This window comes from Candidatus Paceibacterota bacterium (genome assembly GCA_035546035.1).
In the GTDB taxonomy this organism is placed as follows: domain Bacteria; phylum Patescibacteriota; class Minisyncoccia; order Phycocordibacterales; family UBA6065; genus UBA6065.
In genome coordinates this window covers 57,672-113,038 of sequence record DASZXC010000008.1, presented here as the reverse complement: position 1 = coordinate 113,038, position 55,367 = coordinate 57,672, and the positions used below count along the sequence as shown (strand labels likewise).

The 55,367-nt window shown below is 53.9% G+C and carries 60 protein-coding genes, 7 tRNA genes, 1 pseudogene and 1 other annotated feature (2 of these 69 cut by a window edge); of the genes and pseudogenes, 42 read left to right on the top strand and 26 right to left on the bottom strand.

All coding sequences use genetic code 11. From position 1 onward, the window contains the following. The 3 genes from VHE10_01910 to VHE10_01900 form a co-directional block, all read right to left on the bottom strand. A protein-coding gene (locus VHE10_01910) for a YraN family protein (GenBank protein HVU06520.1) crosses the window boundary here: on the bottom strand, positions 1-13 show its 5' end (the start). 362 nt of this gene lie to the left of the window's left edge; only the first 13 of its 375 coding nucleotides appear in the window; its start codon is at positions 11-13; the stop codon falls past the left edge of the window. 344 nt (positions 14-357) lie between these two features. Further along, positions 358-428, bottom strand: a tRNA-Gly gene (locus tag VHE10_01905). 45 nt (positions 429-473) lie between these two features. Beyond that, positions 474-545: transfer RNA gene (locus VHE10_01900), tRNA-Arg, on the bottom strand. 63 nt (positions 546-608) lie between these two features. Between VHE10_01900 and VHE10_01895 the strand changes: the two genes are divergently transcribed. After that, positions 609-2,114, top strand: a complete 1,506-nt coding sequence (locus VHE10_01895) for an HD domain-containing protein (GenBank protein HVU06519.1) — start codon at positions 609-611, stop codon at positions 2,112-2,114. 408 nt (positions 2,115-2,522) lie between these two features. On the opposite strand, the gene VHE10_01890 is transcribed toward VHE10_01895, so the two are convergent. Further along, entirely contained in the window at positions 2,523-3,323 is an 801-nt protein-coding gene (locus tag VHE10_01890; GenBank protein HVU06518.1) for an exodeoxyribonuclease III, read from the bottom strand. A 167-nt stretch (positions 3,324-3,490) separates the two neighbouring features. Beyond that, on the bottom strand, positions 3,491-4,483 hold the full coding sequence (xerA, locus tag VHE10_01885; protein ID HVU06517.1) for a site-specific tyrosine recombinase/integron integrase: 993 nt from the start codon (positions 4,481-4,483) through the stop codon (positions 3,491-3,493). Positions 4,484-4,717: 234 nt separating this feature from the next. After that, positions 4,718-4,840, bottom strand: a sequence feature (16S ribosomal RNA rRNA prediction is too short). A 131-nt stretch (positions 4,841-4,971) separates the two neighbouring features. Here xerA and rpsO point away from each other — a divergent pair. Together rpsO and VHE10_01875 are read left to right on the top strand one after the other, a co-directional pair. Then, positions 4,972-5,238, top strand: a complete 267-nt coding sequence (gene rpsO / locus VHE10_01880) for a 30S ribosomal protein S15 (GenBank protein ID HVU06516.1) — start codon at positions 4,972-4,974, stop codon at positions 5,236-5,238. An 84-nt stretch (positions 5,239-5,322) separates the two neighbouring features. Then, positions 5,323-5,820 (top strand): annotated as a pseudogene (locus tag VHE10_01875) (NYN domain-containing protein). A gap of 158 nt (positions 5,821-5,978) precedes the next feature. Here the strand turns inward: VHE10_01875 and VHE10_01870 are convergent. Beyond that, positions 5,979-6,281, bottom strand: coding sequence for a hypothetical protein (locus tag VHE10_01870; protein HVU06515.1), 303 nt, complete (start codon positions 6,279-6,281; stop codon positions 5,979-5,981). Positions 6,282-6,353: 72 nt separating this feature from the next. On the opposite strand from VHE10_01870, the gene VHE10_01865 reads away from it, so the two are divergent. The 3 genes from VHE10_01865 (at position 6,354) to VHE10_01855 (ending at position 9,578) form a co-directional block, all read left to right on the top strand. Further along, positions 6,354-7,550: a hypothetical protein gene (locus VHE10_01865; protein ID HVU06514.1), complete on the top strand. Its 1,197-nt coding sequence runs from the start codon at positions 6,354-6,356 to the stop codon at positions 7,548-7,550. Positions 7,551-7,588: 38 nt separating this feature from the next. Next, positions 7,589-7,966, top strand: a complete 378-nt coding sequence (locus tag VHE10_01860) for a hypothetical protein (GenBank protein ID HVU06513.1) — start codon at positions 7,589-7,591, stop codon at positions 7,964-7,966. Positions 7,967-8,039: 73 nt separating this feature from the next. Continuing rightward, positions 8,040-9,578, top strand: a complete 1,539-nt coding sequence (locus VHE10_01855) for a YifB family Mg chelatase-like AAA ATPase (protein ID HVU06512.1) — start codon at positions 8,040-8,042, stop codon at positions 9,576-9,578. On the opposite strand, the gene VHE10_01850 is transcribed toward VHE10_01855, so the two are convergent. Continuing rightward, positions 9,575-10,579, bottom strand: coding sequence for a peptidoglycan DD-metalloendopeptidase family protein (locus VHE10_01850; GenBank protein HVU06511.1), 1,005 nt, complete (start codon positions 10,577-10,579; stop codon positions 9,575-9,577). The two genes, VHE10_01855 and VHE10_01850, sit on opposite strands and share 4 nt — an antisense overlap. A 306-nt stretch (positions 10,580-10,885) precedes the next feature. Here VHE10_01850 and VHE10_01845 point away from each other — a divergent pair, with 306 nt between their 5' ends. Together VHE10_01845 and rsmA are read left to right on the top strand one after the other, a co-directional pair. Further along, positions 10,886-12,823, top strand: a complete 1,938-nt coding sequence (locus tag VHE10_01845) for a UvrD-helicase domain-containing protein (GenBank protein ID HVU06510.1) — start codon at positions 10,886-10,888, stop codon at positions 12,821-12,823. A 34-nt stretch (positions 12,824-12,857) separates the two neighbouring features. After that, positions 12,858-13,631: a 16S rRNA (adenine(1518)-N(6)/adenine(1519)-N(6))-dimethyltransferase RsmA gene (gene rsmA, locus VHE10_01840; protein HVU06509.1), complete on the top strand. Its 774-nt coding sequence runs from the start codon at positions 12,858-12,860 to the stop codon at positions 13,629-13,631. Positions 13,632-13,652: 21 nt separating this feature from the next. On the opposite strand, the gene VHE10_01835 is transcribed toward rsmA, so the two are convergent. Continuing rightward, positions 13,653-13,997, bottom strand: coding sequence for a hypothetical protein (locus VHE10_01835; protein HVU06508.1), 345 nt, complete (start codon positions 13,995-13,997; stop codon positions 13,653-13,655). A 35-nt stretch (positions 13,998-14,032) separates the two neighbouring features. On the opposite strand from VHE10_01835, the gene VHE10_01830 reads away from it, so the two are divergent. The 10 genes from VHE10_01830 to VHE10_01785 all read left to right on the top strand — a co-directional run bounded on the left by VHE10_01830 (position 14,033) and on the right by VHE10_01785 (position 25,886). Further along, a complete protein-coding gene (locus VHE10_01830) occupies positions 14,033-14,917 on the top strand; it encodes a hypothetical protein (GenBank protein ID HVU06507.1) in 885 nt (294 codons plus the stop codon). 40 nt (positions 14,918-14,957) lie between these two features. Further along, complete coding sequence (locus VHE10_01825) at positions 14,958-16,580, top strand: hypothetical protein (GenBank protein ID HVU06506.1); 1,623 nt, start codon at positions 14,958-14,960, stop codon at positions 16,578-16,580. 2 nt (positions 16,581-16,582) lie between these two features. Further along, positions 16,583-18,946 carry a hypothetical protein gene (locus VHE10_01820; GenBank protein HVU06505.1) on the top strand — a complete coding sequence of 788 codons (2,364 nt, stop codon included), beginning with the start codon at positions 16,583-16,585 and terminating at the stop codon, positions 18,944-18,946. A 5-nt stretch (positions 18,947-18,951) separates the two neighbouring features. Then, positions 18,952-19,527: a hypothetical protein gene (locus VHE10_01815; protein HVU06504.1), complete on the top strand. Its 576-nt coding sequence runs from the start codon at positions 18,952-18,954 to the stop codon at positions 19,525-19,527. A gap of 38 nt (positions 19,528-19,565) precedes the next feature. Beyond that, positions 19,566-20,012, top strand: a complete 447-nt coding sequence (locus VHE10_01810) for a PrgI family protein (GenBank protein HVU06503.1) — start codon at positions 19,566-19,568, stop codon at positions 20,010-20,012. Positions 20,013-20,027: 15 nt separating this feature from the next. Further along, positions 20,028-20,666 carry a hypothetical protein gene (locus VHE10_01805; GenBank protein HVU06502.1) on the top strand — a complete coding sequence of 213 codons (639 nt, stop codon included), beginning with the start codon at positions 20,028-20,030 and terminating at the stop codon, positions 20,664-20,666. A 1-nt stretch (position 20,667) separates the two neighbouring features. Next, positions 20,668-22,470 (top strand): DUF87 domain-containing protein, encoded by a 1,803-nt coding sequence (locus VHE10_01800; GenBank protein ID HVU06501.1) that lies wholly within the window; start codon positions 20,668-20,670, stop codon positions 22,468-22,470. Positions 22,471-22,538: 68 nt separating this feature from the next. Then, the gene (locus tag VHE10_01795) at positions 22,539-23,528 is read left to right on the top strand and encodes a hypothetical protein (protein ID HVU06500.1); all 990 of its coding nucleotides are present in this window, start codon (positions 22,539-22,541) and stop codon (positions 23,526-23,528) included. Then, positions 23,528-24,655: a hypothetical protein gene (locus VHE10_01790; GenBank protein ID HVU06499.1), complete on the top strand. Its 1,128-nt coding sequence runs from the start codon at positions 23,528-23,530 to the stop codon at positions 24,653-24,655. The genes VHE10_01795 and VHE10_01790 overlap by 1 nt, the downstream gene beginning before the upstream one ends. A 1-nt stretch (position 24,656) precedes the next feature. Then, positions 24,657-25,886, top strand: coding sequence for a hypothetical protein (locus tag VHE10_01785; GenBank protein ID HVU06498.1), 1,230 nt, complete (start codon positions 24,657-24,659; stop codon positions 25,884-25,886). A 52-nt stretch (positions 25,887-25,938) separates the two neighbouring features. Here the strand turns inward: VHE10_01785 and VHE10_01780 are convergent, their stop codons facing one another. The 3 genes from VHE10_01780 to rpmH are packed head-to-tail and all read right to left on the bottom strand — an operon-like array spanning position 25,939 to position 27,193. Next, complete coding sequence (locus tag VHE10_01780; protein ID HVU06497.1) at positions 25,939-26,667, bottom strand: YidC/Oxa1 family membrane protein insertase; 729 nt, start codon at positions 26,665-26,667, stop codon at positions 25,939-25,941. Between the two features lie 46 nt (positions 26,668-26,713). Then, complete coding sequence (locus VHE10_01775; GenBank protein ID HVU06496.1) at positions 26,714-27,043, bottom strand: ribonuclease P protein component; 330 nt, start codon at positions 27,041-27,043, stop codon at positions 26,714-26,716. 12 nt (positions 27,044-27,055) lie between these two features. Then, a complete protein-coding gene (gene rpmH, locus VHE10_01770; protein HVU06495.1) occupies positions 27,056-27,193 on the bottom strand; it encodes a 50S ribosomal protein L34 in 138 nt (45 codons plus the stop codon). Between the two features lie 130 nt (positions 27,194-27,323). Between rpmH and dnaA the strand changes: the two genes are divergently transcribed. The 3 genes from dnaA to VHE10_01755 all read left to right on the top strand — a co-directional run bounded on the left by dnaA (position 27,324) and on the right by VHE10_01755 (position 30,293). After that, positions 27,324-28,667 (top strand): chromosomal replication initiator protein DnaA, encoded by a 1,344-nt coding sequence (gene dnaA, locus VHE10_01765; protein ID HVU06494.1) that lies wholly within the window; start codon positions 27,324-27,326, stop codon positions 28,665-28,667. A gap of 277 nt (positions 28,668-28,944) precedes the next feature. After that, positions 28,945-30,045 carry a DNA polymerase III subunit beta gene (gene dnaN, locus VHE10_01760; protein ID HVU06493.1) on the top strand — a complete coding sequence of 367 codons (1,101 nt, stop codon included), beginning with the start codon at positions 28,945-28,947 and terminating at the stop codon, positions 30,043-30,045. Further along, on the top strand, positions 30,045-30,293 hold the full coding sequence (locus VHE10_01755) for a hypothetical protein (GenBank protein HVU06492.1): 249 nt from the start codon (positions 30,045-30,047) through the stop codon (positions 30,291-30,293). The genes dnaN and VHE10_01755 overlap by 1 nt, the downstream gene beginning before the upstream one ends. 11 nt (positions 30,294-30,304) lie before the next feature. On the opposite strand, the gene VHE10_01750 is transcribed toward VHE10_01755, so the two are convergent. After that, on the bottom strand, positions 30,305-32,884 hold the full coding sequence (locus VHE10_01750; GenBank protein ID HVU06491.1) for a transglycosylase domain-containing protein: 2,580 nt from the start codon (positions 32,882-32,884) through the stop codon (positions 30,305-30,307). 77 nt (positions 32,885-32,961) lie between these two features. Here VHE10_01750 and tyrS point away from each other — a divergent pair, with 77 nt between their 5' ends. Continuing rightward, complete coding sequence (gene tyrS / locus VHE10_01745; GenBank protein ID HVU06490.1) at positions 32,962-34,338, top strand: tyrosine--tRNA ligase; 1,377 nt, start codon at positions 32,962-32,964, stop codon at positions 34,336-34,338. Between the two features lie 65 nt (positions 34,339-34,403). On the opposite strand, the gene VHE10_01740 is transcribed toward tyrS, so the two are convergent. From VHE10_01740 to VHE10_01715, 6 genes are all read right to left on the bottom strand, one after another. Next, positions 34,404-34,637, bottom strand: coding sequence for a hypothetical protein (locus VHE10_01740; GenBank protein HVU06489.1), 234 nt, complete (start codon positions 34,635-34,637; stop codon positions 34,404-34,406). 54 nt (positions 34,638-34,691) lie between these two features. After that, positions 34,692-35,177 carry a crossover junction endodeoxyribonuclease RuvC gene (gene ruvC / locus VHE10_01735; protein ID HVU06488.1) on the bottom strand — a complete coding sequence of 162 codons (486 nt, stop codon included), beginning with the start codon at positions 35,175-35,177 and terminating at the stop codon, positions 34,692-34,694. Positions 35,178-35,182: 5 nt separating this feature from the next. Continuing rightward, on the bottom strand, positions 35,183-35,710 hold the full coding sequence (locus tag VHE10_01730) for a YebC/PmpR family DNA-binding transcriptional regulator (protein ID HVU06487.1): 528 nt from the start codon (positions 35,708-35,710) through the stop codon (positions 35,183-35,185). A gap of 23 nt (positions 35,711-35,733) precedes the next feature. Further along, entirely contained in the window at positions 35,734-36,774 is a 1,041-nt protein-coding gene (gene ruvB, locus VHE10_01725) for a Holliday junction branch migration DNA helicase RuvB (GenBank protein ID HVU06486.1), read from the bottom strand. Positions 36,775-37,108: 334 nt separating this feature from the next. Next, entirely contained in the window at positions 37,109-37,426 is a 318-nt protein-coding gene (locus VHE10_01720) for a hypothetical protein (protein HVU06485.1), read from the bottom strand. 1 nt (position 37,427) lies between these two features. Continuing rightward, a complete protein-coding gene (locus VHE10_01715) occupies positions 37,428-39,116 on the bottom strand; it encodes a GspE/PulE family protein (protein HVU06484.1) in 1,689 nt (562 codons plus the stop codon). Between the two features lie 131 nt (positions 39,117-39,247). On the opposite strand from VHE10_01715, the gene VHE10_01710 reads away from it, so the two are divergent. From VHE10_01710 to VHE10_01690, 5 genes are all read left to right on the top strand, one after another. Then, a complete protein-coding gene (locus VHE10_01710) occupies positions 39,248-39,724 on the top strand; it encodes a hypothetical protein (protein HVU06483.1) in 477 nt (158 codons plus the stop codon). Between the two features lie 82 nt (positions 39,725-39,806). Next, positions 39,807-40,241, top strand: coding sequence for a tRNA (adenosine(37)-N6)-threonylcarbamoyltransferase complex ATPase subunit type 1 TsaE (gene tsaE, locus VHE10_01705; GenBank protein ID HVU06482.1), 435 nt, complete (start codon positions 39,807-39,809; stop codon positions 40,239-40,241). A 3-nt stretch (positions 40,242-40,244) separates the two neighbouring features. Beyond that, the gene (locus tag VHE10_01700; protein ID HVU06481.1) at positions 40,245-42,632 is read left to right on the top strand and encodes a DNA polymerase; all 2,388 of its coding nucleotides are present in this window, start codon (positions 40,245-40,247) and stop codon (positions 42,630-42,632) included. Between the two features lie 94 nt (positions 42,633-42,726). Further along, on the top strand, positions 42,727-43,104 hold the full coding sequence (locus VHE10_01695) for a hypothetical protein (GenBank protein ID HVU06480.1): 378 nt from the start codon (positions 42,727-42,729) through the stop codon (positions 43,102-43,104). Between the two features lie 71 nt (positions 43,105-43,175). Continuing rightward, entirely contained in the window at positions 43,176-43,892 is a 717-nt protein-coding gene (locus VHE10_01690; protein HVU06479.1) for a hypothetical protein, read from the top strand. A 72-nt stretch (positions 43,893-43,964) separates the two neighbouring features. On the opposite strand, the gene VHE10_01685 is transcribed toward VHE10_01690, so the two are convergent. Continuing rightward, on the bottom strand, positions 43,965-44,333 hold the full coding sequence (locus VHE10_01685) for a hypothetical protein (protein ID HVU06478.1): 369 nt from the start codon (positions 44,331-44,333) through the stop codon (positions 43,965-43,967). 122 nt (positions 44,334-44,455) lie between these two features. Here VHE10_01685 and VHE10_01680 point away from each other — a divergent pair. After that, positions 44,456-44,528, top strand: a tRNA-Lys gene (locus tag VHE10_01680). Positions 44,529-44,535: 7 nt separating this feature from the next. Beyond that, positions 44,536-45,012 carry a TrmH family RNA methyltransferase gene (locus VHE10_01675; protein ID HVU06477.1) on the top strand — a complete coding sequence of 159 codons (477 nt, stop codon included), beginning with the start codon at positions 44,536-44,538 and terminating at the stop codon, positions 45,010-45,012. Positions 45,013-45,021: 9 nt separating this feature from the next. Here the strand turns inward: VHE10_01675 and VHE10_01670 are convergent, their stop codons facing one another. Together VHE10_01670 and mutM are read right to left on the bottom strand one after the other, a co-directional pair. Continuing rightward, a complete protein-coding gene (locus VHE10_01670; protein HVU06476.1) occupies positions 45,022-45,894 on the bottom strand; it encodes a hypothetical protein in 873 nt (290 codons plus the stop codon). Positions 45,895-45,898: 4 nt separating this feature from the next. Beyond that, the gene (gene mutM / locus VHE10_01665) at positions 45,899-46,828 is read right to left on the bottom strand and encodes a bifunctional DNA-formamidopyrimidine glycosylase/DNA-(apurinic or apyrimidinic site) lyase (protein ID HVU06475.1); all 930 of its coding nucleotides are present in this window, start codon (positions 46,826-46,828) and stop codon (positions 45,899-45,901) included. Positions 46,829-46,881: 53 nt separating this feature from the next. Between mutM and VHE10_01660 the strand changes: the two genes are divergently transcribed. Further along, positions 46,882-47,199, top strand: a complete 318-nt coding sequence (locus tag VHE10_01660) for a hypothetical protein (protein HVU06474.1) — start codon at positions 46,882-46,884, stop codon at positions 47,197-47,199. Between the two features lie 40 nt (positions 47,200-47,239). On the opposite strand, the gene murE is transcribed toward VHE10_01660, so the two are convergent. Together murE and ruvA are read right to left on the bottom strand one after the other, a co-directional pair. After that, positions 47,240-48,517, bottom strand: coding sequence for a UDP-N-acetylmuramyl-tripeptide synthetase (gene murE, locus VHE10_01655; GenBank protein ID HVU06473.1), 1,278 nt, complete (start codon positions 48,515-48,517; stop codon positions 47,240-47,242). Between the two features lie 10 nt (positions 48,518-48,527). Continuing rightward, a complete protein-coding gene (gene ruvA, locus VHE10_01650) occupies positions 48,528-49,094 on the bottom strand; it encodes a Holliday junction branch migration protein RuvA (protein HVU06472.1) in 567 nt (188 codons plus the stop codon). An 80-nt stretch (positions 49,095-49,174) separates the two neighbouring features. Here ruvA and rpsT point away from each other — a divergent pair, with 80 nt between their 5' ends. Then, entirely contained in the window at positions 49,175-49,438 is a 264-nt protein-coding gene (rpsT, locus tag VHE10_01645) for a 30S ribosomal protein S20 (protein HVU06471.1), read from the top strand. 33 nt (positions 49,439-49,471) lie between these two features. Here the strand turns inward: rpsT and VHE10_01640 are convergent. Together VHE10_01640 and VHE10_01635 are read right to left on the bottom strand one after the other, a co-directional pair. Further along, a tRNA-Arg gene (locus VHE10_01640) sits at positions 49,472-49,546 on the bottom strand. 45 nt (positions 49,547-49,591) lie between these two features. Further along, positions 49,592-50,047 (bottom strand): hypothetical protein, encoded by a 456-nt coding sequence (locus VHE10_01635; GenBank protein ID HVU06470.1) that lies wholly within the window; start codon positions 50,045-50,047, stop codon positions 49,592-49,594. Positions 50,048-50,088: 41 nt separating this feature from the next. Here VHE10_01635 and VHE10_01630 point away from each other — a divergent pair. From VHE10_01630 to VHE10_01585, 10 genes are all read left to right on the top strand, one after another. Continuing rightward, positions 50,089-50,175, top strand: a tRNA-Ser gene (locus VHE10_01630). A gap of 15 nt (positions 50,176-50,190) precedes the next feature. Further along, on the top strand, positions 50,191-50,760 hold the full coding sequence (locus VHE10_01625; protein ID HVU06469.1) for a hypothetical protein: 570 nt from the start codon (positions 50,191-50,193) through the stop codon (positions 50,758-50,760). Between the two features lie 43 nt (positions 50,761-50,803). Then, positions 50,804-51,214 carry a Holliday junction resolvase RuvX gene (gene ruvX, locus VHE10_01620; protein ID HVU06468.1) on the top strand — a complete coding sequence of 137 codons (411 nt, stop codon included), beginning with the start codon at positions 50,804-50,806 and terminating at the stop codon, positions 51,212-51,214. 4 nt (positions 51,215-51,218) lie between these two features. After that, positions 51,219-51,620 (top strand): hypothetical protein, encoded by a 402-nt coding sequence (locus VHE10_01615; protein ID HVU06467.1) that lies wholly within the window; start codon positions 51,219-51,221, stop codon positions 51,618-51,620. Between the two features lie 13 nt (positions 51,621-51,633). Next, a complete protein-coding gene (locus tag VHE10_01610) occupies positions 51,634-52,248 on the top strand; it encodes a VTT domain-containing protein (GenBank protein HVU06466.1) in 615 nt (204 codons plus the stop codon). Positions 52,249-52,260: 12 nt separating this feature from the next. After that, positions 52,261-53,340: a pilus assembly protein PilM gene (pilM, locus tag VHE10_01605; GenBank protein ID HVU06465.1), complete on the top strand. Its 1,080-nt coding sequence runs from the start codon at positions 52,261-52,263 to the stop codon at positions 53,338-53,340. 4 nt (positions 53,341-53,344) lie between these two features. Then, positions 53,345-53,878 carry a PilN domain-containing protein gene (locus VHE10_01600; protein HVU06464.1) on the top strand — a complete coding sequence of 178 codons (534 nt, stop codon included), beginning with the start codon at positions 53,345-53,347 and terminating at the stop codon, positions 53,876-53,878. Positions 53,879-53,885: 7 nt separating this feature from the next. Continuing rightward, the gene (locus VHE10_01595) at positions 53,886-54,410 is read left to right on the top strand and encodes a hypothetical protein (protein ID HVU06463.1); all 525 of its coding nucleotides are present in this window, start codon (positions 53,886-53,888) and stop codon (positions 54,408-54,410) included. A 1-nt stretch (position 54,411) separates the two neighbouring features. Continuing rightward, complete coding sequence (locus tag VHE10_01590) at positions 54,412-54,693, top strand: hypothetical protein (GenBank protein ID HVU06462.1); 282 nt, start codon at positions 54,412-54,414, stop codon at positions 54,691-54,693. 35 nt (positions 54,694-54,728) lie between these two features. After that, positions 54,729-54,800 (top strand) — tRNA-Arg (locus VHE10_01585). A gap of 49 nt (positions 54,801-54,849) precedes the next feature. Here the strand turns inward: VHE10_01585 and VHE10_01580 are convergent. Next, a tRNA-Val gene (locus VHE10_01580) sits at positions 54,850-54,925 on the bottom strand. A 118-nt stretch (positions 54,926-55,043) separates the two neighbouring features. Here VHE10_01580 and rplS point away from each other — a divergent pair. After that, positions 55,044-55,367, top strand: partial view of a 50S ribosomal protein L19 gene (gene rplS, locus VHE10_01575; GenBank protein HVU06461.1) — the 5' portion only. It continues 93 nt past the right edge of the window; 324 of the gene's 417 nt are visible here — the first part of the coding sequence; its start codon is at positions 55,044-55,046; the stop codon falls past the right edge of the window.

Genomic DNA, 55,367 nt, shown 5'->3' with positions numbered 1-55,367 from the left:
TGAATACTTTCATGGAAATATCATGCTGAAAGAGCATGAATTTTTGATGAATTTTCACATGAAACATCAGTTACTATGTTTCTTATGAAACATAAACATGAGCTTTTGCACTGATCAGGTAATTTTCTCTTTTATGGCTCTGTTGAGCGTTTATAAGGACAAAGGACAACGATTTATAGGCCTATTTCAGGTGTGTCTTTTAAACATAATCCCCAGGGTTATCCCCACTTTTCCACAAAACGCCTTTGTTGAGAGCTTTAAGGGAAGTCACTGATACGAGACGGGAAAGAGATTTGTTTCAAATTGTATAAAGGACAAAACAAAGAGCGCCTTACAAGGCGCTCTTTGTTAACTAGGTGCGGGTAGAGAGAATCGAACTCTCACCTCATCCTTGGCAAGGACGTGTCCTACCACTAAACGATACCCGCAGTGGAATCAATATACACTATAACCTCTCTATTTCAAACTACCTGTGCTCCCGGAGGGATTCGAACCCCCAACAACGGTTCCGAAGACCGGTATGATATCCATTTCACCACGGGAGCAATGCGTTCATCATACGTGAAATGGCGCGGAAATCAAAAAAATATAGTAAACTGGGCATTAACATGAAAGAGAAGGGGGCTACTTACACTATACCGGACGAAGTTTCTCATGTCGCAGAAACCCTTGAAAAACAGGGCTTTCAGGCCTTTCTGGTCGGCGGCTGCGTGCGCGATCTTATCCTCGGTCGCGAACCGAAAGACTGGGACGTGACGACTGACGCCATTCCGGAAAAGATAACCTCCGCGTTTTCCCATACATTCTATGAAAACGATTTCGGCACCGTCGGCGTCGTGAACGACGAAACCAGAGACAAACGGCTCGAGGTCGTCGAAGTGACGCCGTTCAGGCTCGAATTCGGATATTCGGACAAGCGCCGTCCCGATGCCGTGTCTTTTAGCGACAAACTCGAGGACGATCTTCAGCGGCGGGATTTCACTATAAACGCGCTTGCTCTAAAGATCAGCAAAAAGGGGAAGGGGGAGAGTTTCACGGGAAACATTACTGATCTCTTTGATGGTCAAAGAGACCTTAAAAATCGACTTATACGGACCGTAGGGAACCCGGGAGAGCGCTTTAGGGAAGACGCCCTTCGTATCATGAGAGCCGTCAGGATAGCTGCGGAATTGGATTTCGAAATCGAAAAAGAGACTCTGGAAGCCCTTAAAACCCACTCGAATCTGTTAAGCCATATAGCTAAAGAGCGTATTCGCGATGAATTCGTTCGGATCGTCATGTCGAATGCCCCTAAAAAGGCCCTTGAACTCTGCAAAGACCTTGGAATCCTTTCATTCATAGCCAAGGAATTTGAAGAGAGCTTCGGCATAGAGCAGAAGGGAATCCATATTTATGACGTCTGGAATCATCTGCTCTACACGATACAGCATGCCGCCGATAAGAAATCGAGCCTTGAAATAAGGCTTGCGGCGCTTTTTCATGATATCGGCAAACCAGCAACCCGCAGGTTTTCACATGAAACAAATCAATATACGTTCTACGGCCACGAGGTAGTGGGTGCCCGAATGACCGAGAAAATCCTCCGAAACCTCAATTTCTCGAAGAAAATGATAGACGATGTCGTGAAACTCGTCCGCTGGCATATGTTTTTCTCGGATACCGAGCAGATAAGCCTTTCGGCGGTTCGGCGTATGATCGTGAACGTGGGCAAAGACCATATTTGGGATCTTATGGATGTCCGTACATGCGATCGTATCGGCTCAGGTCGTCCAAAGGAAAATCCGTATAGGCTCCGCAAATATAAAGCCATGATCGAGGAAGCCCTTCGGGATCCGATATCGGTCGGCATGCTCAAAATAGACGGCAAGCGATTGATGGAGATAACAGGAATCGAACCGGGCCCGAAGATCGGGCTCATCTTGAACGCGCTTCTCGAAGAAGTCCTCGACGAAGCGAAATTGAATACGAAAGAATTCCTCGAAAAGAAAGCCGTCGAACTCGCTAAGCTTCCTGAAACCGAACTGGCTAAGCTCGCGGCGATAGGAAAGGATAAGAAAGCCCGCGCCGAAGAAGAAGAGATAGCTAAAATACGCGGCAAACACGGAGTAAAATAATGGCCTTACATGGCCATTTTTTGTGCCTATCGGTCTTATTCCCCGAACAAAAAACCGCTTGCGCAGTTGTGTTGCCCAAGCGGTTCCTAAAAGGATCGCTTGATGAACACAAATGCGCAAACCCACAAGGTAGGCGCGCAAAATATTGTATGATGTCGCCTTTTGAATGGGGCGTCATCTGTGCTCGTCTGAGAGATCTTTTTAGATAGCGAGCGGAGCAAATGATGCTCGACGCTCAAAGAGTAAGAGACCTTGCGATCTCGAAACCAAAACCTTAACGATCAACCAACTATTTGAAAGATCTGTCCTGAGATAATTTTAGCAGTCATCAAGGACATGTAAAGGACAAGGGTTGGGGATAACGCAAATCACTTGTGTCTCTTATAAAGGACACTCAGCCATAGCGCCTTACAAAGCCACATTAAGAAAGAGAGGGCAGTGGTCCGATCCGAGGATGTCGGAAAGCATCTCCGATTTTTTTACCTTCGGGACAATGTCTTCGCTCACGAAAAAATAATCGATGCGCCATCCGACATTCCTTTCGCGCGCGAACGTCTTCATATCCCAATAGGTATAGGCTCCCGTCTTTCCCGGATTCAGGTGACGGAAGGTATCGACGTATTTCGCGGCGATCACTTTATCTATCCATGCGCGCTCGATAGGGAGAAAGCCGGTATTCTCGGCATTCTCTTTCGGCCGCGCCAGATCGATTTCTGTGTGGGCCGTATTCACATCTCCAGTAAACACGATCGAGTAGCCGCTTTTACGGATTTTCTCGATATACGTCAAAAAAGCGCCATAATATCGCAGTTTGTAGGCTAATCGCTCCGGGCCGCCGCCTCCGTTAGGGAAATATATGTTTATAAAAGCCCATTTCTGGGCGCCTTTTGCCGAATCAGGCTTGAAAAACAAGGTTATCTGACGTCCTTCCTGATCCAATTCAGGGATACCGAAACCATATTCGGCTTTCTCGACTTTGATCGTCGACTTTACATATACAGCGACGCCACTATAGCCCTTGCGCGCTTTCGAATGGTCGAAATAGGAGACATAGCCGTGAGGCATAACGACTTCAGGCGGAAGCTGTTCCGGATGCGCCTTGGTCTCCTGAAAGCAAAAGATATCGGCATTCTGCGCGAGCATCCAGTCGAAGCCGCCTTTTTTGATATTGGCGCGGATACCGTTCACGTTCCAAGAGATGATTTTCATGCTCTCAACTATATCATTCAATATAGAAACTTTTTGAAGTGACCGGTCGTATTACCATGGACGGATGTGTGTTCATCTTAACTGGGACACATCCGAAATCCCTCGAATGGCCAATTCGAGGGCGCCCCGGAGCGATCTGGGGCTGTTTTATTATTCAGATCGGGTCATCATCTCTTCTTGTTGTGAAACTGTTTATGGATATTTCGCAGATGTTTGTCGGTCACATGCGTATAGATTTGAGTTGTAGCGATATTCGAGTGACCCAGCAACTCCTGCACCGATCGCAGATCCGCGCCATTCGACAACAGATCGGTCGCAAACGAATGGCGGATAACGTGAGGCGTCACGCGTTTCGTCATGATGCCGGCCTTCGACGCATATTGTTTGACGATACGCTCGACGGAACGGGTCGTGAGCGCGGTCGATTCATTATCGCCGCGGCCTTTGGATCGCTTTTCAGCGCCCGCTTTCACGAAGAGAGCGTCATCCATGTCGTCGCGCTTGTCCAAATATGCTTTGAGCGTCGATTTGGCTTTGTCGGAAAGAAAGACGACGCGGACCTTATCGCCTTTTCCTCGAATCGATATCTCATCGGCGGACAGATCTACATCGCGCGAGAGGGAACAGAGCTCGGACACGCGCAAACCGGTCGAGAACAGGAGCTGCAGCATGGCGCTGTCTCGTAAAACCTTTATATCATTGGCTTTTTTTGCCTTCTCATTCTTTTGAGCGCGGAGGTTATTCCCTGTTTCGCCCGTCATCAGCGGCGCCTCGAGCAGGCGATGCAGCTCTTCATTCGTCATGAACTCGATATGGCGTTCGCTGACTTTCGCCAATTCGATGCGTTCGGGCGCGAGCGATTTCACGCCCTGCCGCGCCAGATATTTCAGGAACGCGCGCAGAGCGATCAGATAATAGTTCTGCGTCTTTTTTTTCAAAGTATCGCCCGTCCTTTTGTTGTTTCCCGTAGACTGGCGATTGAGCCACAGACGGAATTCGCGCACGGACGCATCGGTGATGTCGGAAGGGGAGTCTTTCTTCAAGAAGATAAGGAACCTGCTGATATACCGATCATAATTTCGGACCGTAAGCAGGCTGCGGCCTTTTTCTATTTCAGTGTATTCGAGAAACTGCGTCTTTAATTCTTTGAGAGATGCCATGTCGCACAATATTATAGCAAAAATAAGAACCCTGCCGCGCTTTCGCATGGCAGGGCCTTGGTTCCGTACGAACCGGCAAACAAATCGTTACAAATGGGAGGTGTCTAGTCTCCCGGATTCGAACGCCGAGAGGAAGTTTCCTTAAGCCCCACGAAACCGTGTAGAGCCAGCTGGGTCATTTCTACCGTCACGCCTTCCCTATGGAAGAGGTGGGTCCAGCCTTATTAGGGAAGTGGCTCATCGTCGTCTCAGACGAGCTACGCGTCATAGGCTTGGTGGGCCGTTACCCGCGCCAACTACCTGATACGCCGCAGGCCCCATGAACAGCCGGGGTTCATGGGTACCTACGTGTTTTTCGGACTTATCTCCCCGTCTATGGAAACAGCCTGTGTTATCGAACAGATCCAGGGCCATTATAGGCCCGCGCGGCGATAAAAGCCAATAAAAAGCTTGCATTTTCAATATATATGTGCTATCCTTTCAGAACCATGCTTTCAACGACCAAGAAGACAAAAGTGATCAAAAACTCGGCCGTCCACGACAAGGACACGGGTTCTCCTGAAGTTCAGATCGCGCTCCTCACCTCGAAAATCGAGGAATTGGCGCGCCATCTCAAGAAGCACGACAAGGACAGGCATTCCCGCAGGGGACTCCTCTCCATGGTCGCGGATCGCCAGACCCACATCAAATACCTCCAGAAGAAGCATCCAAAGAGGTATGCGGCGATCTCGAAGAAGCTCGAGCTCAAGAAATAAGAATCCTCACTTCCGCCTTCTTGGCGGAAGCGTCGTTTGGGGCATGGTATTTATTCGGTTTTTTATATATTAGCCACAATTTTTATGGCAATCATCAAACACAAAGAACAGCGCGTCGGCGTTTTTATCGACGCGCAGAACCTCTATCACAGCGCCAAGAACCTCCATCATGGCCGCGTTAACTTCGACAACGTCCTCAAAGACGCCGTCGGCGAACGCCAGCTCGTCCGCGCCATCGCATACGTCATCACGACAGAATCGGGCGAGGAAAGCGGCTTCTTCGACGCGCTTAATAAGATCGGTATCGAAACCAAGACGAAAGATCTCCAGATCTTCTCGTCGGGCTCTAAAAAAGCAGACTGGGACGTCGGTCTCGCTATCGACGCAGTGAAGCTTTCGGCGAAGCTCGACGTGGTCGTGCTCGCTTCGGGCGACGGCGACTTCGTCCCGCTCGTCGAATACCTCAAGATGAACGGCTGCCAAGTTGAAGTCGTCACCTTCGGCAAGTCCGCGTCGGGCAAGCTTAAGGAAGCAGCCGACGATTTTATCGACCTCGACGAGGATCCGGGACGATATGTCCTCGGCTCATATGGCGCGCGTCGCGGGGGAGGCCACAAGGATTCAGGCCGCGACGGCAGTCGCAAAGAGCAGAGCGGCATGCGAAAAGTGATCCGAAAGATCCAGCAATAAGGGAGGTAGAAGAAAAACAGCCTGGGAATTCCAGGCTGTTTTGCATATGGTCAGATATGGCGATCGAAGAACGTGAGGATGACGATCGTCGAGCCCATGCATGCGGCGATCCCGAAGAGCGACTCGAGGAAGCGGTTCCGCGAGGGAACGGGGCTATCGCAGATGACGAGCTTGTGGACGTTATTAGATATGACCACGATAAGAAAGATGACTGCCGCGTCGACGGCAATAAACCAGTCATGGAGACCCGTCACGGACGTCTTGGCAAAGAAGAGGAGCACTGCGACGAGGACCCCTTCGAAGAGACCGAGCGATATGTTCGAAAGAACAGGAGAAGGTTTCAACGATTTCACGGCAACGAGAATTTGGGAGTTGAAGTGCGGATTCCCTATAATGGTAACACCTTTCTGACGTATAATATCTATATGGACCCAGAAAACACGAATACCCCATCAAAGAACGAAGACCTCCAGGCGGAAGGGATAGACATCGTGGGCACGAGCCGCGCCCTCGACAACGAATTCGACAAGCCCGAGATACCGAAAGAGATCCCTGTAGCCGAACCGGCTCTCGACGAGGAAACAGAACCGGCTCCCGTCAGCCGAACGGTACAAATCGACGAGGAACCTCCGAAACCGGCACAGGCACCCGTCGCTCCGGCGCCTTCGATTCCGAAGGCAGAAGCATATCGATCCTCTTTCGAGACCGCTCCTCAAAAAAACCCTTTCGCGCCCACAGGCCCCGCGCCGATAGCACCGGGCCAGAATGATCCTTCTATAAAGCCGATCCGGACATACCGGACCGATGCCGAAGAGGCGGTAAAATACGGCGGCATGTCGAAAATAGGCATAGCCGTTGCCGAACAGAACAAGCGCGATGCGCAGCCCATACGATACGAACAGGAGAAGCGCCCGAAGACAGGGCTCTTCATCGGCATCGTCATCATACTCATATTGTTCATAGCGGGCGGCTGGTATATCTGGTTCTCTTCGACAGGAGGAAAGGCTAAATCTGCCGCACCCGCACCGACCGTCTCATATGCCCCGATCGTCCCGTATTCACAGGCTTCGATCATTGTCCTCGACCCTAACGATCGCGACAATGATCCGCTCGAGCTTATGGGAGCAAGGCTGAACGCGGCAAATCCCGGCGTCGGGAACGTGTTCGCTCTCATCCCGGTCACGTCAGCCACGGCGGCATCGCAGGAACCGGTCGCGGACGTATTCGATTCGACGCATATACCGAGCAGGCTCCTCCGATCGCTCGGAGACCAGTATATGGTCGGCCTCTATTCATACGACAAGCAGGTGCCGTTCATCATCCTTAAGAACACGTTCTTCCAGAACGCCTTTTCCGGCATGCTCGACTGGGAAAGGGATCTCGGCCAGGACATGATGCCTCTCATCCGAATCACGTATCCGGAAATAAATTCGAATTCGCTCGCCGATAATTTCGACGACGTCGTCATATCGAATACGGACGTGAGGACGCTCAAAGACACGACGGGACGCCTCGTGCTCGCATATGCATTCGCCGACAAAGACACGATTATCGTCACGACCTCTGAAAACGGCCTTAAATTCTTGCTCGACCGCATTCTCCAGGTGCGCACTATACAGTAGCAGTGGATAGTATATGATGTGAAAAACGTATAATAGATATGAACAAACAAACTTCGCCCGATACGGCGCATTTCAAGAAGAAACTGGAAAAAGAGCTCTCGACCCTGGAAGCAGAGCTCAAGAGCGTCGGCAGGAAGAATCCGGACAATCCGAAGGACTGGGAGCCCGGCGCGAAAGACGTCGATATCGAGGTATCGGACCTCGCCGATACCGCTGATAATATCGAGAACTACGAGCTCAACACCGCCATCCTGAAGCCCCTCGAGATCCAGTACAACGACGTGAAGCTCGCTCTCGATAAGATAAGCAAAGGAACGTACGGCCTCTGCGAGACCGACGGGAAGCCTATAGAAAGGGAGAGGCTCGAAGCGAATCCCTCGTCGCGGACATGCTTGAGACATCATAAGGCTGAATAAAAGAGAAAAACTGCCTGTCATCGGGCGGTTTTTTCTTCATGTTTATTTCATGTCGGACCGATAGGGTGGAGGCATGAGATTTTCAAAGATATATTCTGCGCAGAACCATCTCCTCCGCGCTCATGTGATATCCATCGAGACCGACATCTCGCGCGGATTGCATTCGTTTTCAATCGTAGGGCTCCCGACCAAAGCAGTCGAAGAGGCCCGCGACCGGGTCGGCGCGGCCATAAAGAATTCCGGTTTCAAGTCGCCCAAAGAGACGAATGCCAAAATCATCGTATCGCTCGCGCCATCGGACTTGAGAAAAGAAGGCTCGGCATTCGATCTGCCCATCGCGCTCGGATATCTCCTTGCCGCAGGGGAAGCGGAGTTCGACCCGGCCGACAGATTGTTCGTCGGCGAGCTTTCTTTGGACGGCTTTGCGAGGCCCGTCGGAGGAACGCTCTCGTATGCTCGTATGGCGAAAGAGAGAGGCTTCAAGGAGATATATGTCCCAAAAGAAAACGAAAAGGAAGCGGCCCTCCTCGAAGGCATAGACGTATTCGGGGTCGAAATGCTTTCCGAGCTTGTGGATCACCTCTCCGGAAAGAAGAAGCTCGAGCCCTGCCCGACCGTGGATTACAAGAAGCTCGCAGAAAAGAGAGACACCTCGATCGACCTCGACGATATCGCCGGGCATGCGATAGCGAAGCGCGGCCTTGTCATAGCCGCCGCCGGGCGCCACAACATAGGCCTTTTTGGGCCGCCGGGAACCGGAAAGACCATGCTCGCAAGGGCTCTTTCGGCTCTCATGCCCGCGCTCTCATTCGAAGAGATGCTCGAAGCGACCGAAATCCATTCGATAGCGGGCATCCTCGACGCGGGGATCGTCGCTCATCCGCCCGTCCGCGCGCCCCACCATACCGCCTCTTATAGCGCTCTCATCGGCGGAGGACCGATGCCGAAGCCGGGAGAAGCGACGCTGGCTCACCGCGGCATCCTCTTTCTGGACGAATTCCCTGAATTCGACAAAAGAGCGATAGAAGCATTGCGCCAGCCTCTTGAAGATAAGACGATATCGATATCGCGAACGAGAGGGGCTGCCAGATTTCCTGCCGATTTTATCCTGGTCGCCGCGCAGAATCCCTGCCCCTGTGGGAACAGAGGCATCCAGGGAAGGGAATGCCTCTGTTCGCCCGCGCTCGTCAGGAATTATGAGAAGAAGATATCAGGGCCGATCGTAGACAGGATAGATATGTGGATCGAGGTGTCTAAAACAGAGCATCGGAATCTCATGCGCTCGCGAACGGACGCAAATGAGACGAGAAAAGCCCGCGAACTCGTCGATCGCGCCCGAGCCGCGCAGTCGAGACGGTTCGGAAATCGGGGCATCGCGCGTGCGAATGCGAACATCCCCGCGCGCGACCTGTCTCGGTTCGCATCGCTTTCGAAAGAAGCGATGGGCATCATCGAGAAGGCCTCGCAAACATACGGGCTCTCCGGCCGCGGATACCACCGTACGGTGAGGCTGGCGCGGACTATAGCTGACATAAGCGGTACAGAAAAAATAGAAGCGCCCCATATCCTGGAAGCGCTTCAATACCGGCAGAGAAAGACGGCCGATGGCTAGAAAGGATTCACGGCGCCGCGAACTTCAAAGTGAACGTGGGGGCCCGTGGATTTGCCGGTCGATCCGATAAGGCCGATGGTATCGCCCTGCTCTACGGTCTGACCCTGCACGGCGATGACCTTGCTCATGTGGCCATATAGAGTCTGCGTACCGTTCGGATGCGAGATTACGACATACGACCCGTAACCGCCGTTGTACCCGCCCGATCGGGCGACGATGACGACGCCGTCAGCCGCGGCATGGATAGGAGTGCCGAGAGGCGCGGCGAGGTCGACGGCGTTATAGCCGTGAAGGCCCTGCGACTTCCTGCCGCCGTCGATCGGGCGCTTATAGTAATCCTTATAGTACGGGCCGCCGACGCCGCGGAGAGCTTCAGTCGGGTTAGCGGCGGCGCCCGAGATAGACACGCTCGCAGTGACAGCCGCTTCGCCGTCAGGGACGATGATCGTCGAGCCGATAGCGAGCGTCGAGCCGGCCGAAAGGTCGTTATAGCTCATGATATCGTCGATATCAGCGTGGTATTTAGCCGCGATCGACTTTACCGTGTCGCCTTTGATCACTTTGTGGCTTATGCCGCTGATAGGGAGAATGACGAACTCGTCGCCCTCGTGGATAGAGCCTTTGATATTGTTCGCCCATACGATGGTATTGACCGAAACGCCATACATCTTGGCGATCTGGGAAAGGGAATCGCCGGCTCGGACGACATAGAGGCTGATCTGGGTGGATTTCTGCTCCGGAATGTCTGCCTGGGTACCGTACATGCCCGTCTCCTGGATCAAAGCGCTGTCATCCACCATGGCGATCTCGGCGGCCGCCGCATTCGACACGCCAGCCGGACCCACGTTGGCTTGGAGAACTCCAAAGACTTCAGACGAACGCGCTGTTACCCCCGCATCGGCCTGTTTATTGCCCAAAAGGTCGGCGATCATTGAAAAAACGCCGGCATACGTAGTGAACGGCGTCACGATAGCTCCAAAAACGAAAGCGAACTTTACCATGTAAAGCCCGATTTTAAGCCATATGTTACCTTTTTGACCGCCAAAACCGACAAAACGAGGCGAAGGCGTTATAGGAGACGTAGAAATAGTGCTTGCTTTATCCGGGAACCACAGCATTTCTGTAATTTATGGCTCTATTAAGCCATATTTCAGGGAATCTGATGCTCAGTGCCCTCTAACTATACCTGCCGCTCCGGTTTAGTCAACGAACGTTGTCCACGGGAAATCCACGTTTTATCCCGATAGAACCTAAAAGGCTTAACAAAGCCGTATAATGTACCTATTACGCTATGCTAGAATTGATCTGTGAATCATCTCCAGGGTCTTAACGACAGGCAGAGGGAAGCCGTGCTCAAAACCGAGGGTCCTGTGCTTATTTTAGCTGGAGCGGGAGCGGGAAAGACTAAGACTATCACTCATCGTATCCTTCATCTCATAAAATCGGGAGTGAAACCGGCGAATGTACTGGCGATCACCTTCACCAACAAGGCGGCCAAGGAAATGAGGGAGCGCGTCTTCAAGCTGATCGAGGAAAGCGACCTCAATCTGCCTGTTTCATTCGACGAACGGCCGTTCGTTTCGACGTTCCACTCCCTTGGCGTCCATATAATCAAGGAAAACGCCCAGAGGCTCGGCCTGACCCGCTACTTCAGCATATTCGACCGATCCGATTCCCGCCGCGCGGTCAAAGACGCCCTCGTCGAGCTCGGTCTCGATCCAAAGCAATACGAGCCGAACGTGATCCTGTCGATAATATCGAAAGAGAAGGGCAATGCCGTGAACAGCTCGCAATTCTATGAAACCGTCGGCAACGATTACATGCGCGAGATCGTCCACAACGTCTGGCAGAAATACGATGCGGCGCTCCGCAAGGAAAAAGCCCTCGATTTCGACGATCTTCTTCTCAAAACCGCAGAGCTCCTCGAAAAAAATCCTGAGATCCGCGCTCATTACGAGAAGGTCTGGCATTACATACATATAGACGAGTACCAAGACACCAACAAAGTCCAATATAAGATCGCCAAGCTCCTCGCAGGAGAGAAAAAGAATATTTGCGTCGTGGGCGACGTGGATCAGAACATATATTCATGGCGAGGCGCCGACATCAAAAACATCCTGTCGTTCGAGCGCGACTATCCGGGCGCTCAAATGGTGACGCTCGAGGAGAACTACCGTTCGACCCAGACGATCCTCGAAGTCGCGAATCATATCATCAAGAAGAACAAGAACCGCTTCGAAAAGAATCTCTTCACCAAGCAGGGAACGGGTGACTCGATCACGCTCTACCAGGCATTCGACGAGAACGACGAGGCCCGGTTCATATCAGAGCGCGCCGCGGACCTCATTTCGCGCGGAACGGACCCGAGCGAGATCGCAATCCTCTACCGCGCCAACTTCCAGTCGCGCGCGCTCGAAGAGGCGATGCTTAATCGCGGCGTGGACTATCAGGTGCTCGGCGTGAAATTCTTCGGACGAAAAGAGGTCAAAGACGTTCTGTCATATATTCGCGCTGCTCTCAATCGCGACTCGCTTTCGGACCTTCAGCGGGTCATCAACGTCCCGGCGCGCGGCATAGGCAAAGTGACGATAGCTAAAATATTTTCGGGCATGCTCGATAGGCTTTCGGCATCGCATTCCGAGAAATGGGCAAGCTTTAATTCGATACTGGACGACATCGCAAAAAAATCCATGGGCGAGAAAGCCTCTGAACTGGTGAAATTCGTCATAAGAAGGAGCGGGCTCGGAGACTCGCTCAAGGACGGCCCGGACGAAGACCTCGAGCGCCTCGAGAACATGCGCGAGCTCGCGACCCTCGCGACCAAATACGATTTCATGGTCCCAGGCGAAGGTATCGCCAAGCTCCTCGAAGACGCGTCGCTCGCGACCGACCAGGATGAGATGGAAGAGAACAAGCCCGCGGTGCGCCTCATGACCATACACGCATCGAAGGGCCTCGAATTCGAATACGTGTTCATTACCGGCCTCGAGCAGGATCTTTTCCCGCACCGGGCCATGGAATCGAAGCGCGACAAGCGCGACGACGAGGAAGAGCGCCGCCTCTTCTATGTGGCCGTAACGAGGGCTAAGAAGAAGCTCTATATGTCGCATGCGTCCATGCGTACCATATACGGGTCGCGCCAGGTCACCGTGCCGTCGGAATTCATATTCGACATCCCTGAAAAATATCTGGAACAGGAGGAGCGGGCGACGTCGGGGGGAAAGGTGATATATTTCGATATATAGAGAACCGGCTCCACGTAACCATCGCTCGCTACACATGCTTTTTGCGAAAAAGTCTCTCGGCCAGAATTTCCTCATATCGCCGCGCATCGTCGGAGCTATCGTCAATGCGGGCAACGTCGTCCCCGGAGAGCGGGTGATCGAGATCGGCCCGGGCAAGGGCGTCCTTACCAAGGCGCTCCTCGAAGCAGGCGCGCACGTGAAGGCGATCGAAAAAGACGACCGCCTCATTCCCGTCCTCGCCGAAACGTTCAAGGAAGACATCGCGAAGGGTGCGCTCGAACTCGTTCATGACGATATTATGGAAATGGATTTGAACGAAGTCACGAACAGCGCGTACAAAGTGATCGCTAACATTCCTTACTACGTCACCGGCGGTATCATCAGGGATTTTCTTTCCGCGCAGAACAAGCCGTCGCTCATGGTCCTCATGGTGCAAAAAGAAGTCGCAGCGAGGATCGTCGCGCGAGACGGGAAAGAGAGCGTCCTTTCATTGTCGGTGAAGGCATACGCGCGCCCGGAGATATCGATGAGCGTCTCGCGGGGAAATTTCTTTCCGATACCGAACGTGGATTCAGCAGTGATAAAGCTTTCCGATATCCGAGATCCTTTCGGCGATCGTGCGGCGGAAGAAAGATTCTTCGACGTCGTCAAAGCGGGCTTCGGGCAGAAACGGAAGAGGCTCGCGAAGAACCTCGATGCCGTTCTATCGAAAGAAGAAGTTGCTCGAAAATTCGCCGAGCTGAGACTTGATGAAAATATACGCGCGGAGGATGTGCCCCTCGACGCATGGATCGAGCTCGCGCGATAGAACCGCGCCTACACATGAGAGCTATATGCTCGATCCGTGGAACAAGATCGGAAAGCCAACGCCGATCGGCACATAGCCGAGAACGCACGGAACTACCGTCGGAGCGGCGACGCCGAGGATCTGCTGGCCCGGATGCGGCGGGATATATTTCGAAAACGGAAGCTCCCCCCAAAGCCACATAAGGGGCATCACCGCGTACGGCGGCGTCGCCGATTTTATATAGAGCAGAAGCCCGGTGTTACAGACATATTGGAAGAGAACCGTGCCCCCGATAGAGAGCCCAGGAGCCGCAAAGGCCGCATCCGGGAAAGAAAAAGGTGCCGCGAACGCCAGGAGAAGCAAAAAAACAACGATCTTCAACTTCATGGCTTCATGATATCACACGATGGTATACTGACGTCGTGATTTTCAAATTTTTGAGGACCAAAATAGGCGTCGCGACGCTCGTCGCAGCGCTTTTGATCGTCGGAGCTGTAGTTATAAAGACAAAAAGCTCTGCGAAAGCCTCGACGATCCAGGAAAAGGTTGGCCTCATCGCCGATGCGAGCGTAAAGCAAGGAATAGCCAACGGCGAGCCTTCGAATCTGGATATAATCCTCGGCACTTCGACCATAGAAGACAAGATCGCGGTCCTTGAAACAAGAGCGGCGACCGAAACCCCTGAAAAATTGACGGCAACGGACAGATTCGCCCGCGCATTCTTCCAAGAATACGTGAATTTGAAGAATTCGGGGGCTCAAATAGATGAAAATACGGGAACAGACCTCGTGAATAGGCTCTTGGAACGAGATTATGGCTCCCCGACGGAGGAAAAAACCTATACAGAATCTGATATTGCGATATCGAGCAGCATTTCTTCCCAATCTTTGAAGCAATACGGCAATAAATTAGGCGCTATCCTCGAAGAACCTTTGCCTAAAGGCTATGAACAGGAACTTTACATCATCGCCCGTTACAACGACACTGAAGATGTATCGGAATTGCCGAAATTGGCTCAAAATATAGCTCATTATACGTCTCTACGAAATAAGATACTGGCTCTTTCGGTGCCGAATCCGCTGAAAGCGGCCCATATCGCCCTCCTTAATTCGATTTCAGCGATCCTCGAAGGCGTCCGCGGAATGACGTACATGGACTCCGACCCTGTCGGAGCGACGAAAATGATTTCCCGCTACAACGACGGCATCGAATCGGTCACGTTGCCGCTCGCATACATCAAATCGTACTTCAAAAAGCAGAGCATATCGTTTTCCTCATCGGAAAGTGGATATATCCTTATGCAGTAATGGTATAATTTATCTCGATACCTATATCTTATCGAGATAAATGCTCTCTCGTTTCAGCACAAAAGCGGTCGTCCTGGTCCTTATGGGCTCGCTTCTCATACCGAGCGCATTTCTTTCGTACCCGGCAAAGACTGAGGCCGCCTCGACCTGCGCATCCGTAGTCGCCGGGGCCGTCGCGGCCGCAGTCGGCCTCTCCGCGACGGCAAAAGTCATCGGCGTCACAGTCTCTGCTCCGGGCGGAGACGCTGCGGGCATCGTCGGCGCGGGAGCGAGTTACGGAAGCTTCTTCCAAGACTGCGTATTGAAGCCGATCGCCGTCAGGCTGGCGAAAGCGATGCTCCAAAACGTCACGGGAAGCATCATCGCGTGGATCAACAGCGGCTTCCACGGCAGCCCGTCGTTCGTACAGGATCTTCATGGCCTTATCCAGGACACTACCGATATGGCGATCGGCGAATTCATAGACCGCGATCTCAGGGCAGGATTCCTGTGTAGCCCGTTCTCGCTCCAAGTGCGCATAGCAGTCGCCCAAACGTATCTGCCGTACCATCAGCGATACTCATGTACGCTGTCCCAGATCGAAGACAACGTCACGGGCTTCGCGAACGGCAATAACAGGGGCGGCTGGGACACCTGGCTCCAGACGACCGTCGCTCCGCAGAACAACGTTTACGGCGCGACCGTCCTCGCGCAGAACGAATTGTCGCGACAGATCGCGCAGAGGCTCGAAGTCCAGAACAGGGAGCTCGACTGGGGCAAAGGATTCCGATCCTGGAGCGTCTGTACGGAGACGTACGACGGCAGCGATCCGAGCAATCTCGATCCGGCTAGTGAAAATTGCGCCGGCGCGGAAACGCGCACGCCGGGCACCGTCGTCGAAAGCCAGCTTGAGGTCACACTCGGCTCCGGGGTCCGCCAGCTTGAGGTCGCCGATGACATAGACGCCATCGTCGGCGCCCTTACGAACCAGATGATGCTGCAGGTGGTAAACGGGGCGAAGGGCCTCCTCGGCGCAGGCAAAAAATCCAACGGTTCCGGAAATAGCGCTACATATGGGGGCGCTTTGGGCGGCGGCTCTATCGACCCCGCGCTTATGAGCGCATATGACAGCGGCGTAAGTCAGCTCACCGACGAGAGCGACATCGACGGCGCGTTCCTGGATTCTAACGGCGCGAATTATCTTCCCTTGCTTTCGGGAACAGGCACGCCTGACGTGACAGATGATTCCGCCCAGCCCCTTTCGATCACCCTCTCGATCGACGACAAGACGAGCGTGACGAGCGTGACGACTCCGTTCCTCTTCGTCCTTCGCATCGCGGTCAACAAGCACGCGACGAACATGAGAGTCACGTCGACCCTCCGTTCGAAAGCGAACAACGCATTCGTTCCGTTCAGCGGCCCGTTCTCCGATTTCCGCATCGCGACAGGCAGGTCAGATGGGACGAGCATCAGCACATATCCGACGAACGGAGAGTGGAGCGAAACCTGGTCGAACGTCTCTGCTGACGAGAACTCTCCGTACATCCTGAAGTTCAGCGGAACGGTCAGGACAGCAAGCAGGTCGTCCTTCGCATCCATGCCGGGCACATATGTGATCGACACGTCCGTCAGCGACGGAGAGGGAGGCGCGAAGAACTTCTCGACTGAATTCACCGTCCAATAGCTATGAAGCGATTCCTTAACAGAAAAATAACGGCTCTCGTCCTTCCGCTCGCGGCGGCGTTCTTCGCGATGCCGCATTTCGCGCACGCGCTTGGCGTCGCCGATGTGATCGGAAGCGTGTTCAACGCAGCAGACTTCGTAGGAGGGATCGTCAGCTATACGTTCGAGATCCTAATCCTTCCGCTCGCGGCAGGCGTCCTCTACCTCTCCGGCGTCATCCTCGACGCGGCGATCCAGTTCGGTCTTCACACCGCATACATCTTCAGCCTTTCGCCGGCGATCAACCTGGGCTGGTCCATCATCCGCGACATAGCGAACCTCTTCTTCATATTCATTCTTATATTCATAAGCCTGAAGACGATCATAAGCGGCGCAGGATACAATACGGGAACCGCGCTTAAAAACGTCGTAATCGCGGCTATACTCATAAACTTCAGCCTTTTCATAACCAAGGCGGCGATCGACGTGAGCAACGTCTTCGGAAACTGGCTCTACACGGGCGTGAACAAGTCGCTCGCGGCTTCGAATGCCACGAATCCAAGCTTGAGCAGCCTCATAACCGACCGAATGGGCCTCGTCGATCTCTGGAAAGCCCAGGCGAAGCCGGTGACGGATCCGTCGCAGAACTTCATCGGCAGGATGCTCCGTCTCGCCATCACGCTCATAGCCATCTATATATTCCTCTATGCGGCGGTGCTTTTCATGGCGCGAAGCATCACGCTTCTATTCCTTCTCGTATTCTCGCCGGTCGGATTCATGGGCAAAGTATTGCCCCAAGTCGCTCCGTACTCGGAAGAATGGTGGAACGAACTCACGAACGCCGCGATGTTCCCGCTCGTATTCCTGATCATGCTCTATATATCGCTTCAGTTCATAAACTCGATCGACGCTCTTGGGACCGCGTTCACGAGCGCATCCGGCGTAAACGGAGCGACCGATGTTCCGGGAACCTCGTTCAAGGTCGCGCAGTATTTCAACTACTTCATCATCATATTCCTCCTTCAGAGCACCTTGAGCATATCGAAAAAATGGAGCGGTCAGATGGGCAAGACTCTCGGCGGCGTCGCTGACGGTCTCGGCAAGCTTGCGGTGAACGCGATCGGCACATACGCGACGGGCGGGCTCACGACGGGCCTGCGCGCGGCAGGTCGCGGCCTCGGCGCCGCGATCTCTACGGAAGGCGGCTTGAAAGACAGGTACGCCGCATATTCGAAGACCGTCAGCACGAATCTTCCCCCGATCCTCACAGGCGACAGCAAGATACTGAAGTACGTGAAGGCTCCTGGACAGGGACTCAAGGATATCGGACAGGCGTCGGTGGATAAGATGAAGTCGGGAACATGGGACGTCCGAAACCTTCCTACGGGCAGCGGCAGCGTCGGGGAATTGCTTTCTAGCACGGTTTCGAGCAACACGGGCTCGAAGATCGACATAAAGGGCGCCGACGCGAAGGCGGTCAAGACGCAGATCGGGGAATGGAACGAGGAGAAGAAGATCGAGCTTACGAATCAGGAGATCCTCAAGCAGCTCGCCGCGGTCGAAGAGCAGAGGCTCGAGATCGAACGCCTCGAACGAGCGGGAGCTGGTCCAGGCGACGCAACGTATAATGCCGCACAAGCCGCATTCAAGAATGCGAAGCTCACCGTCTCTGACCGCACGCAGAAGCTCGGCAATCGCGAGCTCGAAAAGATCAGTAAAAAAGCCCTCGGAAGCGAGGAATTCATGCGGACCATCACGGAAAGCCAAGCCGAATACCTTGCCGATAAGGCTGAAACTGACGAGGGTAAGGCAAAGATATGGAAAGCCCGACTCTCTGACGTCGAAAAAGCGGTCAATGCTCCGAACCCTTCGCCTGACGTGGTGCGAGCCGCTCTCAGGAATCATTCGGATAAAGAGCTTAGCAATCTTCCTCCGGAAACCCTCAGGAAGCCTGCCGTGGTCAAGCCCGAATCGATGGATTATGACAAGTTCAGCAAACTTGTCGGCAGCAACAGGCTGACGAACGAAACAAGGATCCGCATGAGGGATGCCCGCTATGAAGATCTTTACGCTATTGCCCAGACCAGACCGGCCGATGAGATCGAAAGAGCGATAGCAAAGATGCAGGCAGGCGAAATATCGAAGCTTGGAGACAAATTCTTCAGGAATGACCAGGGAGGAAGGCCTGCGGTCAACCAAGAGGTGATGGCCGTGCTCGCGCGAAGGGGCAATACCGACATCCTCGACAAGATGGTCCAGAACGACGTCGACGACACGACTCGCAAGGTTATGCGCGAATATATAGAGAACATGGCGAACAACGGCGTCGCCGGATTCGACAAGCTTAACGACTGGCTTAACAACGCGGGTAAAGGATCGATATTCTAAAGCATATGGAATTCACGCCTGAACAGAAAAAAGAAGCGTTCAAAAAACTCCCTCCGATTCTCCGCAATTTCATGCTCTCGGACGATTTCACGCGCGACTTGAGCGCGACAGGAAAGGACAACTCTCTCCTTCTCGACAAGCTCGGCCTCCTCGAAGACGAGGTATTCATGGTTCTTTATGGCCTCAAGCAATCAGCTGATTTCGTTCCGAGCATAGAAAAACGCCTTGCTATAGCCCATGAAGCCGCTATCAGAATAGGCGAGCAGGTTAACCGCACTATTTTCCTCAAGATCCGCGAAAAGATGCAGGAGGCCGATTCAGCGGAATCTCAAATGCCGAAAGAAGAGGCTCCTTCGAACGACCGCGACCAGATCCTCTCCGAAATCGAGAACCCCGCGCCGGCCGTGCATCCTATATCGGCAGCAGATCAGACGATCCCAGGCCCAGCAAAGCCGCGCGAAATCGTCCCGGAGCCATCGAAAGACGCGGTTTCTAAAGATTTCATCGCCGAAAAGATGAAGGCTCCCGTAAATATGCCTACGAAATACGCGTCTGACCCGTACCGCGAGCCTCTCGCGTAATCAGCCTGTTAAATGCGCTATAATAAGCGCGTAACCATATGCGCTTTCAAGTCCCTCAATTCATAGAGGTCGAAGACAAGATATTCGGCCCCCTGACGCTCAAACAATTCCTCTATCTCCTCGGAGGGGCCGGTCTTTCATTCCTTATATATACGTTTATCAAGAATATCGTCATAGACGCCATCTTGATCGTGCCGATCCTCGGTTTCGTCCTTGCTCTGGCGTTCTACAAGATCAATAACAAACCGTTCATCAACGTCGTCGAGGCAGCATTCACGTATTACGTCGGCAACAAGCTCTATATCTGGAAAAAAATAGACAAGCCTATCGTCGCCAAGAAGGCCGTGGCGCCCGCAACGTCGGGAAATCTCGATTTCTATGTGCCGAAGCTTTCGGATTCCAAGCTGAAAGACCTGACCTGGTCGCTCGACATCAAGCAGAGCCAGAATCCGGCCCAAAGCCAGGGAGGGAAGAGCAATATCTAGTGATATACTGAATAAATGGCAGCCACCAACGCCAAGACAACGCAAGATTTCGTACCTATCAAGGAGATCCGTCAGGGCATCGTCATACTGAAAGACGAATCTCTTCGCGCTATCGTCATGGCATCGTCGCTCAACTTCGCCCTCAAATCGGCTGACGAACAGCAGTCTATCATCATGCAGTTCCAGAATTTCCTGAACTCGCTCGATTTTTCGGTCCAGATATTCATCCAGTCGAGGAAGCTCGATATCAGGCCCTATATAGCGCTTCTCGAGAACCGACTCCGCGAACAGGTCGGAGATCTCCTCAAGATCCAGACGCGCGAATACATACAATTCATCAAGAATTTCACGGAGAATTCGAACATCATGACCAAGACGTTCTTCGTCGTCGTGCCGTATTCGCCCGCAGCTATCAGCACGGGAACGGTTTCCGGCATCATCGGCAAAAAGAAGACGTCGGAAGAGACCGCGGAGCAGAAGCTCGCCCAATTCGAAGAGCATCGTAGCCAGCTCGAGCAAAGAGTAGGGGTGGTGACGCAAGGCCTCGTCCGCTGCGGCATCCGCACGATAGAGCTCGGCACGGAAGAGATCGTCGAACTCTTCTACAAGATCTTCAACCCGGGCGATACCGAGAAGCCTATACCTTTGAACTAATATGGGAATATTCGATTTTCTTAAAAAAAAGGAGAGTCAGGCGTCCATAGCGCCGATTTTGCCTTCGGAGATATACGAGGCGGGTGTTTTGGAATTAAAAGACGTCATCGCGCCTTCGGCTTTAAAGGTCTCGCCGCGCGAACTCTCTTTGGGCGACAAGATCGTGCGCTCGTTCTTCGTTATATCGTATCCGCGCTTCCTCTCGGAATCGTGGTTCGCTCCGATCATTAACCTCGACAAGGTCTTTAACATCTCTATCTTCGTCCATCCGGTCGAGACCGAGAAAGTGCTCCGCACGTTCCAGAAAAAAGTGGCCGAGGTGCAGAGCCAGATCAGCATCCGCGAGCAGAAAGGCCTCGTCCGCGATCCGATGCTCGACACCGCGTACCAGGATCTCGAACAGCTTCGCGACCAGCTCCAGCAGGCGCAGGAAAAGCTCTTCGACGTGGGCGTCTACATCTCCATATACGGCGAATCGGAGCAGGAGCTCGACAAAACCGAATCCGAAATCAAATCGATCCTCGAATCAAAGCTCGTCTATGTAAAGCCGGCGCTTTTCCAGCAAGAGCAGGGATATAAATCCAACCTCCCTACGGCGTCCGACGAACTTCTCGTCCATTCCAAGCTTAATTCAAGCCCTCTTTCGAGTCTTTTCCCGTTCATATCGTTCGACCTGACGTCGGACAAAGGCATCCTCTACGGCATCAATAGGCACAATTCGTCGCTCGTGCTTTTCGATCGATTCTCCCTGGAAAATTACAACTCGATCACGTTCGCGAAATCGGGCGCCGGCAAATCATATGCGACGAAGCTCGAGATCCTTCGAACGCTCATGTTCGACACCGACGTCATCGTCATAGACCCTGAAAGAGAATATGAATTCCTCGCCGAATCTACAGGCGGCAAATATTTCAACATCTCGCTCAATTCCGAGCACCACATCAACCCGTTCGACCTTCCGGCGCCGCGCGAAGACGAATCGCCCGCGGACGTGCTTCGCTCCAATATCATCAACCTCGTCGGCCTCTTCAGGATCATGATGGGCGGGCTCACCCCGGAAGAAGACGCGATCATAGACAAGGCGATCACCGAAACGTATGCGCTCAAAGACATTACGCCTGATTCGGATTTCTCCCACACCGAGCCGCCTCTTCTTTCCGACTTCGAACTCGTGCTCGCCGGCATGGAAGGAGGCGAGTCTCTCGTTCAGCGACTGACCAAATATACGAAGGGAACGTGGTCAGGCTTCATCAATAAGCCGACGAACGTAGACATCGGCGCTAAATTCATCGTATTCTCGCTTCGCGACATGGAAGAAGAGCTCAAGCCCGTCGCTATGTATATCGTCACGCACTATATATGGAACGCGGTCAGGAAGAACCTCAAGAAGCGCCTCCTCGTCATAGACGAGGCGTGGTGGATGATGAAATCCGAAGATACCGCGTCGTTCTTGCTTGGCCTCGCCAAGCGCGGACGCAAATACTACCTGGGCCTTGCGACTATAACCCAGGACGTGGACGACTTCCTTAAATCCCCGTATGGCCTTCCGATCATCACCAACTCGTCCATTCAGGTGCTTTTGAAGCAGTCTCCGTCGTCCATAGACAGGCTCCAGCAGGTATTCAACCTCACCGACGAGGAAAAATACCTCCTCCTCGAATCCGACGTGGGCGAGGGCATATTCTTCGTCGGTCTGAAGCACGTGGCCATAAAGACCATCGCTTCGTACACCGAAGACCAGATAATCACGTCGGACCCATCGCAGATATTGGCGATGAAGGAGACGAAAAAGACCATAGAGTAGAAAAAAGAGAGAGCAAAAATACATCCGCGCTCTCTTTTTCATTGCTTTCGCTGTGATACAATATTTCCATGCCTGGCTTGTTAAAAAGCACTCTTTTAGCTCTCTTTCTCGCCCTCTTTTCCGTCTCGACGGCCGCTGCCCAGAGCATTCCCGGCATCGCGGAACCGGTGACCTTTCAGATCTCGCCTGAATTCCCGCGTCCGAATACGTCGGTGACGGTTTCGGCGCAGAGCTTCAGCACAGACCTCGACCGCGCTACCTTCACCTGGTACGTCGAAGGTAAGGTATTCAAAAAGGGCGTGGGCATAACGAGCATCAGCGTCCCGGTGGCAACTGCCGCGATAAGCGTCTCTGTGAACGTGGCGACGATAGATATCGGCACCGTATCGAATAAAGCGACCATACGACCGGGAAGCGTTGACCTTCTCTGGCAATCTGACGGATACGCGCCTCCGTTCTATAAAGGGAAGGCGCTTGAAACCTATGGATCGTCTTTCAAGGTGACGGCTATATCGAATCTCGTCGGATCGAACGGCAAAAGGGCAGACCCGAAGACCCTTGTATACAGCTGGAAAAAGAACGGGATGGCAGACGGCGCACAGTCGGGATATGGAAAGGACTCATATACAGGAACGCAGTCGAGCTACGTGCGCGGAGGCGACGATATCAGCGTTGAAGTCTCGACCGTATCGCACGACGCAGGAGCTACGAGGACGATAACGATAACCCCGGCTGCTCCGGAAGTGCTTTTCTACGAGAACAGCCCGCTTTACGGCATCGTCTACGAGCGCGCGCTCGCCGGATCGATGACCCTCGCCGGGGAAGAGATAACACTTCGCGCCGAACCCTTCAACATTTCGGCTTCTAAAATGCTTTTGAACGATCTCTCGATCGACTGGACACTTAACGATACGACGGTATCTGATTTCAAAGATAGGAACGAGATAACGCTCCGAACGACGGGGGCTGCCGGCGGGCAGTCGAATATCGGCATACTGATCCAACATAAGACGAAGCTCCTCCAGGGCGGCCAGGCGAGTCTCGTCATATTCCAATAATGAAAACTGCTTTTAAAAAATCCTTACAATTAGCGGTCGCGGCAACGGGCCTTGTTTTCATCGCTCTCGTCATTTTCGCTCCGGCAAAGATAGCGTTGGCGCAGGAAACATACAAGCCGCTCACGACAATCCCGAACGCATTCACCGAGAACCAGCCGACGGATCCAGTCAGCCTCGTAAAAAATATCTACGGCATATCGATCGGAATCGCGGCGATCCTTGCGGTCTGCGTCATCATATACGCCGGCGTGCTCTATACTACAAGCGAAGCGATAGGACAGAAGACCGACGCCAAGGCGCGCTGGCAGCATGCCCTTATCGGCCTTCTGATACTTTTGAGCGCCTACATCATATTGAGAACGATAAACGTTAGCCTCGTAAATATCAATCTGAACACACTCACAACGACGTGCGGATCTAATGGCGTGCCGTGCGGAAGCTCTGTGCCCCAAACCGTTCTACAGGAGCTCCTTAATAACTCCAATGCCGCGGTCACAGCATACCAAAAAGCGGAAGCGGATAAGACCGAGGCTCAGCGAGCGGTCACTGCCGCCCAGGCTATCTTGATTTCGGCTCAAGCGAGCGGAGATACTGAATCTATCGCAAAGGCGCAAGCCGCGTTAGAAGAGGCTCAGAATATCGCGACCGCCAAGACGATCGATGCGGGCCTCAAAAGGATCGATTCAGCCGCCCAGCAGAGCACTCTCCAGATAACGCAAGCGGTGAACGGGGGCGACGCGGACAAAGCGCTCGAGATAGCGGCTGACGCGCTTAAAATAGAAACTGAGGCTGCTTCGAAGATAACCGATCCGGCGGCACAGGCTCAAGCCCAAGCCAATATCCGAATCAATACGGAAAGTCAGCGAGTGATCATAGCTGCAGGAAGCATAATCAACGGCATGAATACGGGCGCTTATCCCACAGCCCTCGCTTCAGGCCAAGAGAAATTCCAGACGGCGAGAGCGTCATTCTTATCAGAAACATCGCATGTATACGCGCAGCTCAAGCAGAGCGATCCAACGGGAGCCGATCGGTATCGCGTAACGGTCATAGCCCAGTTAAAGAAGATAGACGAATACCGGACTGCCATGCAGGGAACATACGGACAGATAAAAGCCGCACAATAATATGTCGAGAAAAGCATTCATTGTGATAATAGCAGTCATCCTCGCCTTCTTCGGAGCGATCGGCTGGTATTTCATTTCAGGAGACAAGAGCGGGACGAATTCCGGGAACACCGACGTTGATTCGTCGAATCCGTTTCCTTTCGGTCAGGGTCCTGCATCGAACGGAAATGCGAATACCGGTAGCGGGGACCAGACGGGAGACGCGAGCAGCGGGGGAACGATCGATTTGAGCGGCAATCAGACCGGCCCCGCCCGATTGAGGCGCATCTCCACCGTCCCGACCGCAGGCGCGGTGGCGTTCGATGTCGGCAGCTCGACGATCATCCGCTATGTCGAGCGCGCGACGGGCCATGTCATCGAAACAGGAAGTGATTCGAGCTCTTCGGACCAGATATCGAACATAACCATACCGAAGATCCGGGAGGCATTGTGGGCGACGAATGGCCAGAACGTCGTCCTTCGCTACCTCAAAGATAACGAGGGGACAATCCGAACGTTCCTCGGCAGGATATCGACCACTACGAAAACCATCGAGGGTACATTCCTCGCGGACGATATCGAAAATATAGCCGTCTTAGGTTCAAGGATCTTCTATTTGGATGAAAGCATGAGCGGCGCCCAGGGATACAGGGCTAACATAGACGGTACAGGGAAGACCGGCGTCTTCAATTCTTCATTCGGGGACTGGAAAGCGACCTGGGCATCGAACAGCGTTCTTTTGTTCGCGCGACCGAGCGCCGGCATGCAGGGATCGGCATATATCCTCGATATGTCCACGGGAGCGATGGTCCCTACGATAGACCGCATACCAGGCCTTCAGGGACTCTTGAGCTCCGACGAGGCTTTTATGCTCTATACGGGCGCGAACGGAAATAGCATGGGAACAGCAGTATATGACGTTAAAAAGGCGGTGAAGCGCGACCTCGACATCGGAACCATCATAGACAAGTGTGTCTGGAGCAAGAAAGAGAAGACGGTAGTCTATTGCGCCATTCCAAAGTCTCCGGCGGCAGCAAGCTATCCTGACGACTGGTATAAGGGCAAGGTCGCGTTCGCCGACAGCCTCTGGAAGATAGACGCCGTCACGGGGGAGACGACCGACATCCTCGACCCGGAACTCGAAGCGGGTATTTCCATGGACATCGTCAACCCGTCTCTCGATCAGGGAGAGAATGTCATCGTATTCACTGACAAAAACGATCTGACCGTCTGGAGGTTAAATCTAAAGTAGACTCTCATAATATAAAAGGACGTCCCGCCAAGCCCTGGGACGTCCTTTTATATTATGAGAGTTTTTCTTTAGAAATCTGCCGCCTCACGTAGAGCTCTTGCCCGATCATGAAGAGGTTGCTCGTCGTCCAATATATGGCGAGAGCCGACGCGATCGAAGATGAAATAAGAAAGATCATGATAGGCATGATGAATTTCATCATCATATGCATCATGCTCTCCTGGGTCAGCCTTCCTTCTCCGTCCCGGCGAGCTTTCGGCGTGGAAATATGAATCTGGAAATACTGCGATCCCGCCGCGAGGAGGGCGAGGAAGAAGCTTTTCTGGGTGAGGTCGAAGAGTCCGAGAAAATGGGTGCCGATAGCCGGCGGAATGCTTACGAACGAATAGAGGATATCAGTGTGTATGGTCGAAAGACCCGACGTGTAGAAGATATGATAGAGGGCGATGAGGATAGGGAGCTGTATGATGAGAAGGAAGAACATGGAGAACGGATTGATCTTCTTCTCTTTATAGAAAGCCATAGTCTGGACGGCGAGAGCCTGTCTGTCATTCTTGTATTTCTCCTTTATAGCGGCCAATTCAGGCTCTGCCTGCCTCATGACGACCTGGGTGCGGGCCGCTTTGCGCGAAAGAGGGAAGAGAATGAGACGGACGATGACGGTAAAGAGGATCACGACCATTCCGACATCAAGCCACGGAATGAATCGGACTGCGTCTATGAGGAGTATGAAGCCATTATAGAGCGGATTGTAGACCAACGTGGTGTAAAGCGCGTGCATATTATTTGTTAGGTATGTATAAGGTATCAATTCCCGGCCGAAAATCCTAATCCAGAAGCCCCGCCTTCTTGAAAAGAGACCCGATCTCCGCAGCAAGATCGCCGAACGGCGCCGCGAGAGCTTCTTTCTTCGGGATGATCATGACGAATGCCGTGGCTTTCACCGACCCGAGCGATTTCTCGATGGCCGCATATACGCGTCTCCGCGCGCGGCCGCGAGAGACGGCGGTGGGAAACGCCTTTTTGGAAGCGCTCACCGAAAAGCCCGCCTTCTTAGAGGGAATGTGCCTCAAAGAAATAAGCGTCCCGAAGACGCTTTTTCCGAGAGAGAGGCTTTCTATGTCCTTCGCCGTGAGGCGATCTCTCTTTTTGAGCATTGCGCGCGAGATTTATGCCTTCACGATCCTCTTGCGGCCCTTGTGGCGCCTTCGCGCGAGCACTTTCTTGCCGGTAGGAGAGTTCTTGCGGGCGAGGAAGCCGTGCGCGCGAGCTCGTTTTCGATTCCTGGTCTTGTATACGATTGCCATAAGGCGTGGTAGTAAGCAACTGACTCTGTTAACAACTTGTTCACATATTATTAACACATTTACTTCGCGACCACAAGTACTACAATTCTCTGAAGCGATTTATACTTGCTTCACTTCATCAGCGCGACCAATGGATAATAAAAAAATCTGGGAGAACGTACTGGGAACAATAGAGCTTTCCGTGTCGAAGGCGACCTTCAGCACCTGGTTCCGCGACACCTACATCCATAAGATAGACGAGGGCATCGTCTACCTCGCCGTTCCGAGCGCTTTCGCCAAAGACTGGCTCTCCGACAAGCTCCATAAGGTCATTCTGAAATGCCTTCGCGACCACGGCGGCGACATCCGATCGCTCGAATACGTCATAGCCAAAGTCCCGGAGCGCAAAGAATCGATGGAATCGGGCATGGAGCGCGTTCTTCCGGTATTCGAACTGCCCCTCCAGGACCATTACGTCAACAAAGAGGACAATCTCAACCCGAAATATACATTCGAGACGTTCGTCGTCGGTCCTTTCAACGAATTGGCGCATGCGGCGGCCCAGGCAGTCATTAAAAGTCCGGGAATCGCCTATAATCCGCTCTTTATCTATGGCGATACCGGTCGCGGCAAGACGCATTTGATGCAGGCGGTAGGAAATTCGATCAAATCGGCCGCTCCTTCGAAGAAGATCTATTACATAACCGCCGAAAAGTTCTCCGTAGACCTCATGAGTTCGATCCAGCTCGGCAAACAGCCTCAATTCAAGGAGAAATACAGGAAATACGACGTCATTATCATGGACGACGTGCAGTTTTTCGCAGGAAAAGAGAAGTATCAGGAAGAGTTCTTCCATCTTTTCAACGCATTCAAGGAAAACAACAAGCAGCTCATCTGTTCTTCCGACCGCCATCCGAACCATATCGAGCTCGAGGACCGCGTAAAATCGCGCTTTAACGCCGGAATGGTTGTAGACGTCGCGTCGCCTGACTACGAATCGCGCCTGGTCATCCTTAAGAACAAGCTCGCGAAGCAGAGCGTCATCCTCGCGCCTGAATTGATCGATTTCATCGCGAGCTCGATCGAAAGCAACATCCGCGAGCTCGAAGGCATCGCCAATTCTTTAGCCATGCAGAGCCAGGTAAAGGGCAGGGAGCTCAATATCCTCGAGGTAAAGAACATCCTCAAGAACAATGCGAAACCGAAGAAATCCGTCTCTGTTAAGGATGTGGTGAAGATCGTCTCTGATTTCTATAACATCGAGGAGAACAACATATACGAAAAGACCCGCAAAAAAGAAGTTGTAAAGCCGCGCCAGGTCATCATGTATCTCCTCCGCGAGGACATGAACATATCGTATCCGTCTATCGGCGAGAAATTAGGCGGCCGCGACCACACCACGGTCATCCACTCGTGCGAAAAGATAAAGGAAGACATCAAATCCAATCAGGTTCTTTTGCAGGAGCTCAATCACATACGATCTCTCATCATGTAGAGAGGCTGTGGATAGGCCAGGGAAACCTTTGGGGTAGAGCTGGGGATATGCGCGGGAGACATATGTGGAGAGTTTCGGATAAGTCGGGCGATCTTTCAAAAAGCGCGGAAGTTGTTAAAAGCTTTCCGTGGATATGAACAGGATAGTGGAAAAATTTTCCGAAAAGAGCTAATGTCTGGGCTATATTCCGAGATATCCCCATATCCCCAATACCAACAGCAGCAACATTTTTCTTAAAGGAAATATAAGAGATATACTGGGAACAACCAATACCGATATGAAAATAGAGTGCATCAAAGACAAGCTGATGGAAGCGATCGCAAAGGCAGACCGGCTGACAGGGAAGAATCTCTCATTGCCCATACTTTCTTGTATAGACATTAAGACGGCGAAGAATAACATCGTTATACGCGCTACGAATCTCGACTGCGGCATAGAGATCAAAATCCCTGCCAAAGTCGAAGACGAGGGCGAAATAGCGCTTCAGGGAGGTGTTTTGAGCTCTCTACTTGCCGGTCTTCCGAAGGAAAAGAACATCGTTCTCCAATCAAAGGACGGAAATGCGCTCGTTTCGACCTCTGCTAACACGACGCTCATAAAAACCTTCTCTCCGGACGATTTCCCTACCATTCCGCGCCTCGACACCCAACGAACCATTGAAATAAGTCCGAAAGTTCTCGTCAAAGGCTTCAAATCGGTCGTATACAGCGCTTCGACTTCGACGGTAAAGCCTGAACTCGCGAGCGTCTACGTATATAAAGACGGATCCGAGCTCGTTTTCGTGTCCACTGACTCGTTCCGCCTCGCTGAAAAGCGCGTAAAGGTCAAAGAAACTCTCGATTTCCCTCCGGTCATTATCCCGGGCAAGAACGTGAACGACGTCGTCCGCACGCTTGAGACCGTTACCGACGATATAAAAGTGCTTTTCGACAAGAACCAGATCGCATTCGAGGGCAAGGATATATATCTGATGTCTCGCGTCGTGGACGCCACGTTCCCTGACTATAAGCAGATCATTCCGAAGGTCTTCGTCACCGAAGTCGTCGTTCTGAAGCAGGATCTCATGGATTCGCTCAAGACTTCCCATGTCTTTTCCGATAAATTCAACCAGGTCAACATCAAGGCGCTTCCTTCGAAGAAGACGTTCACTATTTCGACCAAGAACAGCGACGTGGGCGAGTACGTGAACGCCATCGATTCTTCGGTCACCGGCCAGGACTTAGACATCAATTTCAACCACAAATACCTTTCCGACTGCTTCCAGTCTATTGATTCCGACAGCGTCGCTATTTCGATCAGCGGCGCTAACAAGCCCTTGGTCATGAAGGGCGTATCCGATAAGAGCTTCACGTATCTCGTGATGCCGATGAACCGATAGTGTTCAATATCGCTGATTATTTCAAGAAATTCTCCCGCATCGAGAGCGATTCTCTGTCGCAGAGGGACGCTGTCCGTGCGGCGATATACGGCGCGTGCGGCGCCGATATCCCGTTCGACGTGAAGAAGGGCGTGATCATAGTCAAAGGCTCTCCTGCGGCCAAATCCGTGGCATTTACAAAGAAAGAAGCGATCATTCGATCGCTTCGCGAGAAACACCCGAACCTTCGCCTGACCGATGTCCGATAGATACCTCGAAATTATTGGTCGAGGGCCACTTTGAACTGCATCGAAGCGTCGTTCCGGTCATATACAGAGTCCTGCGCGACGACGCGTATGGTGTTCATCTCTTGGATATTAGGTACGTCCTTTGGCGAGAACCTGAATATGAACGGCCCTTGGTCTATGGTCTGGACGAACGAGTCGTTTATATAGAGCGTCGCCTTGGAAATAGGGTACAGGCCTGACGGGTCGACGTAGAGGGACACCGAATCGTTCACGTCGTATGTCTTCCCCGGATCGACGTTAGAGAGCCGCACAGAGAACGTATTCGCTTGCGTATGAACGTCATCGCTCTGGGTCGGTATGACCGATGAATTCTGGTCGGAATAGCCGTTCTGTTGCGCCCAGATGCGTACAGGCGTCTCCCAACGGATGAATTGAGGGTCCTTGCTCGGATCTATCGGCGCAGGGCCCAGGGGATTATTCTTGTCTACCCAATAGAGGATGTCGTGGATGGACTGGACGGCGACTTCTTTGCGCGTTTCAGGCGGGGTAAGGGCCGTCGCGAGCTTTCCGGTCACGGTGTCTATCGTATACGTCTGTCCGCCTTGCCAGATGCCCTTCATGACGGGTTTAAGGGTCGCGGGATCGGCCGGCGTCGGCGGGATGAATCGCTCGTCGGCGAGCGTCGGCAGGGCGCTCTTCATGAACGAGCTCCACATCGGCGCGACGATCTGCCCGGCGACTTTTTTGACCATCGGGCTGTTGTCGTTGTTGCCCGCCCAGACGCCGATGACGAGGTTCGGCGTATATCCGACCGTCCACGCGTCGCGCGAGTCGTTCGTCGTACCGGTCTTCACCGCTACGTCGCGGGTAGGGAAATAGAGGACGGAGTTAGGGCCGTATGCAGGCGTTCGCGCGACGTTGTCCGAAAGGATGCTCGATATCGTCTCGGCGATGTTCGCGGGCAATACGCGGGCCTGGCGCTGGGAAGGGAGGCGGACTTCGCGACCTTCGGCGTCCTGGACGCTCAAAACGCTTCGGTACGGCACGCGCACGCCGTCATTGGCGAATACGCCGTATGCATTCGTCATCTCGAGGAGCGATATCTCGCCGCCGCCGAGCACGAGCGTCAGTCCATACTGGTCAGGATTGGTGAGGCTCGTAATGCCCATGTCTTTCGCGAGAGCGAGAGAGTCTTTGATCCCTGCGAGATAGAGCGTCTTTACCGAAGGTACGTTGATGGACTGGGCCAATGCCTCGCGAAGCGTTATGGGGCCGCGGAACTTGCCGTCATAGTTTCCAGGGCTGTAGCACGACTTCGGATCTACGTCGCCCGATATCGGCGTCGAGGACGCGTACATATCGGTGAGCGAAGGCATGCACTGCGTGCTGAATTCGGTCGGAAGGTCAAAGAGCACGGTTTCAGGCGTATAGCCCTTGATGAAAGCCTCCGAATATATGATCGGTTTCATGGTAGAGCCCGGCTGGCGGTTCGGAGAGATGGCGGCATTGAACTGCCCATCGATTTCTTTGTCGAAATAGTCGCGCGAGCCGACCATCGAGACGATGTCGCCGGTATGAGGGTCCATGGCGACGAGCGCCGCATTCGTCGCGTCGAAGTTCTTCGTGTTCGAAAGCGCCGTCGTTTTGACGAGATCCTCTGCCTTTGCCTGAAGCTCGGCGTCGAGCGTCGTGATGACTTTGTATCCGCCGTTCTCGAGGCTTCCCGCGCCCAGGATGCTCTCGAGGTACTGCTTTACGAAGAATACGAAATGAGGGGCCTTGATGCCGTACTGGTCTTGCGGCTGGAACTGGACCTTCTCCGCGCGGGCCGCGTCATATGATTTCTGGTCTATGAAATGGAGCTCGAGCATCTTTTTCAGCACGAGGTTCTTGCGGTCTTCAAGAGCTGCCGTGTTCTTGCCGTACGGCGAATAATACGTCGTCGCCTGCGGAATGGCCGCGAGATATGCCGCTTCGGCGAGCGTCACGTCCTTGGCATCTTTCGCGAAAAACTGGCGCGACGCCTCTTCGACGCCATAGATACTGCCGCCATACGGGTTTTCGTTCAGATATATAGAAAGAATGGCGTCTTTCGATAGTGTCTTGTCGAGCTTGATGGCGAGCACCCATTCCTTGAGCTTGCGCGAAATGCTCTTATTGACCGTAAGGAGCGTGTTCTTCACTACCTGCTGGGTAATCGTCGATCCGCCCTGGCTATAGCTGCCCGAAACGATGTTCGCGAGCACGGCGCGGATGATCGACGTGATCTTGATGCCGCCGTGATGATAGAAATCTTCATCCTCGATCGCGACCGTCGCGTTCTTGATGAACGGAGATATGTCGGACGAAGGGAGCACCGTTCTTTTCACGCCCTGGTTGAGGTCATAGAGCAGCACCCTGCCCGTGCGGTCGTATATTTTGGTGGACTCGGTGACCTTGCGGCTTTCGAACGAAGAAAGGTCGGGGAGCTGGAACGACGATATCCAGAGAACGATGCCGGATACAGAGAGGCAGGCGGCGGAAGCGACGAGTATCAGGATATCTCGTTTGGTATGGGCTTTGATGTGACGGCGGAAGCGGTGGAAATAACGGGTGACGGCGTTCTTTCTCATTGGTAGTAGTACGATAACATCAAAAAAATGGCTCTACAAGACAAATCTAGGGAATTATGATAATTTTACGTCCATACATGAATACTACGGATAAACTAAAGGAATTAGACAATCTTTTCACTAAGGGAGTCGGAGAATTTGTGGATCCCGAAGGCAAATTCAGGCAAAAGCTCACAAAAAAGATAAAGAATGATGATAAAGAAGAGATAATCATCAAGTTTGGAATTGATCCGACAAAACCGGATATCCATCTTGGACATGCCGTCGTATTTCAAAAACTAAGGAAATTCCAAGATCTTGGTTGTAAGGTCGTATTCGTGGTAGGTGACTTTACCGCAAGGATCGGCGATCCGACGGGTAAGAGTCAGACTCGACCGGAGCTCGACCAGCTTGAGATTCAAAAAAATGTCGATACTTATAATCAGCAGGTAGGTAAAATCCTCAATCTAGATCCAAAGGTATATTCCTGGATCAGGAATTCCGATTGGTTTTACAATGCGAGTGACGTATTTCTTACTCGAAAAAATAGTGCTGGTGAAGAAGAGCGCGTAACGGATATCGCCGTCCTGACTAAGGCATTGATAGATACCAGAATGCAAAAGACCGCTCTCAAACGACCCGGCGGCGCGATCGATATCCTCACCGTAAACGGCCTCATGTGGACTTTGAAGCATATAACTTTCTCCAAACTTGTGAGCAGGGATATGTTCCAAGAACGGATAAAGAAGAATCAAGAGCTTTATATGCACGAAATGCTCTATCCTGTATTTCAGGGCATAGATTCTTATTTGATCCACAGAATATATAATTCCTGCGACCTTGAGATCGGAGGCACCGACCAGACGTTTAACATGATGATGGGCCGAGACGTAATGAAGGCGAACGGGCAGCCCCCCCAGGCCGTCATGACCTGTAAGATCCTTCCGGGCACAGATGGCAAGGAGAAGATGAGCAAGAGCCTTAATAACTACATCGGCATTTCCGAGGCGCCTTCCGAGATATTCGGGAAGATCATGTCCATACCTGATTCGGTCATCTCTGACTACTTCGAGCTCTGCACCTTTTCTTCGGTTGAAGAGGTAAAGAAAGAGCTCTCGGACAAGAACGTCAATCCAAGAGATCTAAAACTGCGATTGGGAGAGGAGATCGTCTACCTTTATCATGGTAAGGACGCTGCTCGTGAGGCCCGAGATTCTTTCCTCAAGACTTTCTCTGAAAAGAAAGGCATGCCCGAAGCCGCTCCGGAAGTAAGGGCGGCTAAAGAAGCAAAGATCAGCGACGTGCTTATTGAAGCCAAGATCGTCTCTTCGAGATCAGACTTCCGCCGCCTCATTTCCGAAGCCGCGATTAAGGATATGAAGACGGGGGCTGTCGTCGCGCTCGACCAGAAGGTAGAAAGCGATATGGACCTGAAGGTCGGAAAGCATAGATTTTTGAAGATACGGGTGAGATAGCAGACACCATGAATATAAAAACGCGTCCCGGGGCTTGGCGGGACGCGTTTTTATATTCATGGTGTCTACCAGCTCTCCTCCTCTTCGTTTCTGAAGTCGTCGAGCGGATCATCCTCGTCCTCTCCGTCTTCGCTGCCGTCATCGACATCTTCGACGTCGTCCCCGGATTCTTCATCGTCATCGCTCGAAACCTTCTTCGGGCTTGGATCGTCTTCGCTCTCGTCGTCCTTAAGCTTGACCTCGTCCTTTTCCTCTTCGTCTTTGATAGGTTCTTCCTTTTGGATCTTCTTTCTTGGCATGTTTTTCTTGAGTGCCCCTCATTTGTAGCAAATGAGTTTTGGTTTGAAAAGTTGTCAGGCTGTGGAAAACCTTTCGCAAGCGAAGCAAGTGAGCCCGACAGCGATCGCGTCGTACTCGTCGTCATGCCTTATGGTCTTTTCGACCCTGATGAGGCGGGGGATCATGGCGATGATCTGCTCTTTATCGCTCTGGCCGTGGCCTGTTACCGCAGCTTTTATCTGTCCCGGTCCGTATTCGTATACCGCAAGGCCGCGCTTCGCTGCTTCATATAAAATGACGCCGCGCGCTTCGGCGACGGCTATCGCCGTTTTGGCGTTGGTGCTGAAGAAGAGCGTCTCTATGGCAAGCGCTTTCGGTTCGAAGTCTGCGATGATGCGGCCTATTTCGGCGCCGATAAGACCGAGGCGCTCATTGTGAGGCAGCTTTTTATCCGTTTTAAAGCAATCGGAATAGACGAGCGTCTCTTTCTGGCGAGGATTCTTTTCTATGACGGCGATGCCGAGGCGTTCGTATCCGGGATCGATGGCGAGGATCCTCATATCCGTTATTCGACGTTCGTGAAGACTTCCTGCACCTCGTCGTTGCCTTCGAGATCACCGACCAATTTTTCGAGAACGGCGATATCCGCGTCTTCCAATTGCGTCGCAGTCGTCGCGATCCAGTTCGCGCCTTCGCGCTTGAATGCCCATGACGCGCTGCCGGGGGTCGCGAGGGCAAAGCCGTTGTCCGACAAGATGTGCTTCACCTCCTGCGCCGCTTTGTTCTTGTTCGACGTGAGCGTTTCGATCATGAGCGCGCATCCGCCCGGGCCGTACGCTTCATAAGTGATGGCTTCCAGAGCCGCTCCCGGTTCGTTCGCTTTCTTGACCGCGCGCTCGATGACGTCGCTCGTCACGTTCTCGGTCTTGGCCCGCTCGATCAATGCGCGGAGCGAGGGCGCGTTCTTGTCGCCCTTAACTTTCTGCGCCTCTGCCGAGATCAGCTTCGAATATTTCGAATAGAGCTTCGACTTCGCTCCGTCGGTCTTGGCCTTGCGGTCTTTTATCTGCTTCCATTTATTGTGTCCTGCCATGCGCTTGCTCGATTAATCTTATCTTACAAAAGCTTTCCTCTCTTTTCGGGCGCTATTTTCATATGATCGTAGCCTTTCTCCGTCACTTTGCGGCCGCGCGGCGTTCGTTCGATGAGGCCGAGCTGCAACAGATACGGCTCGTGCACCTCTTCGATGGTCGCTTCTTCTTCGGAAAGGGAAGCGGCTAACGTATTCAGTCCGACCGGGCCGCCGTTGAACTTGTCTACCAGAGTCTTCAGCAGATCGCGGTCGCTTTGCGTCAATCCGAGTTCGTCTATGCCCAACATGGCGAGCGATCGATCCACGATTTCGACCGAAACAGGCACTTTTTCGACTTGGGCCAAGTCGCGGACGCGCTTCAAGAGGAAATTGGCCGTTCGCGGCGTGAATCGGCTGCGCTTCGCGATCTTTTCGGACGATGCGGGGTCTATGTCTATGCCCAGAAGCTTGGCCGAGCGGTGGATTATCTGCTGGATCTCTTTGTCGGTATAGAATTCGAGCCTGAATGTGCCGCCTGAAAAGCGCGATCGGAGCGGCGACGACAGCATAGCCACCCGCGTAGTCGCGGCGATTAGAGTGAATGGCGGCAATTCGAGCTGTATCGTTCGCGCCGAAGGGCCTTTGCCGATGATGATGTCCAAAGAGCCCGATTCCATGGCGGGGTAGAGCACCTCTTCGATCGCTTTGTTCAGGCGGTGGATCTCGTCTATGAAAAGCATGTCGCCCGAGGCGAGATTGGTCAGTATAGACGCGAGGTCGCCGACTTTTTCTATGGCCGGGCCGGACGTGGCTTTCAATTGCGACGCGGTCTCTTTGGCGATGAGATGCGCGAGCGTCGTCTTGCCTAGGCCGGGCGGGCCGTAGAAAAGGATGTGCTCCGGGGGGTGGTTGCGCTCGGAAGCGGCGCGCAAAAGCACCTTGAGGTTGTCTTTGATGGCCTTTTGGCCTACATATTCGTCCCAGGAAGAGGGACGAAGGGTCGTATCGAGAAAAAGCTCGTCAGAAGCCTTGTTCGAGGCCTTATCTTTGGCGTCTCCGTGGGCTGCAGGGGAGCTACTTGACATATGAAAATCTTTATGCTAAGATACCTGGCGACAGACTGAACATCGATTCCAGAGTATAAATCTCTAAGCGATTAAACCTTTACGGTTTACTAGGTGTCAATCGGAGGACGTTCTGGTTAGACTCCGGTCTTCCTACTGGGGCCATCCTGCGACCTCACCTTAACTTTTGATGCACATCACAAGCATCGCTTAGAGATTTATGTTCTGGAATTCTTCGTTTCCGGAGATCTGGTGCTCATAGTACTCCTCGCTTTCGGGAGCGCAATGCTCTTTTTTCAAAGGAGCACACGATAGGGAATGAGGCAAATAAGGCCGCGGGCGGAACGCCCGCGGCCTACGCCGCCCGCTTCCTTATAGCGCCTTTCGCTCCCTGCTGCTGGCGGCGGAAATCCTCCTGGAAGCGCTCGAATTCCGCATGATGCCTGTCGTGCTCGCGCTTGGCGTTCATCAGTTCTATCTCGGCGCGGCGCAATTCGCCCTCCAAACGGCGCTCTTCCTGCTCTTTATCCTTGATCGTCGCCTTGTCCGCGGCGATCTTTTCCTTTATCTCCTGGACCTTACGCTCTTTTTCCTGAAAATCAAGGGCGAGCTTGTCCAGAGCGCGCTCCAATTCCTGCACTTTCGCCGATACATTGAATTCGTTGTTGATCATATTAATCCTCGATGCTTATAACGCGCTCTAATTCTTCGAGCGACGTCACGCCCGAAAGCACTTTCAGCACGCCGTCCTCGAGCATGGTCAATATGCCCTGGGGTTTCGCCGCTTTGGCGATCTCGCTCTCGCTCGTCGAGTATTCGATCGCCTTGTTTATGTCCTCGGTGATGAGTATGCCTTCGTATATGCCGACGCGGCCGCGATAGCCGGTGTTATTGCATTCGGCGCAGCCGACCGGTTTCCAGTATCTCTCGACCGATGCCGGAGCGAGCGCTCGGTCGGTTATGCCCGCGATGACGGTATCGATCGATTTCTTGTCTTCGTTTGCGATGACCTCTTCTTTTTTACAGCGAGGGCAGAGCTTTCGGACCAAGCGCTGCGCCAAAGCGACCGACACCGCCGAAGAGATGACGCGCGGATTCACGCCGAGGTCTATGAGTCGGGGGAACGACCCGGCCGCATCGTTGGTATGGAGCGTCGAGAACACCAGATGCCCCGTAAGCGCCGAATTGATCGCCGTCTGCGCCGTCTCGCTGTCGCGGATCTCGCCGACCATGATGACGTCAGGGTCTTGTCGCAGGGCCGATCGCAGGCCCAATGCGAACGAATAGTTCTTCTCGTTGTTCACCTGCGTCTGGACGATGCCGGGGAGGTGGTATTCGATCGGATCCTCGATAGTGATGATCTTCACCTGCGGCGTGTGGATCTTCCTCATGAACGCATAGAGCGTCGTCGTCTTGCCCGAACCCGTAGGGCCGGTGGTTAGCACCATGCCGTTCGGCTTCTCGATCTCTTTCAGCAATATATGGAGGAGCTTCGGATGGATGCCGAGCTCTTCGAGCGGTACCTGGATCGATTTCGGATTAAGGAGGCGAAGCACCACTGATTCGTTATAGGCGCCTGGCAAGACTGATGTGCGGATCTCGATTTCGTCGCTCTCGTCTCCCATCGCTATCTTGACGCTGAAGCGGCCGTCCTGCGCCTCCGACTTGATATTAAGCTTCAATCCCGACAGCAATTTGATGCGCGAGAGCAACAATCCGAACGTCTCGGTGTCGAACGACAATATATCGGTGAGCACGCCGTCCAGGCGGTAGCGGAGGCGGACATATGCCTCCTCCGGCTCTATATGGACGTCGGACGCCTTGGTCGCGAGCGCGCCCGAAAGCACGATCTCGAGGATCTTCGATATGCGGAATCCCTTCTTCAGCTTCAATATCTCGGTGATCTGCGCGCGGACGTCCTCGATCGTCTTTATCTGGCCGATGAACGTCTTGATGTCCTCGCTCGATATGTCCAGCGCGCCGGCTTTCGTTTCGGTCGAGAACGACAGGTCGGCGTATCGCGACCATGCCTTTTCCAATGAAAGAGGGGATGCGACCACCTGCGTCACCTCGTACCCCTTTTGGGTCAATGCATTGACCGCGTCTTTGGTGCGCTCGAATACCGGCGAGACGACGGCGAGCTTCACGCGCTTGCCGATGAGGCTGAATGCGGCCACTTTGCCGTCGCGGGCATCATGTTCGGGCACAAGGCGGAGCGCGTCCATGTTGATAGGGACGGGAGCGAGGTCCGCGTATTCGAGGCCATAGCGCGCCGCGACGATCTGCGCCACGTCTTCTTCTTCGCGCCTCTTGAATTCGTCGAGGCGCTTGCCCTGCTTGTCTTCGTCGAAGGTTACGGTCATGTGGAATATTTTAGCACGGCAGGTCGCCAGGGCGGGGTGGGCAGGTATAATACATTGACAATGACGATAAATAGAGGTATAATTGAAAGAGAAAACGCCAGCACAACCTCGATTCCGTATTTTTCGTACCCATGAAAACCAACATCCTGTTCTTTGTCAGCGTCCTGTCATCGGCATTCCTGTCAGGCTGCGTCGCGGCCCGGCCGGGAAGCTCTCCCATCGTCCGTTCCGGCGCCAAGGCCTTCGAAGGCGTCGTCCGGTCGCCTTTGGGCGGCAAGGGCTCGTTCACGGTATCCCTCGATACCATCGTGATCGCGAACGAGAACGAGCCGGGCACGTTCGTGGACTTCTACGAACAATCCCGGCTCGTCTGGCAGGGCATTCCCTCCGGAGGGATCCGCGAGTTCTCGCCCGCGAGCGCGTTTCGGAACCATCCGGTCGTGTTCCGATCGGTCGCGTACAGTCTGGACAAGGACGGCAACAAGGTGAACCTCAAGCCGTACAGCCAGACCATCTACATCAACCAGTCCTACGGTCCTATCACCGTAGCCTGGAATGTCGGCAAGAACGGCGCATACGCTTATTCGCAGAACATGTATTCGTACTAGCCTTACGGCTATTCCCATCGGTCCGTCGCAAGACGGGCCTTTGTTTTTGGCGCGAACGCCCGCGATGGCGTATGATGCGCCTATGATCTCGCGAAGCGTCGAAGGGACAGGAAAAATGGCCCAAGAATTTTTGGCGGGGCTGACGCCTGCAGGCAATGGCGCGACCGTAATCGCACTTTCGGGCGACCTCGGTTCGGGCAAGACTACATTTACTAAAGCCTTCGCCGCGGCGCTCGGCCTGCGCGAAGAAGACGTGACGAGTCCGACATTCGTCATAGAAAAACGCTTCGACATGAGCGGTCACGCTCATTTCCGCCGATTCATACATATAGATGCGTATCGCCTGGAAAGAACGGCTGAAATCGAAAAGCTCGGTTGGAAAGAGACGATCGCGGACCCGGCCAACCTCGTTCTCATCGAATGGCCGGAAAAGATAGGCGCGGCCCTGCCCAAAGACGCCGTCACGATATCGTTCAAATTTATAGATGAGAAGACGAGGGAAATAGTGTTTAATTAGGGGGTGAAACGCCTCGTACTCCTCGATTCTCACGCCATACTCCATAGGGCATACCATGCGTTGCCCGATTTTTCGACGGCCGCAGGGGAGCCTACGGGCGCTCTGTACGGCCTTTGCACCATGCTTTTGAGCGCGGTCGAAAAATTGAAGCCAGACTATATCGTCGCGGCATACGACCTGCCGAAGCCGACCCACCGCCATGAAGCGTACAAAGACTACAAAGCCGGCCGCGTCAAAACCGACGAAGCCCTGGTCCAGCAGATCATACGGAGCCGCGAGGTGTTCGACGCCCTCTCCATTCCTATATATGACAAGGAAGGCTTCGAAGCCGACGACATCCTGGGCACCATCGTCGAGAAGACGAAAAAAGAATGGTCCAAAAAGGGAGGGCAGAAGATCGAGGTCGTCATCGCATCGGGCGACATGGATACGCTCCAGCTCGTCTCCGGCGAAGCAGTCCGAGTCTATACCCTGAAAAAGGGAATCAAAGACACGATCATATATGACGAAGCGGGCGTTCGCGAGCGATTCGGATTCGGCCCGGAGCTCTTGCCCGACTATAAAGGCCTCCGGGGCGATCCGTCGGACAATATCATCGGCATCAAAGGTATAGGCGAGAAGACCGCGACGACGCTTATCACGCAGTTCGGCGCGATCGAGGACATATATAAGGCGCTCAGAAAAAATAAAGATAGATTCACTGAGGCGGGCCTGACGCCGCGCATCGTCGAGCTCCTCGAAACGGGGCAGGAGGATGCTGAGTTCTCGAAAGTGCTCACGACCATACGCCGCGACGCGCCGATAGACTGGAAGCTGCCGGAAAAGGCGTGGCGCGAGGCGGTGGACATCGATGCGGCGACAAGATTGTTCTCCAAGCTCGAATTCAGGACGATGGCGATCAGATTGAAGAATGCGTTGGGGCAGGACGCGAGCGGCGGAGCCGTCCAGGCCGAAGTCGCGACGAAATCGACGCACGCCATAGGCGCTTCTCTCGAAGGTGCCCGCTTCCGCGAAGCGGCGGTCATGATGTGGCTCGTCAATTCGAACCTGACCGACCCGACGCCCGACGACATCATGGGATTCACGGGCGCGAAATCTTTCGACGAGGCATATCGAACGCTCAAAGCCGAGATCGAAAAGCGCGGCCTAACCAGGGTCTGGGACGAGATCGAAAGACCGCTCATGCCCGTTCTCGACAAGATGAAGCAGCGGGGCGTAAAGATAGACAAGGAATACCTGGTGAGCCTCGGCAACCAATACCGCAAAGACCTCGGCGCTATAGAAAAGAGCGTCTGGCGCATGGCCGAAGCCGAATTCAATATCAGCTCGCCGAAGCAATTAGGCGAAGTGCTTTTCGTGAAGCTCGGCCTTAAATCGAAAAAGAAGACGGCCGGCGGCGCGCTTTCGACCAAGGAGTCCGAGCTCGAAAAACTGCGCGACGAGCATCCGATCATAGACGAGATATTGAAATACCGCGAGCTGTCGAAATTGATCGGCACGTACCTGGACACCATACCGACGCTCATAGACGATTCGTCGAGGCTCCATTCGACGTTCATCCAGACGGGAAGCGCGACGGGCCGTATGGCGTCGAAGGATCCGAACATACAGAATATTCCGAACAAAACCGAATTGGGCCGCAAGATCCGCGATGCATTCATAACGGACAAGGGCTGGAAGCTCATCGCTTTCGATTATTCGCAGATCGAGCTCCGCATCGCCGCGTTCCTGTCGAAAGACGAGAAGTTCGTGGACATATTCAAGCGCGGGGAGGATGTCCACGCCGCCGTCGCGGCGCAAGTATTCGGCGTGCCGACCGAATCCATCACTAAATCTATGCGAAGCCAGGCCAAGGTCATCAATTTCGGCGTGATGTACGGAATGGGCGTGACAGCGCTCCAGAAAAACATGGGCGTAGACAGGAAAGCGGCGCAGAAATTCTATAACGACTATTTCGAGCGATTCTCCGGGCTGCGCGATTATTTGGAAGGGGTAAAGGCAGAGGCCGCGCGGCAAGGATACACCGAAACGTATTTCGGGCGCAGGCGCTATTTCGACGGCATAAAGTCGAAGCTGCCCTTCATCCGCGCGGCCGCCGAGCGCATGGCCATCAATGCCCCGATCCAAGGCACCGAGGCCGACGTCGTGAAGCTCGCCATGATCCGCATAGACGAATATATACAGAGGAAAGACCTGTCCAAAGACGTTCATATATTGATGCAGGTGCATGACGAGATCGTCCTCGAAGCGAAATCAGGCGTGATCGAAGCCATCGTTCCCGATATAAGGAAGATAATGGAGGAAATCATCCTTCCGAAGGAAATCCAAGGCATCACGCTGGTCGCCGATGCTAAGGTAGGGGACAACTGGGGAGAGATGGAAAAGGCTTAAAATAAGGGCTTTTTACCCTTGACTTTTTACTATTATAGAGATATAATAGTATGTAGAACTTCATACCACCATGATTGCTCATACTGCTACCAAAATGCCAAGAATCGTCATCCTCCAAACCTCGCCTATCTCGATCGATCTGGCCCACACGGCTCTTCTGTGCGGCGATCTTCGGGAGAACGAGGACTTCGCCCTTGTCTCGGAAGTCAAAAATGCCGAGAAGCTCATCCAGCCGGGTTCGCGACAGCTCTTCGTTACCGGCATGGTCCGGGGCGACGCGGCTGCCGCAGCCGAAGCCGTCGGGACCCTTCGCAAGAAGAATCCCGAACTGGTCACGGTCGAGTTCTCGTCGTTCACACCTTCCATCGATGCCCATTTCGACCGGCGCGTCGAGAAGGGTGTGCTCTACACCAGCCTCCTCGATGCGATCACGGATTTCGATGCCGGCACGCTCACGCGTACGGCGCCGTAATCCGGAGGATGATCTTCGCTCAAAGCTGCGCATGCGAATGCGCGGCTTTTTTATTTGCTAGACTTAAGGCAATGCTCTATGTGATCCATGGAACCGATATAGAGAAAGCGCGCGAGAGATCGCACGCGCTTTTCGACGCGCTCAAGGCGAAAAAGCCCGACGCCGCGGCCGGTATCATGCGCGCTGACGAAGTGACTCCCGAGAGAATCGAAGAGCTCACCCAGACCCAGGGCCTTTTCGAGAACAGGCAGATTCTCTTTATGGATAGGACGCTCGAGATTCCCGACATGCGCGATATCATGATGGATAAGATAGAGGCGATACGGGAGTCTCCGAACATATTCATATTCTTCGAGGGAAAGCTGACGAAAGAGATCCTGAAGAAGCTCGAAAAGAGGGCGGAGAAGATAACCGAGTACGAAGCCGCGGAGGGTCCGGCTAAAAAAGAAGGCTCGTTCTTCGCCCTCGCCGATGCGCTGGGCGCGCGCGACAAGAAGAGGCTCTGGATGCTCTTGCGCGAAGCCCTCGACGACGATGCTGCGCCCGAAGAGCTGCACGGCATACTGTTCTGGCAGGCGAAATCGCTCGCTTTGGCGGCGCGGACGTCGTCTGCGGCGGAAGCAGGGCTTAATCCGTTCGTATACGGAAAAGCCAAACGATATGCCTCTCATTTTGCGAGCGGGGAGATCGAGAGCCTGCTCTCGAATCTCGTCCATATGTATCATCGGGCCCATCGCGGCCAGGCGGATTTCGCCATAGAGCTCGAAAAATTAGCGCTGGATATTTAAGGCGCGGGAAGATAGGGAAAAGAAAAGGCCCCGCGACGTACGTCGCGGGGCCGAAGCTATGCCGGAAGCGATTCAAGCGACGATCCTGGTCGGACCGCGATGGAATCTCCTCTGCGGCGCCCGCCTCTCCGGAAAATACTCGACGAGGCGGCCGATATAGCGATACATGTTCTCCCTGCTGATCGAGAACTGGAATTTTCCCGATGCGAGCGGGATATCGAGGTATCCTCCGTTCTCGGCGTCTTCATTCGCCTTGCCGACTGAGACGTCGATGCCGAGATAGTCCTCAAGATCCTCGCAGCGCGCCTGGCGACGGGCCGATTCGGGGATCTTGTCGATGATCTCGGCAGAAAGGGGGCAAATGACGTGATCCCGGAAGCGATCAGTCACGTAGAACTTTCCGGCGAGCTTTGAACCGCTCTGAATGCATTTGAGGGGCATAACGTATATTAAAGAACAGCTCTTGGTTGCTCCTGCGAGCGCCTGCCCGACATGGGCCGACCGAATGAAAATACCACACTAAAATTGAGATTCCAAGCCTTTTGCGCTATTATCGCCATATTCCGCCCATAGCTCAGTCGGTAGAGCAGCTCCCTTTTAAGGAGATGGTCCCAGGTTCGATTCCTGGTGGGCGGACATCGAAATGAAACAGGACGTCCGCATCCTTCTCCACGATATCCGCTCCGTGTATAATGTCGGCGCCATATTCAGGACGGCCGACGCTATCGGCGCGTCGAAGATATATCTCTCCGGCTATTCGCCGACGCCCGTGGATCGTTTCGATCAGCCGCGCGCCGATTTCGCCAAATGCGCTCTCGGTTCCGAGAAGACCGTTCCGTGGGAATATGCGAAGATGCCGGGCAAGATCATCGCAGACCTTAAAAAAGAAGGATTCGAAGTCATCGCCCTCGAACAGAACGCCGAGAGCCGTGATTACAAGAAGCTTCGCCCCGGCGCCAAGGTGCTCGTCGTATTCGGGAACGAAGTCTCCGGCGTCTCGAAATCGATCCTCTCTAAAACCGACGTCATAGCCGAAATCCCTATGCGCGGCAAAAAAGAGTCTCTCAATGTTTCGGTTTCGGCAGGGATCGCTCTATTCAGGTGGTTCGACCGCGCTTAGATCGCGCGATCAGTACGTGATCGCGTCTATGATATTTCCCTTGGCATCGAGGAGCTCTATGACCTCGCGGCTATTTTTCCAGAGCTCATATGGCGAGCCGAGGAATATCCTCCATTCATGGGAATAGAAATCCGCATCCTTTTGGTACGCGGCGACGCAGGCATTGTATGTGTAGCCGCGATACGCATTCGAACGGCAGTTCGATCCGTCAGGGCATTCGTTTCGGAGCGCCGGCGTGAACGCGCCGATCTCGTTCAGGTATCCGGAGCATTTATTGATCTGGAATGAAGCGCCGAGAGGGGACACTCCCGACGAAACGATCGCCCGGCCGCCCGGCGCGAGGTACACATCTTCATTGGCGTTCTTCTGATTCGTCATATAGGCGAAGACGCCTTTCGGGATCGATATGCCTTCAGGTAGGCCCGTGCCGACGAGCGTCAGACCCGAAAGCTTTATGGGATCAGCTGCGCCTTCGCTCGATATAATGCGGACGTATTCGGTCTGCGGATTATCGCCCTTGGCTCCGGCTATGCCGTCGAACGATATGCTTTTGGCGAGGGCGGAATTAGCGTGGATCGTCTCGGCGCGCTTCGCGCGGGTGACGAAGTCGGTGATGACGGCCTCCGCCCTGCGGGCAATATCGGCAGGGGATTCAGGGATATCGAGCGTCTCTTTCTGTTTTGTCGGGGCGCCTGCGTAATACGTGCCGTAGGTTTGGCCGGAATCGAGGGGAGCGAGCGGCTTTATGTACGCGCCTTCGTGCGCGCTCTCGTTATAGGCGCCGCCGGTGAAGAACCAGATGATGCCGAGGCCGACGAGCGCCCATATGAACCAGCCGAAATGCTCGAAGAGGCCCTTGAATATGTCCTTGATATCGTCCATGGCTTTATAGTATCAGCTTTTGATGCGTGTCGCAGAAATGGGCGCTTCGGCCGCCGACTTTGATGCGGACGATGGTGCCGCCGCAGCCGGGTTTCGCGCATCTCTTGCCCGTTTTGCGATAGGCATTATGTTTTTCCTGGAATTTGCCGCGCTCGCCGTGAATATTGCGATAGTCCGACATGGAGTCGCCGCCGAAATCGATGCCTTTGTTCAAAGTCTCCTTCATTGCTTTCCAGATCGGAGGCCATTTCTCGTTCGGAACCTCTTTGATTTTCTGCAAAGGATGGATGCCGGCGCGCCAGAGTATCTCGTCGGAATAGATGTTGCCGATGCCGGAAATTATCTGATGGTCCATGAGCACGGCTTTGATCCGGCCTTTCGGGCGCTTGGATACAGCGGCTTTCAACGCTCTAACATCGAAGCTCTTTTCCAGAGGTTCCGGCCCGTGAGCGGAAAGGTGGAGCGATTCCGCGATCTTGTCGGTATCTACGAGCGTGACTTTCGCGAATTTTCTCATATCCGAAAGGACCATATGCTTTCCATTCGAAAATGCCAGGACGAAATGCAGGAACTTATTGAAAGGGTCGTCGCGCAGGGGGCCGGCCTCCGTCGCGGTCCATTCTTTGCGGCCCTTGGCGTTTTTGCCTAATTTATATTTCCCATACATCACATGGCCGGTCATCTTCATGTGAATGAGGATCGTCTTTCCGTTCGACAGGTGGATAAGGACGTTTTTGCCGCGGCGAGATGAGCCGGTTATTTTCGCGCCCAGAATATCTTTGCGGAAATGCGCAAAGTATGCCGGATCTTTTATATTGTCCTTGCCGATATGATGCGCGCTCTTATAATCGGTCCAGGCGTCCTCGATCAAAAGGCCGACCAGATTCTCTTTGATGCCGTTGACCGTCGTTTGGACTTCGGGGAGTTCGGGCATGGCTCTAACCTACTATATATTGACAGATGGGAAAAGCGGGGTAATTTAATGATATGAAACTGCTCTTCTTTATTACAGCCTGGTCAGTCCGGTATCTCTCCAACGGCGTCGCGATCAATATCCACGAGGGCGTCGGCGACGGCCCGCCATGGAGCTTCGTGGACGAGAATGAGCGCCCGCTCGATCCCCGCGAGCGCCGGGCGCTCTGCATCGCCCTCCGCAAGATGACCTACAAAGGCCCTTGTCTGGCTCGCCAGATGAAGGAGTTCCTGGAAGCCCATCAGCTGACCCCGCAGTTCTTCAAGCAGAAGGACGGCAAGCTCGATGTCATGTTCGAAGGCTCGTACGAGAACATGGCGCTTACCGCCTGAAATATATCAATGCAATAGCCCGGTTCGCCGGGCTATTTTTTTATTTCCGTATCCTTACCAATTCTTCTCGCGCTACTTTCGCATCGGACCACGGCTGTTTCGCATTGTTCGGGCCCATGATATACGGGTCGGTGCCTTTTCCGGTGATGAGGACCGAATCGCCGGAATGGGCGAGGGAGAGCGCTTTCGCTATAGCCTCGCGGCGGTCCATGATGACGCGGAGCTTTTTCTCGCGCGCTGCGGGACTGATCGCCTGGGCCATGTCGTCTACGATCTTTCGCGGATTGTCGTCGTACGGGTCCTCGTTCGTCAGGATGATCTCGTCGCATTCGCTTTCGGCGATCTTGGCCATCTCGTCGCGCTTCCATGTGTCGCGCCCGCCGCCGGTATTGCCGAGGACGCATATGCGGCGCGTTCCTTTGTATACGTTATAGAGCTTTTGGAGAGAGTCGGGCGTATGGGCATAGTCCACGATGACCGTGAAATCCTGCCCGGCGTCTATTTTTTCGACGCGCCCTCGGATGCCCGAGAATTTTTCAAGCGCTTTTTTCGACGTATCTATGGAAATATCCTCTGCGTCAGCGAGCGTTATGGCCGCGAGCTCGTTATATATATTGAACTCGCCTGAAAGCTTAGAATGGATCTTCACGTTCTGAACCGTCATATCGAAGCCTTCCTTATGGAGGTCGTACGGCTTGGCATCGTCGAGGGAATAGAGGCGCTTTTCAGTGAAATCCTTTTTCAGAAAGAGGTCGGTGACTTTGTCGTCGGCATTGGCGATGAGCAGGGTGCGCTTTTTTGTGGATTTTGCCGCCGCTTCGGCGATGGCGAGCTTCGCTCGGACATAATTTTCATATGAGCCGTGCGCTTCGATGTGTTCAGGAGCCAGGTTGGTGAATATGAGGGCGTCATAGCAGATGAAGCGGTGGCGATGGAGCAATGCGCCTTGGGACGTGACTTCGATGACCGCGTATGTGCAACCGGCGGCGGCGGCCCTCTTCAGGAATTTCTGGATGAAGAAGCGTCCGGGCATGGACATCTTATAGAGGTTGTCTTCGCTCGTCTTGCCGATCTTGAACCTGATCGTATTCGAGACGGCGGTCTCGTATCCGGCTTCTTCCAGTATGGCGTTCACTAACTCGGTGACGGATGTTTTGCCCTTGGTTCCCGTGACGGCGACGACTTTCAGCCTGCGGGAAGGGAATCCGTATATGACCGCGCCGAGGAATGACAGGCTGATGTGATACGCAGGCTGAAAGAATGCGAATATCGAATGAGGTATGACTTTCTTGAGGGAATAGAGTATCGATTCGATCATCTCTGTATCGCTATTTGCCCAGAACCTTGAGAGCCTTTTTGACGCGCTCGCCGGTGTCGGTAACGGACCGGTCTACTTGTTTAAGGGCTTCGCGCGCGTCGCTATGCTTGAAGCCGAGAGCTTTGAGAGCCTCGAGGGCGTCCACTTCGTCGCGGAGCGATATGCCGGCCGAGTCCTCCGCGTCGAATTTGCCCTTGAGCTCGAGCACGATCTTGTCGGCGATCTTTTTTCCGACGCCGGAGACTTTGGTCAGATGCGACGTATCCCCCGTGGAAACGGCTTTGCGGATGTTAGCGACCGACGAGACGTTCAAAATGCCGAGCGCGGTCTTCGGCCCGATGCCAGAGACGGAGATAAGAAGCTCGAAGAAATTGAGCTCGTCTTTGGAAGGGAAGCCGAAAAGCGTATGCGCGTCTTCGCGGACGGCGAGGTGCGTCCAAAGGGCTATTTCAGCGCCGTCTCGCGCCTTTTCGAGCGTCGCACCCGTGACGAATGCCTTGTATCCGAGGCCGTTCACGTCCACGACCAGCGAGCGCTCTTCCTTGTCTATTATCCTTCCTTTTATATGCGTGATCACGCTCCCAGTATACCGAATCCGCGGAAAAAGTGCCGTTTCATTGCATTTTTTCAGGCTTTTTGGTACTCTGACGCGCACATATGGCAATCACATCTTCAGCAAAGAAGGCCCTCCGCGCATCGAAAAAGAAGCGCGTGTTCAATATCCATCACCGCGACGCGGTCTCTGACGTGACGAAGCAGATCAAGAAGCTCGTATCGCAGGGCAATAAGGGCGAGGCTATGAAGCTCCTCCCGAAGGCATACGCAGAACTCGACAAAGCCGCAAAGACCCATTTCATCAAGCCGAACGCGGCTTCGAGGAAAAAGTCCCGCCTCTCGGCTCTCATCAAGAAGATCAAATAGCAAAATCGCCCTGAATGGGGCGATTTTGCTATTTGGTGCTCCCGCCAGGAATCGAACCTGGATTTCTTCCTTCGCAGGGAAGTGTCCTATCCATTGAACGACGAGAGCGTGCCAGACTAACTTACAGGAAAATCGCGAAAAGTAAAAGGAGATTCAGAATCCGATCCTTTCGAGGGCCGCGTGTAGGATGCCCTGGTCGAAAGTTTCCTGCTTGAGGTGCGTGACGAGAAACGCGCGCAGAGCGTCGGGGTCTGTCGCGACCTGAACCGTTATGAGGGGCATGACGACCTTCTTGGACTTAAGGAGGAGCCTCGGTCCGTGATGATGGTCTTCATCCACCGAAAACGCGTCGAGGGCAGGATACGGATACAGGGTTTTGTCTATCGCGACGCCCTTGTCGGTCACCTCGACCGATATTGTTTTCGGCTGGCGCGAGGAGAGCATGGTGAGCGAGAACGCGCCGATCGCGACCACGACGCCGAAGAGCGCGTCTCCGAATATGACGGCGACGACGGCGATCGCGACGGAAACGATCCCGACGGTCCAATACCAGTCGGAGCTTTTCTCGCTATAGACGTATTCGAGGGTCTGCCACCTGAACTCTTTCATCGCCCTTGATTATAGCATCATATGTTGTAACGTTGAGGCACGGATGGGTGCCGGAGCGGTCTAACGGAACAGTCTTGAAAACTGTCGTCCTCGCAAGGGGACCGTGAGTTCGAATCTCACCCCATCCGCTCGAATCTTTGAATATGCACAGGAACGTCCAGATTATCGCCGAAGTGAAGACTCGGTCGCCGTTCGGCTTCAAGTCCGAGAAGAGCTGGGACGAGCTGTTCTCCCTTGCGAACGAGATCGGAGACATGGTCTCAGTCCATACCGACCCGCGCTGGGGCGGATCTTTTGCATTGATCGAGAGAGCGAGATCGCTTACCCGCAAACCGATTCTCGCCAAAGGCATCCACGCGACCGATGGCGAGATCGACCGAGCCGTCAAAGCTGGGGCCGATTACGTCCTTGTGGTCGGCCGCATTCCAGGCGTGCATGCGGAAAAATGCCTGATCGAGCCCCTTACGCTCGAGGAGTTGAAGGCCGTTCCGAAAAGCCTCAAGGTTGTCTGGAACAGCAGGGATCTGTCCGACGGAAGCCTGAAACGGGAAACGTTCGAAGAGGCTCGAACGCTATTCGCGGGCTGGCTGTGCCAGGCGAGCAATATAAGAACGGTCGAAGATATACGAGACGGCGCGGACGCGGTTATCGTGGGCGCAGCCTTACCCGATTTCGCAGAGTCGCTGAAGCGCATGGCGCAGCGGTCCGCCTAAAGACCCGCAGCTTTTTATTTAGGACGAGAACCCGTACACTTATATGACCATGCGAATCCTGGGCATAGATTACGGAAAAAAGAGGGTGGGCATCGCCATTTCGGACGATAAAGCCATGATGGCGTTCCCAAAAGCCGTTCTGCCGAACGACAATTACCTCATGCGCGAGCTCAAAGACCTCATCAAGGGCCACGGCATCGGCACGGCCGTCGTCGGCGAGTCGAAAGACTTCGGTATGAAGGACAATCCGATCATGGCCGACGTCAGGCGCTTCGTCGCCGAGCTCGAACGCGAGGCCGGCGTCGTAGTGGTATATGAGCCGGAGCTGCTTTCGTCGCATCAGGCGGCGCAGGTCGGGCATACGCTTGGGAAAAGCGGAAAAACGGATATGATAGACGCGTCCGCCGCTTCTATCATCTTGCAGAGTTATATAGACAGGACAAAATCATCATAAACCCATGATCTCATACGACGATTTCGCGAAGGTCGAGATAAAGGTAGGGAAGATACTTTCCGCCGAGAAGATTCCGGAGACGGACAAGCTCTTAAAGCTCTCCGTCGATTTCGGCCCTGCGTCCGAACAGGTCGCGACGATAGCCATCGAAGGCGCGCCCGTCGCCGAAGTCGCTATGACCGAGATGAAGCGCGATATCCGCCAGATCGTGTCGGGTATTTCCATGTATTTTCCAGAACTAGCCTCGCTCGTCGGCAAAAAGTGCATGTTCGTGACCAACCTCGAGCCTCGCAAGATCAAAGGCTTCGATTCGAACGGCATGCTTTTCGCGGTCTCGACGCCTGACGGCAAATTCTCGCTCCTCGAACCGCAGGGCGACATCCCTGAAGGGACCAGGGCGAAGTAGCTGTTCTATCTCTATGCTCCAATATCTTGAACCTCAACACCTTATAACCGCCGTAGGGCTTATCGGCATATTCGCCGTAGTCTTTGCTGAATCGGGGCTCTTTTTCGGCTTCTTCCTGCCAGGCGACTCGCTTCTCTTTACCGCGGGACTCTTCGCGTCGCAGGGACATTTTAGCATCGTCTGGCTCGTCATCGGCTGCGCTCTCGCGGCCGTTATCGGCGACAATGTGGGATACGCATTCGGGCGAAGGACCGGCCCGGCGCTTTTCTCCCGCGAGGATTCGTTCTTTTTCCATAAAAAGCACGTCGAAAGGTCGCGCAAGTTCTATGAAGAGCATGGCCCCAAGGCTATCGTCCTGGCCCGCTTCGTCCCGGTCGTGCGCACGTTCGCTCCGATCGTCGCCGGTATAGGCACGATGAGATACGGCACGTTCGTGACGTTCAATATCATCGGCGGCACGCTTTGGGTGCTCCTTTTGACGCTCTTTGGCTACTTTCTCGGTATCGCATACCCGCCGGCGGAAAACTATTTGGAATACATAATCCTCGGCATCATCCTCGTCTCGCTTATACCCGTCGCCGTCGAATGGCTGCGCGGCAGGCGCCCGAAAGGAGCTCCGAAAATGTAGTATAATCTCTGCGTGAAACCCGCAGTCTTTATCAAAAGGGCATTTCCGGTTCCTAAGCTCCTCGTGCTCTCGAACGTGTCAGTGGATATCACCGACGGCACCCTCCGGTATTTCGAAGTCTCCCGATCCAAAGGCAAGGTCAGGCCGAAAGCGTACGGCATCCTGCCTTTTCCGCGCATCCATATGAGCTCCAAGGAGGAGAAGGGCGATAAGGCTCTCGCCGAAGCGGCCGCGGCGCTTAAATCGTTCGCGGACGACAAGCGATACGGCGCGGTCCGCGTCGTCATCCATGAAGGCGACGCGTACGTATTCAAACTGAAAGTACCGACGATGAGCCCTGCGGAGATCCGCCCGGCGATCGAATCGGCTTTGGAAGAGAACGTGCCGATCCCGCCTTCGGAGGCATTGTTCGAATACGACGTCATCGCCGTCGACGAAGTCCGCGGCGAGACCCATGTCGCCGTATCGGCCGTCTCCGAAGTCGTCGTCCAGCAATATTTGGATATCCTCTCGTCCGGAGGCTTGATGCCCGTCTCGTTCGAGACCGAGTCGCGCTCGCTCGCGCGAGCGCTCGTTCCGCAGGGCGACAAGGGGGCCCATGCGGTGCTCCATATCCATACGCGCCATTCGGTTGTCTTCATCGTAGAGAAAGGCAAGGTCGTTTTCAGCTCTTCGATCGAAGTCGGCTCGAACGACCTCGAGACCGCGGTCGGAAAGACGTTCGATGTCTCGTCCGAAGATGCGAAAGCCTTGGTTTCAGGCGCGCCTGCGTCAAAGCAGGTTCCTGACGCGGAATTCTTTGACGCCATGCTTCCGGTCTTCTCGACGCTCCGCGACGAGCTCGGCAAAGTGATAATCTATTTCCACACCGAGGCTCGCAAGAACGGGGGGGCGGAGGACGTCGCGGATATCATTTTGGCCGGAAGCGCGGCACGCGTGCCGGGGCTTGCGCGATACGTGTCGCTGTCGTCGAAAGTGCCCGCAAAGGTAGGGTCAGTATGGACGAACGTCCTGTCACCGGACAGAGACCTGCCGGATCTCGACGAAAGGTCGTCGCTCGATTACGGCTCCCTCATAGGCGCTCATCTTTAATCGTATGTTCACGTTTCTCCCGCGATCGTACAGGCCTGAAGTAGAGAAGGAATACCGAAAGAGGGTATTCGCCGTCGCTTTCGCGTTAGGCGCGGTGCTCATGCTTTCGGCCGCCGCCCTCGCGGCGCCGTCGTACATAATCCTGTCAGCGAAAAGGGCGGCAGCCTCTCTATCCGCGACGAAGACGACGGCCGCCGGCGCGGAAGGGAACGCATCCCTCGAATCGAGGATCAGAGACATCAAGGCGAAGATCGGCGTCCTTAAGACGGTCGCCGATTCGAAGTCGATCGTATCCGTCCTGGACCGCCTTGTCGGCCAGATCACGCCAGGGATAATCCTCACGGGCATGACGCTCAAGCGCTCAGAAGGCCCGGGCGGCATACTCGTCTCCGGCTCTGCCGCGACCCGCGACGCGCTCGTCGCCTTTTCCAAGAGCCTTCAGGGCGAGCCTTCGTTCCAGAACGTAGCCCTGCCGGTGTCGAGCCTCGCGAAATCGTCGAATATCGGCTTCAGTATCACTATCGATTCATCCTTCTAACTAATATATGAAGCTCCGCACTCCGTATACCGCGTTCGTCACTATATCCGCAATCCTCGCGGTCGCGTTCCTCGCGGCATGGATATTCATCGCATACAAGAGCAATGCCATGAAGTCCGATATCGCGGCGATATCGGCGCAGGCGGAGAACGCCGCAGCGAACGACGCGTATCTCATCTCCATCAAAGACGCGCTTCGCGATTCTAAAGACGAGCTTGCGACGATCGACGGCCATTTCATAACCAAAGACGGCATACCCGCATTCATAGATACCGTCGAAGCGCGCGCCAGATCCGCAGGAATAAAGGCCGACTTAAGCTCGCTCGACCTCGACGAGAGCGGCGACCCGGCATTGCCGCGGCCCCTGACGTTTCATATGGGCGGCTCGGGCTCCTGGAATGACATCGTCGGATTCCTTGCGGCCGTAGAAGCGATGCCGTACGCGCTCCGCGTAGACGACGTCGCCCTCGGCAAGGGCCAGGACAAGGAATGGAGCTTTAACGCTGACCTCGTCATATACGTCGCCGATTGATATGAAAAAGACGCGCCTCACATTCAATAAGTTCGCGAAGGATCCGGCGACCGACTGGTATATGTGCCTCGCATGCCTCGCGCTCGGCCTCGCCATCGTCGCTCTCGCAGATTTCGCCCTCTATCGCTCGCTCGTATCGGCGGGGGATTCGGCCATGGGCGCAGCCGCTCCGCAGAATATCCTGAATCGCGCGGATATAAGTTCTGTCGCCGCAGGCCTGTCGCAGAGGGAATCGGTTTCGGCGTCAGCCGCCGCGAGATCCATACAGGATCCGTCTATATAGCAGGGGAGGGTTTTCCTTGCTATCCTCACTTTGACCCCCTTGTAGTTCAATGGATAGAACACCGGACTTCTAAGCCGGTTATGTTGGTTCGATTCCAACCGAGGGGACATGCGCGAAAAAGCCCGGCGTACGCCGGGCTTTTTCGCGCCTTCTCTCTGGTGCGCCCTGAGGGACTTGAACCCCCGACCTTCTCAGTGTAAATGAGCTGCTCTACCAACTGAGCTAAGGGCGCATATGAAGCAACCGCGTAGCAAAGATACCCAATTTCGCCTAAAAACTCAACTTTCTTGCGATAATTAAGGCCGTGTGTTAGATTAACGTCCACGTTTAAAGACCAAGAAATTACCAGCATGGAAAGCAAAATCATCACTTCTCCTGTGGACATGGCGGCTCGAGTGAAGCTCGGCCTCCGATCCGGCGACACCGTCCGCGTCTGGCAGAAGATCAAGGAAGGCGACAAGAGCCGCCTCCAGGCGTTCGAAGGCCTTATCCTCTCGCGAAAGCACGGCGACGAGCCGGGTGCTACGTTCACCGTCCGAAAAGTCATCGACGGCGTCGGCGTAGAGAGGATTTTCCCGCTCTACACCCCTATGATCGACGAGATCGAAGTGATCCGCCGCTCGAAGGTGCGCCGCTCGAAGCTCTACTTCGTACGCGAGAAGGCAGCGAAGGCA

Coding starts and splice junctions, on each gene's coding strand:
- ruvB (HVU06486.1), bottom strand. CDS start 36,774: ATGTCAAGTAGCTCCCCTGCAGCCCACGGAGACGCCAAAGATAAGGCC.
- VHE10_01820 (HVU06505.1), top strand. CDS start 16,583: ATGAAGCGATTCCTTAACAGAAAAATAACGGCTCTCGTCCTTCCGCTC.
- VHE10_01590 (HVU06462.1), top strand. CDS start 54,412: ATGAAAAAGACGCGCCTCACATTCAATAAGTTCGCGAAGGATCCGGCG.
- VHE10_01850 (HVU06511.1), bottom strand. CDS start 10,579: ATGGTAAAGTTCGCTTTCGTTTTTGGAGCTATCGTGACGCCGTTCACT.
- VHE10_01710 (HVU06483.1), top strand. CDS start 39,248: ATGAAAACCAACATCCTGTTCTTTGTCAGCGTCCTGTCATCGGCATTC.
- VHE10_01625 (HVU06469.1), top strand. CDS start 50,191: ATGCACAGGAACGTCCAGATTATCGCCGAAGTGAAGACTCGGTCGCCG.
- xerA (HVU06517.1), bottom strand. CDS start 4,483: ATGGCATCTCTCAAAGAATTAAAGACGCAGTTTCTCGAATACACTGAA.
- murE (HVU06473.1), bottom strand. CDS start 48,517: ATGATCGAATCGATACTCTATTCCCTCAAGAAAGTCATACCTCATTCG.
- VHE10_01800 (HVU06501.1), top strand. CDS start 20,668: ATGGGAATATTCGATTTTCTTAAAAAAAAGGAGAGTCAGGCGTCCATA.
- VHE10_01615 (HVU06467.1), top strand. CDS start 51,219: ATGATCTCATACGACGATTTCGCGAAGGTCGAGATAAAGGTAGGGAAG.
- VHE10_01795 (HVU06500.1), top strand. CDS start 22,539: ATGCCTGGCTTGTTAAAAAGCACTCTTTTAGCTCTCTTTCTCGCCCTC.
- VHE10_01895 (HVU06519.1), top strand. CDS start 609: ATGAAAGAGAAGGGGGCTACTTACACTATACCGGACGAAGTTTCTCAT.
- ruvX (HVU06468.1), top strand. CDS start 50,804: ATGACCATGCGAATCCTGGGCATAGATTACGGAAAAAAGAGGGTGGGC.
- VHE10_01715 (HVU06484.1), bottom strand. CDS start 39,116: ATGACCGTAACCTTCGACGAAGACAAGCAGGGCAAGCGCCTCGACGAA.
- VHE10_01720 (HVU06485.1), bottom strand. CDS start 37,426: ATGATCAACAACGAATTCAATGTATCGGCGAAAGTGCAGGAATTGGAG.
- VHE10_01805 (HVU06502.1), top strand. CDS start 20,028: ATGGCAGCCACCAACGCCAAGACAACGCAAGATTTCGTACCTATCAAG.
- rsmA (HVU06509.1), top strand. CDS start 12,858: ATGCTTTTTGCGAAAAAGTCTCTCGGCCAGAATTTCCTCATATCGCCG.
- VHE10_01810 (HVU06503.1), top strand. CDS start 19,566: ATGCGCTTTCAAGTCCCTCAATTCATAGAGGTCGAAGACAAGATATTC.
- VHE10_01790 (HVU06499.1), top strand. CDS start 23,528: ATGAAAACTGCTTTTAAAAAATCCTTACAATTAGCGGTCGCGGCAACG.
- VHE10_01815 (HVU06504.1), top strand. CDS start 18,952: ATGGAATTCACGCCTGAACAGAAAAAAGAAGCGTTCAAAAAACTCCCT.
- tyrS (HVU06490.1), top strand. CDS start 32,962: ATGAATACTACGGATAAACTAAAGGAATTAGACAATCTTTTCACTAAG.
- rpmH (HVU06495.1), bottom strand. CDS start 27,193: ATGGCAATCGTATACAAGACCAGGAATCGAAAACGAGCTCGCGCGCAC.
- VHE10_01635 (HVU06470.1), bottom strand. CDS start 50,047: ATGAAAGAGTTCAGGTGGCAGACCCTCGAATACGTCTATAGCGAGAAA.
- VHE10_01670 (HVU06476.1), bottom strand. CDS start 45,894: ATGGACGATATCAAGGACATATTCAAGGGCCTCTTCGAGCATTTCGGC.
- VHE10_01865 (HVU06514.1), top strand. CDS start 6,354: ATGGACCCAGAAAACACGAATACCCCATCAAAGAACGAAGACCTCCAG.
- VHE10_01740 (HVU06489.1), bottom strand. CDS start 34,637: ATGCCAAGAAAGAAGATCCAAAAGGAAGAACCTATCAAAGACGAAGAG.
- VHE10_01780 (HVU06497.1), bottom strand. CDS start 26,667: ATGCACGCGCTTTACACCACGTTGGTCTACAATCCGCTCTATAATGGC.
- VHE10_01730 (HVU06487.1), bottom strand. CDS start 35,710: ATGGCAGGACACAATAAATGGAAGCAGATAAAAGACCGCAAGGCCAAG.
- rpsT (HVU06471.1), top strand. CDS start 49,175: ATGGCAATCACATCTTCAGCAAAGAAGGCCCTCCGCGCATCGAAAAAG.
- VHE10_01610 (HVU06466.1), top strand. CDS start 51,634: ATGCTCCAATATCTTGAACCTCAACACCTTATAACCGCCGTAGGGCTT.
- VHE10_01750 (HVU06491.1), bottom strand. CDS start 32,884: ATGAGAAAGAACGCCGTCACCCGTTATTTCCACCGCTTCCGCCGTCAC.
- VHE10_01860 (HVU06513.1), top strand. CDS start 7,589: ATGAACAAACAAACTTCGCCCGATACGGCGCATTTCAAGAAGAAACTG.
- VHE10_01890 (HVU06518.1), bottom strand. CDS start 3,323: ATGAAAATCATCTCTTGGAACGTGAACGGTATCCGCGCCAATATCAAA.
- rpsO (HVU06516.1), top strand. CDS start 4,972: ATGCTTTCAACGACCAAGAAGACAAAAGTGATCAAAAACTCGGCCGTC.
- VHE10_01690 (HVU06479.1), top strand. CDS start 43,176: ATGCTCTATGTGATCCATGGAACCGATATAGAGAAAGCGCGCGAGAGA.
- dnaA (HVU06494.1), top strand. CDS start 27,324: ATGGATAATAAAAAAATCTGGGAGAACGTACTGGGAACAATAGAGCTT.
- VHE10_01855 (HVU06512.1), top strand. CDS start 8,040: ATGAGATTTTCAAAGATATATTCTGCGCAGAACCATCTCCTCCGCGCT.
- tsaE (HVU06482.1), top strand. CDS start 39,807: ATGATCTCGCGAAGCGTCGAAGGGACAGGAAAAATGGCCCAAGAATTT.
- VHE10_01685 (HVU06478.1), bottom strand. CDS start 44,333: ATGCCCCTCAAATGCATTCAGAGCGGTTCAAAGCTCGCCGGAAAGTTC.
- VHE10_01660 (HVU06474.1), top strand. CDS start 46,882: ATGAAACTGCTCTTCTTTATTACAGCCTGGTCAGTCCGGTATCTCTCC.
- VHE10_01775 (HVU06496.1), bottom strand. CDS start 27,043: ATGCTCAAAAAGAGAGATCGCCTCACGGCGAAGGACATAGAAAGCCTC.
- VHE10_01825 (HVU06506.1), top strand. CDS start 14,958: ATGCTCTCTCGTTTCAGCACAAAAGCGGTCGTCCTGGTCCTTATGGGC.
- VHE10_01675 (HVU06477.1), top strand. CDS start 44,536: ATGAAACAGGACGTCCGCATCCTTCTCCACGATATCCGCTCCGTGTAT.
- ruvC (HVU06488.1), bottom strand. CDS start 35,177: ATGAGGATCCTCGCCATCGATCCCGGATACGAACGCCTCGGCATCGCC.
- VHE10_01835 (HVU06508.1), bottom strand. CDS start 13,997: ATGAAGTTGAAGATCGTTGTTTTTTTGCTTCTCCTGGCGTTCGCGGCA.
- VHE10_01600 (HVU06464.1), top strand. CDS start 53,345: ATGTTCACGTTTCTCCCGCGATCGTACAGGCCTGAAGTAGAGAAGGAA.
- VHE10_01695 (HVU06480.1), top strand. CDS start 42,727: ATGCCAAGAATCGTCATCCTCCAAACCTCGCCTATCTCGATCGATCTG.
- VHE10_01595 (HVU06463.1), top strand. CDS start 53,886: ATGAAGCTCCGCACTCCGTATACCGCGTTCGTCACTATATCCGCAATC.
- dnaN (HVU06493.1), top strand. CDS start 28,945: ATGAAAATAGAGTGCATCAAAGACAAGCTGATGGAAGCGATCGCAAAG.
- VHE10_01785 (HVU06498.1), top strand. CDS start 24,657: ATGTCGAGAAAAGCATTCATTGTGATAATAGCAGTCATCCTCGCCTTC.
- mutM (HVU06475.1), bottom strand. CDS start 46,828: ATGCCCGAACTCCCCGAAGTCCAAACGACGGTCAACGGCATCAAAGAG.